Raw genomic sequence first — 57,671 nt, forward strand, 5'->3', positions numbered from 1 at the left:
TTCCTTTTTCATCCACCATGGGATTGATGCTGCTCACCCGGCCCTCAAACTTTTCGCCCTGCAGGGCAAAAGGCCGCAGCTCCACCAGCTGTCCCTGCTCAACCCCCGCCAGTTCCGTCTCCAGCAAATAAAACACCAGGTGCATACTGCTCAAATCCAGAATGTCACAAAACTTTTGAAAAGCCGTAGAAGGATTGTGCACCCGGGCCTCCAGATTGGTAACCACCCCTGTGATGGGCGCCTTGATCGAGGTTGTCTCAAAATTGCGGCGCGCCTCCTCCAGGGAAATCTCCGCCGAATTAAATCCGCTGCGCAGTTTTGCCATCCGCAGCTGGTCTTCCGGAATTTTTAAAGAATCCTGAATCCGATACCCAAAACCCAAAAGCCGGTCCTCCAAATCAATCATGGACTGCTGGTACTTGTTCTGTGCCTCATCCAGCCGCTTTTGATAGGTAAAAGGCTCCACCGAGCCCAATACTTGTCCGGCACTCACCCGCTCGCCCTCCCGGACATGCACCGCCTTAATTTGCTCCTGCACCACAAAAGGCACCACCGCCTTGCGTTGCGCCTCCAACTGGCCGTTGCTCACCAGCTCCAGCTCAAAAGCACCCCGTTCCACCGGCGTAACCGCCACCCGGGTTTCCGGAGGCTCCACATACGACAAGCGGGCCGCATCAGCGGCATCCGCGGCAGCATCCTCACCGCCTTTGGAAGAAGAACAGGCATAAAAAGCGCTGGTAATAACTAAAAGAACAAGAGATTTCGTCAACATAGCAGGTCTTTGGTATAAGGGATTAAAGACTATTTAAGATTTAAAGATAATAATTCTTATAAGCGGTCAACCTTCTGCCACCAGAAATATGCTTTAAAGGTTGCCCTTAGGACCTGAATCAAAAAAAGATTATCGATGAAGACAACCCTATCATTCAAACTTTGGTCGGTAAAACACCAGTGCCGAATTAGAGTCATAACTAAGATCGTCCGGAATAGAAAAGCTTATTTCTTCTTTGTTGTCAACCAGGCCTGTCACGTCTAACCAAGTAATATTGCTGTTTTGGTGATGACCAATGGATGACCTCAAATAGGTCCATTGGAATAAATCATTTTCCAAACTGTTGTTAAAAATATTTTTAATATTTTTCTCCGGATTGTAAAAACAAAAATGTCCACTTCTTTTGAATTCGAATTCAAAAGAGATGTACTCTTCGTTATAAATGAATGAAGAGACATTGTACATCTTTTGCGGCCTAGGATGATTAAATGAATTGTATGCATTTTGTTTTAGGCGTTCTTCAATTTCATTATCTGTCATTGGTTTTTCAAAATTAATAATGTATTCAGGTGTCATCAGGTTTTGGCTTACTGTATAAATAGTGTCATTATAAAAGCGGGATAGAAACATTTTTCCAGACGTGTTTTTTGTTAAATTTCTATGGTTTGAAACGTCCAATGTTCCCAATCTCGTAATATGAGAAGAAATAAAAGCCTGTTTGCTTAAGTTATACAGATGATAATGATAGTGTGCCGAAGGATGATAGAATAGAATTGTTTCACTATTGATCACGCTGAAGTATGGATAATCTGGATCAAGTGGGATATCATCGGTCCAATTTATGTCAATCGACTTTTCAAGTTTTAAGTTCTTATCTAAAACGAAGAATTGGTTGGGCTCTGCAAAAACATACATTTTATCTCGGAAAAATGATGCATCAAAAATTTCAAGATATTCCTGGGGACCTCTACCAATAGCATTGTATGAATTTATAAAATTTCCCTTCCTGTCAAAGCAAAAAATGCTTTTGGCTGAATGTCTGTCAACTACAAAGATTCGATCCTCGGATACCAGGACTTTGTCGATTTTTCCAATAATCGATTCATCTGTGTATTCCAAAAAGACCAGAGAATCGATTGAAATAACATCTGACAGTTTCCCACTATCAATGATGTCACTCTCCTTTACCTCAATGGTTAGGATGTCTTGTGAAGATGGTTTGGACTCTTGCGTTGTTCTATTGCACGCACCAAAAATTAAAATGGCAATAAGCAAATAGGTTGTTTTCATACAATTCGGTTTATTGTTTCTTAATTTTTTTAGTGAGCTGCAAACCGTTCTGCCATTTTTAGATAACAATCGCAAACAAAACCAATCCCAAGGGATTTCTTCTTCAAATAGCTTATCAACATATGTTATCAAATTGGTCTTCTGAAGACAGAGTGATGATGGATGTTTATTTACAATTAACCCAATCTATTGGATTTGAACCAAAAAGGGATTATCCTCAATGGTAATATCAATGGGGTGGCCTCCAATAGTAACCGTTTTTGTGCTTTCAAATTCATCCTTCCCAAACAAGTCCGTTGGATTACAAGCAAATACTAGAGTATTATCCTGGCTGCCCATCGGATATTTAAATGAATTTATATCGGGGAGGTTAAAAAAGTAGGAAATATTTGGGTGGCAATAGACTTTATCAGGATAGTTAGTATCAAAAACATAGCAGCTACGTTGATTATCATCCAACCCAATTAGAAAATAATCTTTGTGATGGGCTACATAAAGAAGGTTGGGCGCGTAATTCTTAAGTTTTGCTTTTGCCCTAAAGGAGCTTCTTTCTTCAGCAAATAATTTTTTGATAAGGGCATCCGGCACCTTTTTATCTCCGATTTCATAACTGTATAGGAGTTTGAAATCATCGCCATCATATTTGAACAATCCAAATATGTCGGGCGTGAAAAAATATAGCTCATTGCTCTTTTCAAAAAAAGAATACGTAGGTATAAAATTAGTTGATAAAGGATAAGGACTAAAATCATTCGGAACATACCGTTGGGTGATTTTTTCTTCTTTGAAATTGTATTGCCCGACATAGCTTTTCTCGGATTTACCCACATAATTTGAAATAAGAAACAGCATATCTTGTTCGGAATAAAGATGCATGCTGTAGAATTCATCTAATTGTGATTTACGTATAAAGTTTCCGTCAAAATCATACTCCAGAATAAATCGGCAGTCGTCTAAAACAAATACTGTTTGCCTGGTTCTATTGATATCAAAAGATATGGCTTGTAATACCTCTCCGGGACCTCTTCCTTTGGGTAGTTTTGTTAGGAACTTTCCTTCACCATCAAAGAAATGAAGATTAAAATCTGACAAAACAAAAATTCTGTCAGATGTCATCTCAATATAAGCTTTCTGGATGCCGCTTAATAGTGATTCTTCCGTTTCTTCGAGTCTTATTATATTTATGTCTGCTTCTTGAAGAATTAAATCAGTATTGCTTGCTGCCTCGTCTAGTTCTATGACACCCAACGCAGGTGAAAAGCTGCTTTTCTTGCTGCATGAATTCAGGAGAAGGAGGATTAGGACGAAAAATAATAACGGGTTTTTCATATTCATGGATAAGAATAGGTTTTTCATTTAGTAGAAGCAATAGAAAACTGGTGGAGCTTGGAGAATTGGTATATTATATTTCCCATATCATTCAAACTTTGGTCGGTAAAACACCAGTGCCGGATTAGAGTCATAACTAAGATCGTCCGGTATAGAAAAGCTTATTTCTTCTTTGTTGTCAACCAAGCCTGTCACTTCTAACCAAGTAATATTGCTGTTTTGGTGATGACCAATTGACGACCTCAAATAGGTTCCTTGGAATAAATCATTTTCCAAACTGTTATTAAATATTTTCATAATATTTTTCTCCGGATTGTAAAAACAAAAATGTCCACTTCTTTTGAATTCGAATTCAAAAGAGATGTACTCTTCATTATAAATGAATGAAGAGACATTGTACATCTTTTGCGGCCTAGGATGATTAAATGAATTGTATGCATTTAGTTTTAGGCGTTCTTCAATTTCATTATCTGTCATTGGTTTTTCAAAATTAATAATGTATTCAGGTGTCATCAGGTTTTCGCTTACTGTATAAATAGTGTCATTATAAAAGCGGGATAGAAACATTTTTCCAGACGTGTTTTTTGTTAAATTTCTCTGGCTTGAAACGTCCAATGTTCCCAATCTCTTAATATGAGAAGAAATAAAAGCCTGTTTGCTTAAGTTATACAGATGATAATGATAGTGTGCCGAAGGATGACAGAATAGAATTGTTTCACTATTGATCACGCTGAAGTATGGATAATCTGGATCAAGTGGGATATCAACGGTCCAATTTATGTCAATCGACTTTTCAAATTTTAAGTTCTCATCTAAAACGAAGAATTGGTTGGGGGCTGCAAAAACATACATTTTATCTCGGAAAAATGATGTATCAAATATTTCAAGATATTCCTGGGGACCTCTACCAATAGCATTGTATGAATTTATAAAATTTCCCTTCCTGTCAAAACAAAAAATGCTTTTGGCTGAATGTCTGTCAACTACATAGATTCGATCTTCGGATACCAGGACTTTGTCGATTTCTCCAATAATCGATTCATCAGTGTATTCCAAAAAGACCAGAGAATCGATTGAAATAACATCTGACAGTTTCCCATTAACAATGAAGTCACTCTCCTTAACATCAATGGTTACTATGTCTGGGGACAATGTTTTTGAATCTTGCGTTGTTCTATTGCAGGAGGCCAGAAATAAAACGGCCATTACCAAAAAGGTCAGATTCAAATTATTTGGAATGGCTTTAAAAGTTTGAGGGGCTGCAATAAAGGGGCAGAAAGAAAACTTTGCTTTTGCAAAGGAATGGAACCGGAAGAAGGGTGTCCGCATGGATAGGTCTTAAGGATTAAATAATGAAAATTGAACGATTCACCAATAATAAGGTTAACACAAATTTGCAAAAAATAGCTTTTGGTTTCAAATATTTCATCTGCAATAATGAGGTAATTGAATTTTGTGATAGCCTTTGTTGAAAACGTCGTAACTCCATAGGGCGTTTATTCGTTGAATCTTAACATTTAGGTTATTTATCCGACTTAGGTGTTGTTTGTTAAAAAAGAGACAGCAGATTTTAATTATGTGACACAGGAGTTGTTAAAAAAAGGCAAATTTTGAAGTCGCTTAGAAACCGTTTAAATATTACTCAAATGATGACTACCAGATTTTTATGGGCTTTTGTGGCAGTGTTGCTAACAGCAATGACCGCATGTCAAAACGAAGAAGGTTTGCGCCTGCACTATGATTTTAGCAGGACAACTGATGCGGGAACCACCGTTAAAGATGCAAGCGGGAATGGATATTCCGGAAAAGTACACAATGAGGCCTCTTTTGAGACCCTTGGAAACATTGGCGTTCTGAATCTGGGTGAAAATAACGGCTATCTGGATATGGGTCTTAAGGCTGGTGAACTGATTAACCAATTGGAAGATTTCACCATCGCCCTTTATCTCTTTGTCGATGAAGATACCGATCTGAACGCCCATGGTAATTTTGTCTGGAATTTTGGCAACTCCGACAACATGGCTACGGACCAAAATGGCTCCATGTTCTTTTCTGCCCGAACCACCGGTTACACCATATCCCGCAGACATTGGTCCGGCGAAGAGGTGGTCAGCCGCTCCCGGACTTTCCCTAAAGGACAATGGCACCATATTGCTTACGTGCAATCCGGCGGCACCGGAACCATTTACTTTGACGGATCCCGCACGGCTCAGGGGGCTTTGTCGCTTCTTCCTTCCGTACTTGGTGAAACCACCCATAATTATATCGGAAAATCCTCTTACAGAGGAGATGCCTACCTGAAAAATGCCAAATTGGCCGAGTTTAAAATTTATGACAGGGCATTGAAGGATGAGGAGATGGATCGTTTTATTGAGCTTACGAAAAAGCTTCAGGAAGCTACCATCGAGCAACAGTTAAAGGCAACTGCTGAAAATGTATTCTCAGGTGAGTTGAAAAATGTCGTGGCCGATATCGATTTGCCCACTTCTGCTGCCTCTGAAATAACCATTACCTGGCGTTCATCCAACCCCGATGCTTTGTCTGCCATAGGGGCCATCAAACGTCCTGAAACAGGGGCAAAGCCGGCCAATGTGACGCTAACCGGTGAGTTTACGAAAAACGGCCAGTCCTATTCAAAGGATTACAATGTAATGATTAGCCCATGGTTAAGTGATCAGGCAGCCGTTGAAAAAGATGCAGAAAATTTGGAGATTTCCGGAAATCTCAATAATCTTCGCTCCGACCTTGATTTGCCCTCGATAGGCATTGAAGGCGCCAGCATTCAATGGCAATCTTCACAGCCCGATTTTCTGTCAAATAGTGGCGAATTGCTTAGCTTATCTCCCACAGGAAAGGGCCAACAGAAGGTTTTATTGACCGCAGAAGTTTCAAAAGGCAGTGAATCGGTCACCAGAGATTTTGAAGTACATGTGGCCGAAGACGAAGGCCATGTGGCCTATCTCTTTTCCTACTTTATTGGTAACGGTCCGGGCGAAGAGGCCATTTTTTATTCCATCAGTCAAGATGGCTACAACTTTAAAGCTTTAAACAACAATCGCCCCATAATTGCCGCCGATACCATCAGTTCCCGTGGCGGCGTGCGTGACCCTCACATCTTAAGGGCTCCCGATGGCTATTTTTACATGGTGGTCACCGACTTGTATGTCCCCAATGATGGCTGGTCGGGCAACGAAGCCATGGTGTTTCTGAAGTCCGATGATTTGGTCAACTGGACCCACTCTGTCGTTAACATTGCAGAGAACTTCTCTGAATTCGAAGATGTTCTGAGGGTTTGGGCGCCCCAAAGCTATTATGATGAGGAAGAAGGCAAAATCATGGTCTATTGGTCCATGCTTCAGCCGGGAGGTTATGACATCATTTACTATGCCTACGCCAATGAAGATTTTACCGGACTCGAAACGGTGCCCCAACAATTGCTGTATCATCCCGATGAGGTCGCCTGCATCGATGGTGATATCGTTTATAAAGATGGCATTTACAACTTGTTCTTTAAAACCGAGGGCGCCGGTAACGGCATTAAAAGAGCCGTTTCAGACCGGCTCACTGAAGGCTATGAAGTGCAGGAACCCTTCCTTCAGAAGACCAATGATGCGGTAGAAGGCTCCTGTGTTTTCCGACTCATCAACACCGACACCTACATTCTGATGTATGATGTGTATTCACGGGGAACCTATCAGTTTACAAAATCCACAGACCTTGAAAGCTTTGAAATCATTGATGAAAGTATATCCATGGACTTCCACCCGCGTCACGGAACCGTTATCCCAATCACTCAGGATGAGCTAAACGCCATCACCAAAAAATGGGGCAGGCCATAACCTGACTTAGAATTATCATTAAGAAAGGGTAGGCGCTTGTCCTACCCTTTTTTGGCTTATAGACCTGGCTTGTTAATGAGCACATCTTTGATAGGATGGGGATAGGTGGCCCCGGCAGTGCCTGCGGGCACTAAAAATCCCTAAAAGTAAAAAGGCAAATAATGGAGTTGTCGGTATCCGTAATATTTTCAAATCCTTTAATCTTCTGATAAAAAAATGGATTGTTGGTTTCCAGGTCAGAGGGATTATCATCTTTTATCATCTTAACCCGGTCCACGTCGTCTGACGCAATGATCCCGATGGCACCGTTATCGGTCAATTGAATGTCTTGAGGATACAGAGTACTCCAATGAGGGGGTGAACTCCTAAGAATCTTAATTTCCTGCGTTTTCAATGAATAAAGGACGTTCTTTAATGTCATTCCGTAAGGTACATTTAGCAACAAAAAATCGTCAGATATACTCATGCTTGTCAATCCATACATGACTATATCCTGATTATCTCTAAAGAATGACCAGGTATCATCTAAGGGCTTACTGAATAGCTGTTCTCTTATATGGGGTAATAGTGCACTTTTACCATAGTCTAAAACAAATGCAGGCTGTAAAAAGGAATCGGTTATAAGGTAAATAGTATCAGAACCAAAGTAGTTGAAATAGTTTTCTGCTTTATTTGAAGAAAAATACTTGCTTTCCTGCATTTCAAATTTAAGCAAGCTGTTAGAGCTTGGGTGGTCACTATATATGACCTTACCCTCAGAATCGTATTGAAAAAATACTTTTGATTGCTTTCTGGCAAACCGTTCCAAAGATACGCCATTAAACCTGCCAGCATTATAACTTATCTCGCTTGGGCCATGTCCGGAAAACTTCACCTGCCCAATATAACGACCATTGAAATCATACTTCTGAACCCTACCAAAGTCTAAAATTCCAATATGCGAGTCAACTGTATCCACATAAAAATCGGTAGCTTCTGTATATTCACCCGGTCCACGACCTTCAGCACTGATTTTAAATAAGAATTCTCCTTCCCTGTTAAATGCGAAAACTGCTTTTTGCTGATGTCTGTCCAGGATGTAAATAGTATCATTTATTAACAGAATTTTATCATAGGAACCTATTAAGCAATTCTCACTGCTTTCAAGTGGTATAAACTCAATGTCCTTAATCACCGTATCTGGATCAACATAGGTAAGATTTTTCAAGTCTAAATCAATGTGGACAAGGTTTTCAGAAGCTCCTCTCGGCCGGAATTCATCCACCTTGTTACGGTTCCTACAAGCGAAACAACATAAAAACACCAAAGAGAATAGAATTGCTTTTTTCATGATATTACTAAAATACAACAAGATTGAACAGACAAAAAAGTTATGAAGGTCTATAGGCCCCACGTTGTCATATCGTATTCATAGAGTACAAGTTCTTCTTCATAGGGTGCATATCCATACATCCTTTTATTTTCATGATCAAATGCAACTGCACCAATAGCCCTATCCAACAATAACTTTTTCACAGGTACGCCATCCCAATCAAAAATAAGTAACTCAACTTTCTCCATCGTTTCTCCATCCACCTCGCTTGCATTTAAGGCAAAAATGTGCTTGTCGTCAGCATGCATATTCCCAATGTAAATTTTAGGAGTTCCTGATTTATGAAGGAGAAAGGATTCCAGGTCTTCCATATAATCCGGATCATATGAAATTGTGTTTAGATGCGTTCCGGTGGTATCAAAAAAACTCAGGTAACCAACTGAATAGGATGATACTGCGAATTTGCCCAATGCTGCATTATAGCAAATTTCAGGATTAAATAAATAGTAATTCATATTCTCATCCGGTAATGGAAAATCCAGTTTAGGAAACTCAATATCCGTAAAAGAATGATTTTCTTTGTTGTATAAGGAAAACCAGGACCCTTCTAATTCTACACAATTGAGATTTGCTGTTTCAAAAAAGACCCTTATGGGCCGGTTTTCCTTCAAGGTGTCATTAATTGGTGTGCTTGAATAGATGTACCGGTTTTCTTTTATGCTGTGTGCCAGATCCACTCTTGTCATAAGGCCTAAACTTCCATCATAAATATTTAGGTGAGAGTTAAACAAGTCAATATGTTCGAAAATTATTGGAGATTCAAATTCCGGGCCCCTGCCAACAGAAGAAAAATTGCCCAAAAGCTCATGGATTTTCTGCGCTATAAACAAATATTGGTTTTTCTTTTTTCATATCTAAAATCACCACGAACGAATCAATTACTTTCATTCCGTCTACCACGAAATGTTTCATGGATTCAACCGGGTTCCCAGAGATTCTAACAGCCTCAGGGAATTCCTCTGGAACAGTGACAGGCAGATGGGAGCTCGCACGCTTACAGCCCATTAAGACCCCGAGTATAAGCACCAAATGAATTATTTTTATTCTAATCATTTTGTTGTAAATTATTTTTTAAAAAAACGGAGGGTTGTGTTTTTAAGTATTTAATGCTTTGGCTTGCTAGCTTATCTCCGACCTTAATTCTTTAATTGATCCGGTAAAGAAATTTCACCTACACCCAGAAAAAGGTTGTCTTCCTCATTGGTTTCAATGACTTGACCTTTGTTTTTGAACCAGCTTGAAATAAAAGTCGCGTGGTTCTGATTCATTGGGTACAATGGAAAAAACAACTTTTCTGCTGGAGAATTGCCTAATGCATAAACGTTGTTGTACTCTTTAAACTTAAATGTTTGAAATTCTTGATCGGAAACATTATAGATCAGTGTAAACCAGACTTTATTGTAGGTGGTTCTTAAGATTAAATGATTGTTTGAATAGTTAACTTGATAAATTCCAGAAACCCAGTTTTTTGAGTGGATTGTTTCAGCATTGTCAGTTATGGAAGCATCCTCCTTTAGTCCATCCAAATTGATAAACTCAATTGGGGAAAAATCAAAGGTAACTAATGGTGATATGCCCGAAGAGCTTAATTTATATATGGTTTGGTCGAAAATCTCGTAATACCCGATGCCATCCTCCATTTGGAAGAATGGAGATGGACCAATATTTAATGGGGTGTTGCTCATTACCCATTGCGGAATTTTTTTCCCTTGTTCAATGATCTCATCATTTTTCGTATCATAAATTAATAAACGATGCTCTTCGCTATTACTGTATAGGGCAATGACCCCCTTATCCAGAACTTCAAAGCGATGAAACATTCTTTGGGGTAAATGGTCGATTTTTTGAGTTGAAAGGTGTTCGTTGGACCAGGAGTACTCAAGAATCCTTCCATTAAGGTTATCAAGAACAAGATATCCGGTTTGGTCAACATTCAGACAGATGTCTGAAATTTGATTATATTCCCCTGGTCCCCGACCTTCCTTGGATAGTTTAGTAATAAAACGTCCGTCATCACTGAAGTGTAAAACAACATTTTCCTTAATGTCGAGTATGAGCAATCTTTCACCAGTCTGAAGAACTTTAGATGCGCGGTTAAGTATTGATCCCGAGACATTTTCTAATTGAATCAATTCCCTAACAGGAAAGAGGATACTATCACTGGTTTCAATTTCAGCAGCGGTTTGCAAATCGACAAGTATAATCCGGTCCTGTGTGACGGAGGAATTGTTTGTTTTTGGATTTTTGCAGGAGACCACGAGCAGGGTGGTAGATGCAAGGATTAAGGGGAGGAAGTTTTTCATTTTTTTGGGACATGTTTTAGGGTAAAGCGGTATTATTTCTCCAATCGAGGTTTATAATACTCTTTAATTAAAATTGGATTAATATTTTCATTTTCAATATGTTTTAGAAAAGCTTCGTATTGTGGAAATTCTTGCATCAAAAGAGATTTAACCTTTTCATTATCCTTAATCTCCATTCCCATTACACTGGCATCAAACTTTGTTAAAAAATAGGAATCATTTGAAAATTCAACGGTGCCACCTTTAAATAAAAACTGGGAATCTGCACTAACGGTGTTATATATCAAGGCAGTTCGGTCAATTTTTGAAATGACGACATTTCCTGAATTGGTTTGACAAATAACATTGAAAATCAATGTGCTTTCTGTTTCGAAGAAATTTCCCAGGACAAAAGGGTGTGATGAATTTCGTATAATTTCATACTTCGGAAAGGGCTGATCACTGTGGTCTAATAAAGAATAAACCATATGAGAATTGCTCGGCTTTGCTCCATTTACGAAATACAACTCCCCACCGCTTTTGTAGAAGGGGCTATCGGTAGAAATAGTATGCGTATCATTCTGTCCATAGGGAAAATGCATACTAATTATGTTTCCATTTGTATCACACTTTATTAAATCGTAGTAATAGTCCTCATCGTTGAAATGAACATTGGCACCTCTATAGAAATAATAGAACTGACTGGAGCATTCAAAATTTGAGGGAATAAATTCTAAATTAATAGATTCAATAAAATTGCCTGAAAGGTCATACTTATAAACAATATCCCGATTAAGTATCAAGATCGTGTCGTTTTGCAAAGTAAATTCGCCAAGATAAGGGTATTCTCCAGGGCCTCTTCCCTGTTTGGCTATTTTTCTCAAAAACACACCCTCTGAATCAAACACTAAAATCATTTGCTGTTTCGAATCCAGCAGATAAATTTCATTATTATGAAAAATGACCTTGTCTATACCATCGATAAAACCTGCTTTTTTGGAATCTAAAAATATAAAATCTAATGAATCCAATATAGTACTTATTTCTATTGCGGTTGGAGAAGTATCCTCAAATCTAATAATTTCTGTGTCGTTATGGTTCTCCAATTCTATTTGGGTTGTTTTGTTTCTATTACATGCATTGATTACAAAAACCCCAAAAATTATAATATAGAATACGGTTTTCATGGCCAATTTTTTTTGTTTCACTATTCGATAAATAAAGAGGTTCCATTATTGAAATCAAACAGGGTTAATTGTCGCAACAGGAAATAGTAAGTCCAGTATCTCTCTAAAGTGTTTATGTAATCTAAGCGTGCTTTATCTTTGGCTCTTCTGGTTGAAGTAAGCTTAAGCACATCGGCGTTGCCTTCATGGAATCTGTCGACGGTTAAGGCATAACTCTCTGTAGCCAGGGAATTAGAACGTGCAGCGGATTCAATGATTATTTTCTGGCTGTTAAAGGTGATCCCAAATGTAAGGGCGTCTTGTTCAATCTGTTGTATGGTTTTATTGGCGAGCAACTCACTTGTTTCAAGGCTTGATCGCGCCACTTCATACCTGCCCTTGCCGCGGCCCCAATCAAGGATGGGCACATTTAGGCCAAGTGAGATGTAAGAGCTTGTGTTAAATTCTGGTTTATAGACATCTGAAAATTGGGTGGCAGGAGCACTCTTAGTTCGATTGTAAGCTAAATCAATATTTGCCTGAAAATACCGCTCTCTTTTGGCCTGTTCAAGGTTTCTTTGATTTATAAGAAGGTCCAGTTCTTTCCTGAGTAATTCGGGGTTGTTGGCATTGGCCAACTCAAAAACCTTCTTGACATCTACCTGTTCAAGTGGAAGGGTTTCCGGAAGGATGGTTTCAATTTCAATATTGGTTGGTAACATCAACAAATTGAGAAAATCATCCTTGGCCTTTCTCTGTTGCAGCACCAACTCTTTATAGAAACGAAAGGCGTTACTATTAGCCAGCTGCATATCCAGTAACTCATCCCTTGAAAGGCTTCCTGATTCGTACCTCTGTTCTGCCACCTCAATCAAGGCTTGTGCATCATCAAGATTCTCCTTAGCCAATTTTACGTTCCAGCCCAGCCAGGTGTAGTCAAAGAAGTAGCTAACAACAGAAAGGTTAAGGGCCTCGGTGTCTTCAACATACTCACGTTTTGTAGTCTCAAAGATTAGTGGTTCTATTTTTCGGGCCCATTTCATTGGATTAAAACCAAGCAGGGACTGGCGATAATTAATTATGAATGGTTGTGAGAAATATTCCGGTGAACTTTCACTGGCTAAGAACTCGTAGCGTTGTAAGCCTGAGCTTACACTTAAGGTGCCGCCTAAAGGAGAAATCCTTTGATCAAGATATAGTAATGCCTCAGATTGCAGCGATTCATTACGGTAATAAGAATCTTCAATGCCAGTATACCTCTTATTGTTTTGGTAGGTGAGCGGAGATGTCCTTAGACTAAGCGAGGGGCGGAAATCAGCGAGGAAGTTCTGGTAGTTCCAATAGCCTGTCAATTGCTGATGTTGATTCACTTTGGCGTGATATGACTGCTCTTGCGCCAGTTTCAGGGCATCATCGAGACTTAATACAATAGAGCCGGATTGAGCATCTAAGATCTTTATACCTAGCAAGAAGATTAAGATCAGGGCGAAGGATTTTTTAATAATTGGTTTCATCATTAGATTTAGGGTGGATGGATATTGAATTTATTTCTTTTTTAATTTAGAATTTAAGTTATATTGACAATTATACTAAATTTTGTAAATTAATTTCTGCTGATACGTCAATATTTTATAACAAAATATATTCATGACTTCAAGTAATACAGAATCAGGACACAATTGTCGTCTGACGAAATAGTCCTCAACGATTCAATATTTGTTTTTACTGTGGCAAACTGTCAGGACTATACTTTCAGTTTCTTTTTCTGTTGCTTGTTTGCCTGAATTTGATTGGCAACCATTGACGCAGAGAAACAAGAATATCGAGCAAATAATTTTTTGTCGCATTGTTTAGTTCTATAAATCGAAGAGTTTTAAATAATGTGACTAACTCAATCTGGATTCGTCAGACACATCTGACCTTTTAAATGCAGTTTCAGTCATTGAATTTGATTAATAGCATAACGAAGCCGCTGTCCTCCTCAATAGCCCTTAATTCTTTATCTATTTGCTTATTATGGACTGCTCCGGCCTCGTAATTCTTCAACACATCAACATTGTTAATTCGGCATATTAAAAAATCTTTTAGAACTCCAACAGGATTAAAAAATTGAGGAATTTTTAGGAATTCCATTAGTTTATCTTTGCTATGATATATGGCTCGGTTATTTGACTTGTCATAAAACCCAAAATACATTTTTTTGTCAACAAAAAAATTACAATACAGATTTGTGGGGGTATCATAAAAATCACAGAACTGGATGTATGAATTCTCTTTAATATAATTGATATAATCATCGTTATTCTCTTTAAAATTAGTTAGTTCGCTAATCGATGGGAAATCAAAATTTTCAAAGGAAACATGATGCTTTAGTTTTGCGCTATCTGCATTTATATCGTATAAAATAGGAGAATGGGGCGTATAGAATAAAACCATAGAGTCTGATGCGGACAGGTTTTTTGTTGCGCTGCCTTTTATGTAACCTGGATTGAAATTTCTTGGAATTAATTCTTGAATAATGTTGTTTAGTGAGTCTGTGATGAGAATATAGGCGTTTTCTGTTTGTGACCCATACCATCCAATATTGCCTTTCCCCAAGAACTCCATTTTTGTGGCATTAAAGGGGATATGATCCGCTCTAATAAATGAAAAATCATCTAAATCATAATAGAGTACGATGTTTTGTCCTACATCTAGTACTGCAATTCTGTGATTATTCCTATCAATACTGATCGACCAAGGTTGAACGTATTCACCAGGTCCTCTACCATTGCTGCCTAATTGTTTAATATACTTGCCTGATTCATCATAGATATTTATTTTTTTTGATTGCACATTGTCTAGAATAAAGAAAAGATTTCCATAATTCAGGAATTGGGAAACGCCATGAAGATAGGATTCTTCAGTTGCTTCGAGTTCGAGAGTGGAAAGTTCAAACCGTGCAATATCAATGATATTCTCTTCAACGAATTGAATGTTTTGGAGAGGCTCGACTCTGTGTTCTTTACAACCCTGGAAGAAAGGCCAAAGACAAAGAATTGAAATTAAAAGTAGTTGACCCGAAGAATTTGAGATGTTTTTGATTGTTAAAAAGATCATAGCAAAAAACATTATTATTTGGATGAGTATATTTCGTCTCTATATTCCTTACTGCTCCTGGATATTGAAATACCTTTCCAGTTCAATTAAAACATTATAATAAAGGGACCGCTTGATTAATATTTTGTTGCATAAAACTAAATGGAATGTTTGGCCTAATAGAAAGGCCCAGGTAGCCGTTTTGTGTGAGCTCATAGCTTCAAAAAACGATTAATACTGGATTATCATCTTCCTTAATAGCAAAGGACTCAAAAGCATTTGTTGGAATGGTATTTTCTAGCAAGTGGTAATTATGGGAGCTAATAGCGAACAGAAATTTGTTGTCTGGTAATAGCATTTGAAACTCTAAATTTCTAAAAAGTTCATTATCCCCATTTTTTGAAACAGATATCATCTCATCTGTAAGAAGATTTAAAGACATGAAATGGGTTTTTAAATCATCGGATGCTTTTTGATACTGAAAACTTAAGAATGCATGATTATCCAGAACATCAAAGCTCTTGATGGAGTGGAAGCCATCACTATCCAGTTGTTGAAAAAACGCCATCATGCCTGGATAATTAGGAAGGTCATCCAATCTGATGTCATTTTCTCCGAAATGAATTTTAACGCCATCAATTAATCGGCCTTGCGCAAGGAAGACGATTTGGTTGAATAATATTTCTTTAAGGAATACAACACCGTTATTTTCCACAAAACATTGCTTATCCATAACCAGACCAACCGGTGCATTGCCCGGATCCATTAGTAATTCATTTATTTTTGATGAAGCATCTACATAGGTTACGCGGTATTCGCTATACCCACTATTAACACCTCTATAAAAGTAATAACCATCCTTAGAATCTTTGATAAATGAGTGGGACGGAAAATCAAAACTTAATTTTGAACGGAATTCGCCTTGAAAGGAGAATTTTTTGATGGTCGAACCGGGTTCGCATAAAATTTCAACCGTTTGATTTTTCGGGTCAATATAAAAATCTGATGGATTTAATAGTTCTTCCGGACCTTTACCTTGCTCACCAATCGAATTTAGAAACTTGCCCTCAAGATTAAACCGGAGCACTTGTCCCCGGTGATAATCAAACACAAAAACATTTCCATCCATTAATTTTACAATGAAATTGTCCGAGATTATCGATTGTTCAGTTGTTTCTAATGGTATAATAATGACGCCTTGAACGTCAAATAGATTGGCATATTCGATGGGTTGCGCCTTTTCATAATCAAGAATTCGAAATGCATTGCCTTCATCTTTTTTTTGCGTACATCCAAAAAGATAACAAGCCATGATAATTCCGATTAAGTAGATTTTATTTTGTTTCATATATATTAGTTGATTCTTAACGCACCAAGGCAAAGGACTCTATTAATTGGTCGAAGGCGTCTTTGTCTTCTTCGGTATAAAGGTTGCCTTGCAGTTCGAAGGCTTTGTTGTTAATGATTAGCTGGCCTTTTAAATCATAAGGATTTTGGGGCACTTTTGTGATTGAAATTTTCGTTATTTTGCTCTTACTCCTTTTAAATTTTGATAGTTTGTTTAGAGCAGTGAAAATTGAATCAGCGGATAGAGCATCGGTATAGAGGCTGTCCAGCACCGGTTTTAGCGGAATTGGGCGCATGATAAAAGACGAGCCGCTTTCTGGCTTAGAAAAATGGATGGTCAATGTCTCGTCTATTTGCACATCCCAGTTGAATGCGTTGTTAAAACTCAATACCGCATCCTCCAAATGGATCAGGTATTCTTCATCTTCAGGTGAGTTTGCTGATGGTGGATGGGATTCTTCACCAGAAAGATGGAAGTTTAAGCCAGTTAACGCCATGGTCAATCCAAACAGTAATTTGATTGTATTTCTCATAAGGCTTAATTTTTAGCTGCTGTAAGAATTAATCGGAAGGCAGTGGAATAAGCAGAAGCAAGGCCAGCTACTTGAGAGGATGGTGCGGTCAGGGTTTAAGGTCTGTGTCATGGCGTTTCGGTTTTAGGTTCAACAGAAATTCATAACCAAAAATAAAAGAATCCCCTTCATAATACAACGAGGTGGGTTATTTGTAATGATTCCTAATAAAGTGGGGTTGCCCGGGTTGGTGCATGGGGAGTTTCTTTGTCAATAATGTCTTAAAATAATTACAGATCATCTTTCCACAGCGGCATAGTGAATTTAAAATCACTGCCTTTTCCAGGTTCGCTTTCTGCCCAGATTTGGCCACCCTGGATTTCTACAAATTCCTTACATAAAATCAATCCCAGGCCGGTTCCTTTTTCGTTGGCGGTTCCTCTTTCGGACAAGCCGCAATCAACGTTGAAGAGCGCCTGGAGATGTTCCGGGGCAATGCCAAACCCGGTATCGGAAATAGTAAGCAATAAATCTGGTCCTTGGCGCTGAGTTTTGACAAGCACTTTACCACCCGGAAATGTGAATTTTAATGCATTGGTAATCAGATTGCGAAGAATCGTTGCAAGCATTTCTTTGTCGGCCCTGACAAATGTGTCACAGTTTATTTCTGTTTGCAGTTCTATTTGTTTGGACATGGTCTTTTCCGTAAACAGGGAGACAGCCTCCTGAATAATTTCAGAGGGTTTCAATTTAACGGGAATAGGCTCCAATTTACCTGTTTGCACGCGGGACCATTCCAGGAGATTTAACAGAAGTTCGTAGGTCTGTTTCGATGTTTCATGGATGTTTTGTGCAAAAGTCCTGGATTTTTCCGGAGTATATTTATGAATATTTTCGACAAGTAATTCACTAAAACCCAGTAATACATTAAATGGACTTTTTAGGTCATGGGCGATAATGGAGAAAAGCTTGTCTTTGGTCGCAACCAGTTCTTTCAATTCGTTGTTGGCTTCATTCAGGTGTCCCAATGTTAGCTGGAGGGCATGTTTCTCCTTTATCAGCTGGCGTTGAAGATCACTGATTTCACGGTTCAACTGGTGCAGTTTATTGTTTTGACACTCAAGCTGCTCAACATCCACTCCCCCGATGATAAGAAGGTTATTGTCCTTCCTATAAGCATGGGCAAGAATGGCTGTATTCACCTCTGAATAACTGCCAATGGTAATAAATCCCTCATACACTTTTGAAGATGAGTTGCTCAGTCCGGTCAACTTGTCAAAAGTCGGATTGATAAAACTTTGAACCGGATCATCATGAAACAATGACTTCATAGCCGGATTGGCAAATAAAAGACGTCCGTCACACGAAAATAATGCGACACAAAGCGACTTGATATCAAGCAAGGACAAACTGATTTCTTCAGACCATTCGGAAAAAAGCAGTTGGTTTAAACGGTTCTGCATGTTTGAGTATAAATACGGTATTTATTGAACTTTGGAAGAGGGATGTCTGTTTGTTTGCACAGGCGTTGTTATGGCAAACAAGAAGGAATTAGGCCTTCTCACCGGAAATTTTTACGAATAGGGGAATATTCGTTTGCATCCATTCATAATAAGGGTAAACCTCCTTATAACTTTCGTCGGTTAAAACCTGTTTTAATACATCCATCCAGGTGTTCAGTTGCGCTGCCCAGTAGTTGGTCGTAAAACCATGGCTGCGATAGGCCTGAAAAACCCACAAAACGGTTTCAACCAAAACCTCTGGGTTTGGATATTTCAGTATCGATGCAATAAATCTGACGTGGTTGGCGTGATTATCCTGCATCATATCGATGTTGTTCTGACCCACCAAATTCTCAACATCCGGACGTTTGAGCATGGTCGTGTTCATCAATGCGATAAGCTGGTCGCTTTTGCGATAATATTCATCGGCTGATTGAGTACTCGTATGTGCCAGCCGATTGGCAGATTCTAATAATAAGTTCCTATCCATTTTCATCTGTATTTTTGAGAAACGATTCAAGGAAATCAAGATTGTCTCCAAGAATTACACGGTCATATTTATTAATGACATCTTTACCTCCATGCCTAAAAGCTTGGCCACCAACCAAAATCAACAACTCTGGAAATTCCTTCCTGATGGATTGTATCATGGATTCAAGTTCTGGCAAATGAAAGTAAAGACTTAAGGAAAGGGCAAGGATGGTGGGATTCGTCGTTTTAACAAAATCCACGAGTTCTTTCGTGGGCGTATTGGCCCCCAGAAAATAGGCATTCCACCCATGTATCTCAAAAACATCGGAAACCATTTTAATTCCAATCTGGTGGAGTTCGTTTTCAACGCAAGATACAACAACCGTTTTATTTATTTTCTTATCAGATATGATGCTTAAATAAAGCATATTTAGCAGGGACTCTACAATGGCGGATGCCAAATGCTCAGTGGCGACACTGATCTTTCCCTCTTCCCATAGCTCGCCAACTTCATATAGCGCTCGCTTCAGCACTCCTTCATAGAGTTGGTTGATTGTATGGCCACTATTTAAAAAGTCATTCACCTTTTGGGAACAGGTCACCCTGTCTCCTTCCAAAAGTGCCGCTAAAAATATACGATACTCCAAATTATCTGACAACTTGTTTTTTATTAGTAAAAGTTTGTTCCCTACAAGCTGTTTATACGAAGAAATCTGACCAAGGTTATTTATGCGATCGATTGGTGTGATGGATGGATGAACTGGAATTCTAACGGACGCTTCCAATGGCTTGCCCTGGGCTGATATAGAGATGGATAGGCAACTGTCAGGTGTAGCTGGCTGGCAGTGACACATGGAAGGAGCTCCCCTTGCCGGGTTCGCTTTCGACCCAGATGTGGCCGTTTTGCATTTTGGTGAGTTCGTAGCAGAGGGGCAGGCCGAAGCCGGTGCCGGATTCGCCGTAGGTGCCGGGGGTGGTGATGGAGCTGGAGGGCAGAAAGAGGCGGGGAGAACATCGGGTGCAATGCCTGTGCCGAAATCGGTGACGGTGATGATGGCTTCCTTGTCTTTAAGGGCGTGACTGATGATGACCTCGCTGCCAGGGGGTGAAAACTTGATGGCGTTGGACAGGAGGTTTCTTAAAATGGTGATAAGCATGATTTCATCGGCAAAGACGGTGGCATCTTCCGGTATATGGGAATGGATGCGGATGTTTTTGCTGCCGGCCACCGGGTTGATTTGATTCAAGACCCGCTTGATGAGCTTTTGCAGTGGTAGTCTGGAAGGGTAGTGCTTCATTTTGCCACTTTGCGACAGCGCCCAGTTGAGGAGGTTCTCAACCAATTCATACATGGAGTGGGCATTGCTGCCCAGCAATTGAATGAGCTGCTTGTTTTCCTGTGGCGAATTGTTTTCAAATTGGGTACTGAGAATTTCCAGAAAGCCCATGAGGTTGTTCAGCGGTCCTCTCAAGTCGTGGGCGATGATGTACAGGAATTTGTCCTTCTGGGCATTGATTTCCTTGAATTCCAGATTGGTGTCCTTCAGGGATTGTTCCATCTTTTGGAACTCCCGGATGATGATGGTTTCATCGGTGATGTTTTGTAGGATCAGCAGTGAGTGGTTCTGCAATTCGGGGGCGGAAATGATTTCAGGGACCAGGCGTATGATGTGCTTTGGAAATACTTTGGATGGAAAGGTCACGGAACTATCGTCAATGTCCTCCGGGGGATGGTTGATCAGTTGTTTCAGTCGGGACTCCGGATCGGAGAGGTAGTTGGATAGGTGGTGACCGTTTAGGTTACCGGATTTACCAGTCAGTATCATGGCAGCTTTGGGACTGTGTTTTATAATTTCTCCCTTACCCGATGCAATGATCAGGCCTATGGTGCGGCTTTGCCAGGCCTTCTCAAAAATCTTTTTGAAAGCTTTAAGACCGGCCGTCTCCAGCTCTTTGTCGATGTCGGTGTGTGCGGTAGAAGTGTCCATACCCATTTTTGTTGATTTTTTAGTCGTTTCCGCTAAATAAACAAGGGTTGGTTAGTACACTACAATTTCTGAATATTCACTGCCAAAATCAATATTACAGTGAAGTTATTTTGTAAAATATTTATTCGGAGAGTTTTCTAATCACCTGTGAGGCAGTCATAATGCCGAATAGAGCGGGCATGTAGCTGATGGTACCCACGGTGGTTTTTTTGTTTTGCTCGTCTTCCACAAAAATGACGTGGTCTTTGTTGACTGCTTCCGGACTGAAAACCACTTCAAAGCCTTTTTTGATGCCAAACTTGGTGAGTCTTTTGCGAATCATCCGGGCCAGTTTGCAGTTGTACGACTCAGAAATATCGGCCATTTTGACTTGCATGGGATCCATTTTGCCACCGGCACCCATGCTCGAGATGAGGGGTATTTCCTTTTGGAGGGTGTGGACAATTAAAAATACCTTGGGCGACAATGAATCAATGGCATCCACCACGTAATCGAGCTTTTGATTGAGCACCTGGGGGATGAGTTCCTGCTTGATAAAAAAATCGATTTTGTTGATTTTGATGTAGGGGTTGATGTCGAGCAACCTTCTGGCCATCACGTCCACTTTCAACTGATCTTCGGTGCTGCTCAGTGCCGGCAACTGGCGGTTGCGATTCGAGGGCTTCACCACATCGCATCAATCAGGGTGATTTCGCCAATGCCTGCCCGTACAATCATTTCCGCGGCATAAGAGCCCACACCGCCAACACCGGCGACCAATACATGCGCTTTTTGCAATTTTTCAATACCCTCCTTACCCAATAACAATTCCGTTCTGCTGAGCCACTCCATGCTTCCTCCTTATAAATTTTGACCCGCAAAGGTAGAAAGAAAATTTTGGTGTAGCTGTGCTTTGAGTTGGCTAAGCGATATCTGGCCTATATCTGCTGCCCTTTGGTAAATGCTTTGGATGGATTGCTCGCTTTCGTCCGTTTCTAAAAACCACTGGTCGGCCGCCAGCGCTTTCAGCGCGCCGGCTGCCTTGCTGTCGGCCTGCATCAGTGCTTCCCCAAAGGAGAGGAAAAAGCCCGCCTTAATCAGCTGTTCCGCCAATTGCGGATGTCCCGCAAAGCCATGAATGATCCAGGGTCGGGTAGCAGTGCCTTCCTTCCGCAAAGCCATCAACTCGTTAAAATAACCCACGCAATGAATAACTACGGGCACATTCAATTTTTCGGAAAGCTCGATGTGCTGTTTAAACAGGCTTGTCTGTTTGGCCAGATCGCCCCCCTGGAATTTATCCAGACCACATTCGCCAATGGCGGTCAGATGCTCGATGTCGCTGGCCTGATCTATTAAACGCACGCGTTCCGGCTGGTCGGCATCCCAGGGATGAACACCAAAGCTGACGTGGCTGGCCTGGAATTCTGGCCGGTCTTCACCGGCCCGGAGGTTCAGAATTTCGAGAACCTCCGGATGGTTTTGAAGATGGTGGGTATGTATGTCAATGTAAGGTAGCATCTATTCTTCACGCAGCACCCTGACCCATTGTCCGGGCTCCAAAGCACGGATGTTGTGGTCGTACATGGCTTCACAGGTAACGGCCGGCAGGAAAAACTCCCCGGCGTAAGAGGCATGGAGCAGTACCACCAGTTTTTTGGACTGTCCCCGGTTCAGGTCGAGGTACGACAGCACCCGGTCGTCCCGCACATCCCGATAATCTGGCTGATCCAATTCATGCACCTGCGCCGATGCTTCCATGCGGGTGTTGCGAATTTCCCATCCGGAAGGAAATATCTGCGTCAAGGCCAGGTTGGTGATGGTGCCGGCACCCGGGTTGCCCAGGGTGACTATGGCTTTAAAGTCGGTGCCTTGCGGCAGACTGGCTATATCAATCGGGCGGTTGTCCAGCGTCCGGTACTCCATTTGCATGGTCAGTCCCGAAGCCGACTTAAGCGACAAGCTATCCTTCAGCGGCTGGCCACCCAAAATTAATTGGGCAAATATTTCTTTGTCGGATCCATTCTCAATCAGCATTTGGCCCTTGGGCCGACTTTCCAGTTGCAAAACTTCGCGGAAGAGCGGTTTGGTAAAGCTGATTTTTTGCGCCCGCTCTTTGTTCACCTTGAATGCTGCTTTGGTGGGACCCGACCCTGATGGGCGTCCCTGGGTATAGCGACTCAGTGCCAGCAGAGAATAGGCGGTGGTCTGCGTACTCATCCACTGGTCGCTGTTCAGACTGTTGGCGAGTTGTCGCGTCAGGGGCGCCGCCTGCTCGCGCTCACCCATCAGCAGCAGCGTTTCAATCACCATGGCCAAATCGCGTGTTTCCGATCCGTAGGTAAAGGCATAGACTTGTTGGGGATTGGCCGTCGGCAGGGACTGGGCCACTTCTTTGGCCACTTCACCCATGCCTGCGTAGGCATAGGCCGCAGCCAGACGCCATTTGGCGGGATTCGACAGGTTGGGCTGTTGGCGCAAGCGGTTCATGCCACCAATTTCGGTCTCACCAGCCAGCGCCAGGGTAAAGAGGCGGTAGGCCTGCACAAAATCGCTGCCGTGGTAGCGGCCCGACCGGTCGGGCACCCAGGCCCCGGCCTTATTTTTCTGATAGCCCAACCAGGCTTGTTTGATCGACTGGGGAATGGTGTAGCCCTTCTTTTCGGCCTCCAGCATAAAGTGACCGGCATAGCTGGTTCCCCACTCGTCGGATTGGTTACCACCCGGCCAGTAGGCCAGACCGCCATCGGCGGTCTGGTACGACCGCAGTCGGTTCATCACACTCTGCACATTGGCCTGTGTCAGGCTGAGCTCCCCGACCTTCATTTCCATGATGTCGGGCATGTACAGCTGCGGAAATCCGCCCGAGGTAATTTGCTCAATGCAACCGTGGGGATATTGAAGTAAAAATTTCAACCGTCGGCCAAAATCAATGGGTGGAATGGTACTTAACTCCAGGACAGAGGAGTTGGAACCCGCCACACCAAAGAGGGCATAGTCGATGGTCTGCGAACTCTGTTTGGGAATGGTCACCGATTGAACCACGGTCATGGGCGGATTGGGATTACGAACGGGTAAATGTATGGTATTAGATCCTGATTCAGAACCTGATTGGGCGGTTACCTCAATCTTTGATACACCAATTTGGGCACCCGCTTTTAATTCAAAGTAGATCGTCTGTTCCCCTTCCTGATCGAACACCACCGTCTGCTCTTCCTGTCCGGTCGCCGTCAGCAAGTCATCCAGCGCCACTCTCACCTTCACCCGGCCCACCGCCTGGCCAGAGGCAAAGACGGTCACCGGCAAAAGCACGGTTTCATCCGGACCCAGAACCCGTGGCATGGAACTCCACACCATCAGGGGCTGCTTGATGGCCACCCGCTGTTCGGCCGACCCGTTGGCCTGGCCGCTGGTGGCGACGACCATGACGCGGACCGACCCGGTATAATTGGGAATGTCTATGTCGTGTTTGTTTTTACCCCTCTTTTTCAGATCGAAAGGCCCCATGAATTTAACCATGGGTTCAAAACGGCGTGTCTGGTTTTTGGCGTTCGCCCCGATCAAATCATCCCCGCCGCCAATGCCAAAAATGCGTTCAATGCGACCGCCGTAGGCACCCAGGACAAAATCGTAGATGTCCCAGGTCTTGCTGCCCAGTGCTTCGCGGGCATTGAAAAGGTTCCAGGCATTGGGCGTTTTAAAGTTGGTCAGGTCCAGCAAGCCATCGTCGACGATGGCCAGTGTGTAGCTCATCGACTGGTTGTTAGCTTCGCTTACCTCAACGGTTGCTTTCTGCATGGGGCGCCATTCAGTGGCCGTTTTAATTTCGGGCGATAAGATGCTGGCACTGTTGTGTACCATGACCGGAATGACCCCGTATAGGCGGATGGGCAGGTCGTTGTTCTTGCGCTGGTGCGGCTGTAAATAGCTGATATGAACGTAAATATTGGGGGTCATTTCTTCCGTTACTTCAAAAGTAAAGGAAGTGCTTTCTGCCTGGGGTTGTACCCACCAGCTGCGCAGGACGCCTGCGCCGTTTTCCAGACTGACCAGGGCTCTGCCTTCGCCCGAAGAGGGGAAGGTCACGGTGGCCGTTTGTCCCGTTTCATATTTTTCCTTATCCGTGTTGAACAGCAACATGGCGGCTACATCGGCGCCGCCGCGGCCCGGTTTCTGGGCCCAACCGGGCCAATCTACCAGAACGGTGGCGGAGGTGGCGTGACCATCCTGGCCATCTTCCACGCGGATGAGGTAGCGGCCCCATTCAGGATGCTCAATTTTGAAAGGAAGCGTGCCCTTGCCGTTGGAAGTATGGACCGTTCCCGATTGGATTTCAGTGGCGGAGCCTGAGCTCACATAGCGGGCCAAATCTTCTTCGCTGCGGTCCCACCACCAGCGCCAGTTGATTTTATAAATGGTGTATTTCAGGTTTTGGACACTCATCGCCCGTCCTGTTTCACTCACGGTAGCCAGGTCAATCTGATAGTCCTTATCCGTTATTAAATAGTTGTTTTTATCGCCCTCCGGCGTTCGGATGCCCACATAGGTTTTGTAGGGCGACATTTTCTTGTTGGTCTGCTGAATGCTGAACGATCCGCCCTCTTCATACACCCTGGAAGTAAAAGTCGCGTTGAGAAAGCCCGGCGCCCGGTAATTGGTGCCGGCCGGCATGGTAATGGTCGCCTCCCCGTTGGCATCCAGTCGGCCGTCAAAGAGCGTCCTTTCCGATGGTTCAAAGCGCCTGGCCGCATCATCGAATAGGTAGCCCGGGTACTTGTCGAATGTGGTTTTGATGGGTTTCACCGAAACGTTGAGATCGGCCTTCAAATTCGCCGCCGCTGCGCCATGCAGCCATTCCGACTTAAAGGCAATGGTGTTGCTTTGGCTGGTTGATAGTACTTCCGCGCCGAATGTCAGTTCCACGCGCAGTCGGTTGGGCTTGATGGTCTCGATGCGCAAAGGTTGCTCAAACACGGCATCGCCCAGCGATACACGCGCTTGCCAGAAACCGGTGGGCGCATCCTCCGCCGTAGCCGTGCGGAAGGTATAGATGAGGTTCTCCGGATGGCTGCTGACCATTCTTTTCACCAACTGTCCACGCGGATTAATCAGCTCAAAAGTCACCGGATGGTTGTCCGGCAGGCGCCGTTGCTTGTCCTCCGGAATAAAAGAGACAAAGATGGAATCCCCGGGGCGCCACACACCGCGCTCTCCGTACAGGTAGCCCTTGAGGCCGTCCCGAAGCGTTTGTCCCGCCACGTCGAAGCGGCTTACCGACAGGGCGTGACCTTCATCCAGTCGGAGATAGCCCCGCTGTTGGTCCTTTTTCACCACCAGTAAGAAAGGCTTGCCTTTGGAGATGTTCAGTCGGGCCATGCCCTCCGCATCGGTCTGCCCTTTGGCCAGTGATTGCAGCTGGTAATTGAGCACCTCCAACGAGGCATCGGCCATGGGGGCCGTGGTGGACAAATCCGTGATGTAGGCATGCAATGATGCACCGATACCTGATTTGGCGATGACGCCCAGGTTGGAGGCCATCAGGTTTCGGCTGACCCAGCGGGAGCGCCGGTAGTAGGCATCCGAGCAAGGGTTGTCGCGTTCTCTCCAGTTCCATTCCTCGTATTGATAGGGATATTCACTGTAGTAGTTATCGGCCTCGTCCCAGAAGTCGCCGTCGTCCATCCACTTTCTTTCCTGGGAAATGGTGCCCGTTTCTGCCTCGGCGCAGGGAAAAACCGCATCCATGCGTTCAAAGCCCAGTTCAACGCGGTAAATGGCACCCGGATCGGCTGAATCATTTTCGACAGATCCAGCGCAAAGGTATTCCACTTGTTCAGATCCACCGTGGCATCCTTTTCGAGGGAGAGGACCGATTGGTGCACCAGTCGCCCCGCCCTTTTCAGCTGGGAGCTTTCATCGAGGGTGTTGACCTGCAGGAAGTGGGGAATGTTGTTTTCGTAGATTTTGATGACCCGCACAATGACCGATTTCAGCGAAACCGCCTTGAAATGCATCAGCAGCTGGTCGGAATAAGGCAGAATATTGCCCTGACCAATGAATTCCACGGCCGGGTTGAGACTCGAAAAGTGCAGTTGAAAGCGGTGGCTGTCTCCGGTAACATCGCCCAGTACGCTGCGCAAGCCCGGCAGCAGCACCACTTCATAATCGCCATAGATGTTCTGGGAAGGATAGATTTCCAAAACATTGCCATTGACAAAATGCGAGGCCTCCGTCCCGTTGGTAAAGAGATAGAGCCCTGTGATATCGCGGGTATCGTCCAGCGGCGCACTGAAAATAAAGCGTATGGATTGTCGCGGCTGCTGTTCCGTCTCCACCGCCTGTACCGAGAAGTCGCCAATGGCCGGAATGGGAATTTCAATCACATCCTTTCCGGTGGCACCAATCACGGCACCCGAGTGGTGCAGTTCCACCTTGTAGGCGCTTTCCTGTCGACGAATCGGAGTAATTTCAAAGAGGAAGGTCTTGCCATCTGTTTGGGTCCATGCAATGGGTAAATCCTTATCGGGCGTCTCCGCCTCCAGCACGGCCTGAGCCTCTTCCAGCGTGATGTCATCCGCGACGGTCAGCCGACCGGTTATTTTGTAATTCTCAAAATCGTCCTCCCCGGCGGGTGCCAGATAGTTGGTGGTAATGCGGTAATTTTGGGGAATGGTGGCCACCTCAAAAAAGAAATCCTCCTTTTCACCGTCCAGCAATTGCTTCAAATGAAGGGTGATTTGATAGGTTGAGCCCGGATGCAGTTTCTCCTCTGGTGTAAACTGAAGCGTTTGACTATCGGTCCAGCTCCAGCTGCCCTTCACCCTGGGAGTAATAGTAGCTACAGAAGCAGGGGCCGACCGACCGGCCATGGCCGATGGCACACTGTCGGTAAACTGAACGATGAATGATCCGTTGGTAGGTATGTAGCCCGAAGTAAAGGCGGTGATGCGCGGGTGAAAACCCGAATGGGAAATTTCTGATGGTTCCGTCCGGTTGCATCCGGAAAACCAAAGCAGGGCCACAAAAATGGTCCCGACAAACAGGGGGAGGGTAATTCTAATCATGCGAAACGGGATTGATGGTTATATGGTTACGCTTGTCGCCAAGCGAGCGCTAAAGTAATAGGAATTTTGTTAATGAACAAGAAGTGGGCCCTAAATCATGGCACCGGATCATGTCCGTGGCCGCCCCAGGGATTGCAGGAGGCGATGCGCTTGATGGCCAGCCACAGGCCTTTGATGGGACCGTGTTTTTTGAGTGCTTCGATGGTGTATTGCGAGCAGGTGGGGTAGTAGCGGCAGGAGGAACCCAGCATGGGACTGATGGCGTACTGATAGAATTTCACCGGTAGCACCAGGAGAAATACCAGTGCCTGTCGCAGATAGTGAAAGAACTTATTCATGGGCTTCCTTGCTTATTGGGGTGTCTTCCGGTGCTGTTGTCAGTACTTCGGTGAGTTTGTCAATGGCCTTTAATACGCCCTTTTGAATCGAGGTGTAGGGCAGTACTTCCTTATCGAGATAAATGAGGGCAAAGATTAATTGCTTGCCCTCGGGAACGTGGGGGTAGAGGAGGTGTTTGTGAAGGCGATAGGCCTCGCGCATCTTGCGGCGGATCAGGTTGCGTTTTACGGCGCGTTTAAAGCGCTTTTTGGGTACCGAAAAGAGAATCTTGGCCGGTGCGTCGTCTACCGCATCCACCAACAGGTATTGCACCCTGGCGGGGTAAGCCATCAGGGCCTTGCCCGACTCAAAAAGCTCACCCACCTGTTTTTTCAGGCAAAGACGTTCTTTCTTTTTAAATGTGTACTGCGGTAGTGTCATGGTGTTTTTGCCGACGGTTTTATCTTTCTAAGGCTGCTTAAACAACTGCTCAAACCTACAAAAAAAACACTCCATTCGGAACAAAGGCCAAAGGAGTGTTTCTGTTTTATATCAGGGGCCTGCCCTGTGGTGTTGCTTTACTTCTTGTTGTGTTGTTTGATGAACATCTCCAATGCAGCGGTGATGGATGGTGCCTGTGGCATGGGTGCCTGAATGTCCAGGCGCAGACCGGCTTCTGTGACCGCCTTGGCGGTCGCAGGTCCAAAAGAGGCAATCACAATATCGTTCTGCTTAAAATCGGGGAAGTTCTGAAACAAGGAGGCAATACCTGAGGGACTGAAAAAGACGAGCATGTCGTAATCAATTTCTTTGATATCGCTCAAATCGCTGCTCACGGTGCGGTAGAATGTCGCCTTGGTGTATTTGACCTTCGATTTGTTCAGTAATTCCGGAATTTCTTGTTTGTGCATGTCTGACAGCGGCACCAGAAAACGTTCTTCCTTGTGTTTTTTCATGACATCCACCAGATCGGAAAACTTACCGGTTGAATGAAAAATTTTGCGCTTCCTGTAAACAATGTATTTCTGCAGGTAAAAAGCCGTGGCTTCCGAGATGCAGAAATATTTCATGTCATCGGGAATGATGGTTCGTGTTTCTTCGCTAATTCTGAAAAAGTGATCAATGGCAGTCCTGCTGGTGAATACCACAGCGGTGTGATCCAGAATGTTGATTTTTTGCTGGCGAAACTCCTTGGAGTTCACCCCTTCCACTTGAATGAATGGCCTGAAATCAATTTTGACATTGTTTTTTTCGGCCAACTCGAAGTAGGGCGACTTAAGGGTGCTTGGCTTGGGTTGTGAAACCAGAATCTTTTTAATCTTCAATGTGCATCAGTTTTAGTTCAACAAAAATCGGAACTACTCCATTTTCTATTTGAACAGTACCTTATAGAGTATAGCTAAGGGTAAAATTTCCAGAGCGCAAAGATACAAAATAATATAATAACCAGAAAGAAGATTTGAAAAATTCGCTCTGATGCCGTGCGTTAATTGTATCAAATAGAGGGCAATAAACAGTCCGATACCCGTTTTGATCAGGCCGACCTGAAGGGCCGGTTCTGAGAACGGCAAAAGCACAATGATGGGCAGCAGTATCACGGCAAAGGCTTTGCTGGTTGCCGAGGCCGAGGAAAGGTATTGATTGATGGCAGGGGAGGTGCCAAATATTTTTCCGATAATTCGGTAGGCAATGATTTTGGCCGTAAACAGCACAAACATAAAGGCCAGAATCACCGGTAGCATCGCCGCGCCTCTACACCCACAATGGGGCGCTCATAATAGGTGAGAATTTGAAAGACAAAGATGGAGCTGTTGAAATAAAAGAGGGCCCCCAGAATAAAACTGGGCGCAAAATTCGACGCATTGGCACTTCCCAGTTTTGAGGTAAAAGAAGGAAAAAAGATGGTCAGCATCACATCCTTCAAATAGCGGTACCAGTTCATACGCACCAGTCCCGTTACCAACACCATAGCCACCAGCACCGCAATGAACCAGTCCTGCTGCAGCATCGGCTTTTCCACCGGACCATCCCCCAGCACTTGTCGGGGTACACTGCTATGCGTCTCCTGCTCAGCGGTCTCCGTTACCGCCAGAGAATCCATGGCCATGCTATCCGCGGCGGCAGCGCCGCTGATGAGCAGACTGTCGCCGATCACCGAAAATTCCGAGGGAGGAACTGATCCGATGTCCACACTAAAATCCCAATTGGTATAGAGCGAGTCGCCCTGAATCAAATTCAGATCCAGCGAATCTTCATGCGACAGTTCAGGCGGTGGCGGTGGTGGCCGCCATCTGTTGGCCCTGGCGCGGGCCGCTTCCTTGGCAGAATCGGGCTGAACCAGCTCAATGCGTCGTTGGGGAATGCTCAGTTGCGTGTTGATTTGAATGGTGGAGGGCACATTGATCTGCGGCACCGCTATCGTCGATGGAACGGAATCGGTCTGCTCAGATGGTTTGCTAAAATGAAAATCCCTCATATTCGTCACGCTTTTACCGGATTGCCATGCAAAAATAGGAATTAACTGTTACACAACATCAATTTTTACCGTTGCTTTTGGGGATGGCCGCAAAATCAATCACCTCCGGTCCCCACGGCACATGATTGCGGATGGCCGCTAACACGCCCTCAGGCGTGTCCGCCACGTCCCATATACCCAAATGCTCAGGCCGCATAAAATTCTCCTCCGCCATCTTCTGCGCCATCTCAATAAGGGGGTTAAAATACCCTTTGGTGTTCAGCAGCACAATGGGATGGGGGAACTGTCCCAGCTTTTTGAGGGAAACCACCTCATACAACTCCTCCAGCGTACCACTGCCGCCGGGTAAAACCACCACGGCCGAAGTATTGGCAATCAGCAGCGCCTTGCGCTGATGCATGGTATCCACATGCACCATGTCCTTTACCCCCTTGTGCTCCCATTCCACCTCAATCATAAAACGGGGAATGATGCCCTTGATGCGGCCATCCATTTTAAGGGCCGTATCCGCCACACACCCCATCAGTCCGGTAGCACCGCCACCGTAAAGCAGTCCGTACCCTTCCGACACCAAAATCTCCGTCAACTTTTCCGCCGCCTCAAAGTAGTGGAGGGGGATGCCCGGACTGGAAGCGCAATACACCGTCACATTTTTTTCCATACAGCCTTTTATTGCGAGTCACTGAAGCACCAGGCCGCAGCACCAAACAGGATGAAATCTTTTAAGAAAGCGTGTCCCGCCCTCGACAGCTCCGGAAAACCGTAGCCGGTCTGCCACACCACGCCCGAGGTAAAAAACACCAGAATGCCGGCCAAAAAGACCACCATGGCCAGCGCGCCGCCCCAACGTGAGAGTGACGCCGACACCGGCTTCAACATAATCAACACGCCTGCCACAATCTGAATCCAGGCAATGATTTGTGAAAAAGCATAAATGGTAACGTATTTCAGCATCCACTGAAAGAGGACCGTTTGCGCCATGGTCTGTTCAATTTGCAGGGCCTCCGAATTTTTGAATTTCATGATGCCCAGCCAAATCAGAATAATGCCCAGACCATATCTGAAAAGCGACTGGCCCACCATCAGGAATATTTTCTTTAGTAACGACTTCATAGGGTTTATCGATTGGTTTAAATGATTTGTTGTCCAAAAGGCGAAAGCGCCAGACCTGCCATCCTGAAGTGCCTGCGTCCAAAGGGAATACCAATGATGGTAATCGACAACAAGATACCCCAAAAAAGATGGCTGAGCGCTATCCATATACCAAAAAACACAATCCAGATCACATTGAACAGCGTGTTGATGCACCCGCCCGGATAGGGATCAGGCACCACCCTTGAGCCAAAAGGCATTAAGGCATAGAGTCCCAGCTTCATGGCTTGCAGTCCGAAAGGTATACCAATGATCGTGAGCATCAGCAGCAAACCAGCCACAAAATATTCCAGCGCCATAATCAGTCCGCCAAAAAGCAGCCAAATGAGATTCCCCAATAAATTCATCGCTTATCTTTTAATTTGCAACATTCAACAGTTCCTTAAACAACCTACCATCGCTACGCGGGTACCGATTCTCGGTATTCCACTTCGTTACAACTTCCGCTTCGCACCGCCTCTTGACCTATTATTCTTAAAACAGTCCGTGCAATTTGGCATCCACCTTATCAAAAATGGAGCTCAGTGCCATGGGGTCCTTGATGAAATCCGTATCATCCACATTCACCGTCAGCAGGTTGCTGCCCGTGTACTTCATCATCCAGCCCTCGTAGCGCTCGTTCAGACGCTTGAGATAATCCAGTCGGATGCCCGCCTCGTAGGGGCGGCCGCGCAGTTCAATCTGCCGCACCAGCGTGGGCACCGAGGCGCGGAGGTAAATCAATAAATCCGGTGGCTGAATCAGACTGGTCATCAGCTCAAACAGCGAAAGGTAATTGTTGAAATCGCGCTCACTCATCAAGCCCATGTCGTAAAGGTTGGTGGCAAAAATGTACGCATCCTCATAGATGGTCCGGTCCTGAACCACCGTCTTGTCCGTTTGCTGCCTGATTTTCACAATCTGCGAAAAGCGGCTGTTGAGAAAGTAAACCTGCAGGTTAAACGACCAGCGCTTCATGTCCTCATAAAAATCTGCCAGATAAGGATTTTCATCCACCTCCTCGTAATGGGCCTCCCAGCCGTAGTGTTTGGCCAGTAGGCCCGACAAGGTTGTTTTTCCCGACCCGATATTCCCTGCAATGGCAATGTGCATAGTGCGTTGTCTTAGATGTGAGCTGTTTCGTTTAATTCCAGAAGCTGATCAATGTATTCCCGGTTGTTGGCCAGTCGGGGCACCTTGTTCTGGCCCCCCAGCTTCTTTTTCTTTTTGAGCCAGTCGAAAAACAGGCCCTCCCGTGCCACCACCAGTTGGGGCGTATCCAGCGTAATATCCTTGTAACGCTTGGCATCGTAATCGCTGTTGTTTTCACGGAGATTGTCGTCCATGATTTTCATGAACGCGCTGGTGTCCGCCGGCGGGTTGTCAAACTCGATGAGCCATTGGTGCGTCCCCTTGGTTTCCGCCCCCATGTAGACGGGGGCTGCGGTAAACTCCTTGATGGTAGCACCCGTCGCCTCGCAAGCCGCATCCAGCGCCTTTTCCGCATTGTCAATCATCATCTCCTCCCCAAAAGCATTGATGAAATGCTTGGTACGTCCCGAAATAATAATCTTATGCGGATAGGTAGAAATAAAGCGTACCGTATCGCCAATCTGGTAGCGCCACAAACCGCCGTTGGTGGTAATGATCAGGCATAGTCCGTATCCTTTTCCACCTCGTCCAGCAGCAGCGTTTTGGGATGTTCTTTGCCGAGTTCCGACAAGGGCATAAATTCATAGAAAACCCCGTAATCCAACATCAGCAGCAGTCCCGGCGAACTGAAATCATCCTGAATACCAAAAAAGCCCTCCGAGGCATTGTAGGTCTCCAGGTAGTGCATGTTGTCACTCGGCACCAAATCCTTGTATTGTTGACGGTAAGGCGTAAAACTCACCCCGCCGTGAATAAACAGTTCCAGGTTGGGCCATATCTCCGTCAGGTTTTTCTTGCCCGTGTGCTTCAGTACATTCTTCAGCAGCACCATGAACCAGGAAGGCACCCCCGCCAGCGCCGTCACATTTTCTTTGATGGTCGTTTCCGTGATCAGCTTCATCTTCTTTTCCCACTCATCAATCAGCGCAATTTCCCGGTCCGGCGTGCGCACAAAGTTGGTCCAGAAAGGCAGGTTTTCAATGAGGATGGCCGACAAGTCGCCGTACAGCGAATTGTCACTGAAATTATTGATCTGGTGACTGCCGCCCAGGGTGAGGGTCTTGCCCGACATGAGTTGATTTTCCGGGTTCAGCTGGTTGTAAATCACCAGCGTATCCTTACCCCCCTGATAGTGACAGTCGTCCAGCGAATCCTTAGAAATAGGAATGAACTTACTGCGCGAAGAAGTCGTTCCCGAGCTTTTCGCGAACCACTTGATTTCACCCGGCCAAAGCAGGTTTTTTTCACCCTGACGCAAGCGGATAATGTGCGGCATAATGCCATCGTAATCGCACACCGGAACCCGCTCCCGAAAAGTGTCCACCGACTTGATCGAAGCAAAGTCATGCTCCTTCCCAAAAGTCGTGTCCGCCGCCTTACTGATGAGCATCTTAAACTGCTCATTCTGCATTTCTCCCGGCTGCGACCGCATCTTCTCTATCTGACTGATGCGCTTCGAATTAATGAAGGCAAAAATATCGTTAAATATGGGCATATAAGTCAACTTTTTTTTGTTAGCACCAAAGATAAACAATTTTGTATTTTTAAGATAACGTTCATTTGCCAGTTAGGGTTTAAATGTTGTTATACTTTGGTAGACTGGTTATAAATAGCGGAAGTGAGTAACTGAACAATTGTATATTTTTTTATATTTGGTCGAATAACTCAATTTCAGCTATCAGTCATCAACCCTAAAACAAAAACCATGGCATTTAAATGTCCCTATTGCGAGCATGAAGGCATGCCCTTTATTGAAAAGAAAATTTCCAGTACCGGCTGGGTTCTCTTTGTAGTTCTGTTTTTATTCTGCCTGCCCCTTTGCTGGATTCCGTTTGTAACAGACGGCACCAAGGAAGAAATCAGGAGATGTGTACGCTGTGGCAGTCGCATTTGGTAATCGCTTCGTTATAGAAAGGGACCACAGGCTGACGCTATTTGGCTACCTACTGTATTCCGCCATCTTCCTTACCTGCACGGTTACCCTTTTTTATCCACTTTTTGATGTCTTGTTTCAGGGCCAACTCCAATGTCTTTTCCAAACCCTGACCGGTCATCCCTGTCCCACCTGTGGCTATTCCCGAGCCCTGAGCTCCGCCTCACAAGGCCATTGGTCACAAGCCTTTTTATACAATCCGCTCTGGATGCTTTTCATGCTCTACCTGGCAGCACTTTCCACCCTATCCATCAAAGCCTTATGGCAGTCCAAAAGCTTTGCCATCAAAGCCGTTTGGATCAAATTATTTGTCGGGGCCCTGCTCGTTAACTGGGTAGTGAAGTTGGTGATTGGGGGCGGGTATTATTAGGGTGTTGGTCACCATTAACCTAAAGTGCTTTCTATGATTCATAAGGTCATTAAGTGATTGCGGTGAAAAAAGGAATTATTCACCGCAAATTTGCGGCGAATAGTTTGTATATTTACCGCATAAACGATCGAGCAATGGCAAAATACATTTATGAACATACAAGCTGGTCCCATTTTACCTGGAATGATAAAGCTATAAATGGATTGTTTGGGGAAGTCCGGTTAATGCAAGGAAAAATTATCGGTCAAATGAATGCTTTGGGCTTTTCGGCCAAAGAAGAAGCCACGCTTACTGCACTTACCTTAGATGTCGTAAAATCTTCAGAGATTGAAGGTGAATTACTCAACTACGACCAAGTGCGTTCGTCCATAGCAAGACGTTTAGGCATAAATACAGCCGGGCTTGTACCAAGTAGCCGCCACATAGAAGGCATCGTAGAAATGATGCTCGATGCTACCCAACGCCACAACCTGGCTTTAACAGAAAAACGTTTGTTTGGTTGGCATGCTGCACTTTTCCCTACCGGATACAGTGGACCCTACGAAATTGAAACAGGCCAATACCGTACAAGCGAGATGCAAGTAGTATCAGGTGCCATGGGCAAAGAAAAAGTCCATTTTGAAACTGTTAGCGTTAAACGCGTTAAATCGGAAATGGATCAATTTCTGGATTGGTTCAACAATAATGATGAACTGGACCCTGTTTTAAAGGCCGCCATAGCCCACTTTTGGTTCATCATCATACACCCTTTTGATGACGGAAATGGCCGAATAGGAAGAGCCTTGACAGATATGTTATTGGCTCGTTCCGAAGGTAGCGGTGAACGTTTTTACAGCATGTCGAGCCAAATTTTAGTAGAACGCAAGCAGTACTACAAAATACTACAAAAGGTGCAGCACAGCACTGGCGACATAACCGAATGGATCGAATGGTTTTTACATTGCTTAAAAAACGCCATGCTGGCCACCGAAAACACAACACAAAAAATATTGCGCAAAGCAGAATTTTGGAAACTACACGAGCACACCTCCATAAATGAACGCCAGCGCTTAATGCTCAACAAACTTTTTGAAGGCTTTAAAGGCAAATTACAAACCTCCAAATGGGCCAAAATCACTAAAACCTCTACTGACACCGCATTGCGGGATATAAAGGATTTGGTAGAAAGAGGTATCTTGCAAAAGACAGAGGAAGGTGGACGAAATGCCAATTATGAATTGGTTTAGGTAATTATCGTAAGCACTGACTTCACCAATAGTAAAACGCTGAAACCAACCAGTAAATGAAAAAATCGACAGTAGCAGAAATCAAAGAAAGGTTTGACAAGGATGTCGAGCGATTTTCAAATCTCGAAACAGGGCAAGTCGCCACCATAGACGCCAAAATTTCATTGGAACTCACCACGGAGGCCGCAAAAAGAATCGTTCCTAAGGCCACCAATTTATTGGATGTTGGTTGCTCAAATCCGGCGGATGTTTGATGATTTCCGACTTAATCACACAAGACACAGAATTACTCAACAACTATACCTGGGAAAGGTATGGAGACTATTTAGAGGGCCTGAATGGTAAGGAATACCGCCAAAAAGTTTTAGATTACATAGCCAAAGAAGACTCCCCAAGATCCATGAATTATCAATTGGACCTCATGAAACAAGTGGAATTTAGCAAGGTAGAAATTTTGCACAAGAACATGTGCTTTGGAGCGTTTGGGGGGATAAAGTAGAGGGGGTAGGTTTTTGGACATTTGTGCAGATTGAAAATATTGTGCCCTTAAGTCCGACTCGTAAGGATTAGCAAAGCACTGGCCAGCACACAAGCAATTTTTATGCGTCAATGTCGGTATCATTTGGCAGGTCGTTATGGTCCCTCGTTTGGATGGTGAAAAGTCAGCAATTTGAATCCCAGAAAACGGCTTGACCTGGCAGCCTTTTTACCACAGAATTTGAAAAAATCCAATAGTTGCCAGAGTTTCTCAGAAACCTTAAACTAATTCCGAATAATTCTAAGAGATTCCACTACAACCTGGAAAATTGGACCTCTCAGGACGGTATCCCCATCGAGGAAAAATTCCTTACCTGCTTTATACGTGGCTGGCTTAATGTTTACATGTAAATCGTTATCTTATTTGTTTACAACGAATTAAAACGACAAATAGAAGTCAAATTCAGATGCTCTTTTCGTTTTTCCAATCCCAAGTTGACACGAAAAAATCATAGCCTGCATTTACCTGGAATACATATTTAATGTCAGATATTTGTGATTCATTTTGCGCAGCAGCAAGTTCTGCTTTTATTGAAGATCTTACACCCCAGAAAGTAACCGTATCTTTATAAAGCACAATCCATACATTCGAAAACCCATCCAGTTTAGTCCATTTACGTCTTTTCAAAAATTCATTGAATATTTCAAGTTTCTTACTTGAACAATCAGAAACCTCAATTGTAACTAAAGCATGCATTCCCATTTTGTTTTGTTGATCCTTTCTATTTTTACAAAATTAACTTTTTCATAAGATTGTTAAAAATCATAGCCATCTTAAAATGCCATTTTGACGGCGAAATGAATCAAATAGAATATGTTTTATCAGCTTAACAATTGACTAGATAAGGTACATACAGACTAATTGGTACAATTAATATGTCCTCACTCTTGTAATGGATATTTTGGTTTGATTAGGACATTTGGGAATACTATTTTTAATGTATCAAGGATATCTTTCTTTTATCTGATTATTGGGTAGGCTTCTTTTTTTTAATATTTTTTCAAAAAAATTAATTATAGAAGTAAAATTTAGGAATTTTTACCTAAAAGACTTTGATGTTTGTGTTGTTCGATTGGAAAGTACTTTGCTTAGGATTGCATCAAGAGCAATTCCTGCGATAGCTAAAGTCCAAATTTTCAATATGATTAAATGAGGTCTTGGTAGAAAAGCCATTTTAGAGGGTTCAAATCAGCTAATAATTGATTACTTTGTACCATAAAATAATTCAATTTTACTCGAGAATATGACATTAGAACAAGCTTTAATAACAAGGTACTCTTTTTCTGGACACGATACTTTCCATTGCAGGCAATTGTGGATTAAAAAAGGGTTTGATTTTGTGCAGGAAGGGAAAAGCTTCAATGACGAAGATGCTGTTATAAAACTTGGTGTCGGAAAAAATATGGTTTCATCCATACGTTTTTGGCTAAAAGCTTTCTCTATTATTGATAATAAAGATATACCTACTGAATTTGGCAAGAGACTATTTGATAATGGAACTGGTTATGATCCTTTTTTGGAAGATGAGGCTAGCATATGGCTTTTGCATTACCAGCTTGTAAAAAGCGGGTTTTCTTCAATTTACAGTATTGTTTTCAATGAATTTAGAAAGGAAAAACTATTCTTCGACAAAGATTCTTTTGTAAATTACATTAAGAGAATTGGGGAAATAAATCCTGCTTTGAATTTTAATGAAAATACTGTTGGGAAAGATTTTGACGTTTTTGTAAACCTATACAAGAACGACACTGAAAGTAAAGATGTTGAAGATAGTTTTTCGGGGATTCTTTCTGAAATAGATCTTCTAAAAGCAACTGGAAAAGGAGTAGGCAAACAATTTTTTATAGAAAATAATGAAAGAGATAATCTTTCAGAAGCTGTTGTGCTTTTTTCTATTTTGGATAACCTAAATTACGGGAACTCTATTAGTCTAAACTCTTTAGAGTTTGACTTTAATAGTCCGGGGTCTATTTTTGCTTTAAATCGCTCAGGATTGGTGAATAAAATAATGGAAATGATTAGTGTAAATAAAGATATTACCTTTACTGATCAGGCAGGAATAAAGGAACTTCAGTTCAAGAATAAACCTAGTGCGTACTCAGTTTTAGATAATTATTATGGCAAATAACTTCACAACATCGGTTAATATTATCAGAGATACTGATCGGGATTTTGATTATATTCCGACACCCAATGCAAGGCAGGTGGTTAGCCAAATCGTTAATGACTTTAAAAAGGGGATTCGTTCATTCAATGTTGTCGGTACATATGGCACCGGGAAATCGTCCTTTTTATGGGCATTTGAAAAAAGTGTACAAGGTAGCAAGCGATATTTTGATCCAAATTTTATTGGTGGTGCAAGCTTTGAGTTTATAAAGATTATTGGTTCTTATTCATCAATTATTGAACAGTTTGCAAACACCTTTGATGTGCAAACTAAGAAGGACTTACAGGAGAATATTCTTTCTGAAATATTTAATGCATACTATTCTATAGATAATGAGAACAAAGTTTTATTTGTTTTAATTGATGAATTTGGAAAATTTTTAGAATATGCAAGTAAACACAATCCTGAAAATGAATTGTATTTCATTCAACAACTTGCGGAGTTTTGTAATAACCCTAAACACAATGTTGTTTTAATTACAACGGTTCATCAAAGTATAGAATCCTATGCCTATTCACTTAGTATAACTCAAAAACAAGAGTGGACAAAAGTTAAGGGACGTTTTAGAGAGATAACTTTTAATGAACCTGTTGAACAGTTGCTGTTTTTAGCTTCGGAATATGTTGCTGAACATTTTGATAGCAAAAGGTCAAATACAGCAATTAAAAAGTGTTTAAAGCTAACAACTGAAGCAAAAGCCTTCAACTTCAACAAAGAATTCTTAAATGAGATAGCTTCAAACCTTTATCCTCTTGATATGCTTTCGGCCAACATTCTTACTCTTTCTTTACAGAGATATGGCCAAAATGAGCGGTCTTTATTTTCATTTCTCGAATCAACTGACCATACTGGGTTGATGAGATATGATCGACAGGAGAACCCTTTTTATAATTTGTCAAATGTTTACGATTATCTCAATTTCAACTTCTATTCATTTTTAACTTCAAAGTATAATCCTGACTTCTCATTTTGGAGCTCTATTCGTTCATCGATTGAGGAAGTGGAAAGAACGTTTGATTCGTCAATCAATAGTTATGTTAAGACAGTTAAAACCATTGGACTGTTAAATGTTTTTGCAGCTAGTGGTTCGATATTGGACTTAAACTTTTTAATTGATTATTTGAAAATGGCTTGTGGCATTCCGGATGCTAAAATTTTAATAAAAAACCTTGAAGCTAAGAATATTATCCGGTATCGTTCTCATTCGAAGAGGTTTATTCTTTTTGAAGGGACGGATTTAGATATTCAAACAGCCTTAATTGAAGCAGGCAATAGAATATCAGAGGTTGTTGATATAACAACTCTTTTGAATAAGCATATTCGATTTAGTCCTGTTTTTGCCAAACAATATTCCTTTGCTAAAGGAACGCCAAGGTATTTTGAGTTTGTAATTTCAGATTACCCTACCGATAGAAAAATTGAGGGAGAGATTGATGGTTCTGTCATTCTTGTTTTCAATGGAAAGCTGAAAGAAAGTGATATCATAAATAAATCAAAAAAACAAGAAGAAGCAATCATTTATTGCTTCTTTAAAAATTCAGACGAGATAAAGAACTTATTGTTTGAGATTGAAAAAATTGAAAAAGTCATCCAAGAAAACCACGAGGATAAGGTTGCAAAAAGAGAGCTTGAAAATATCGTGGAATCTCAAATAAGGCTTTTAAATCACTACATAACTGATAGTATTTATACAGGAAGTAAGGAGGTGAAATGGTTTTTTAAAGGTAAAGAAAAGCAGATTGCTAATAAGAAGGACTTCAACAAATTACTCTCTCAGGTGTGTAGCACTGTATATGATTCAACTCCTGTGTTCAAAAATGAATTGGTGAACAAACATAAAATTTCATCGTCCATTCATTCAGCAAAAAGAAATTATTTCAAAGCTTTAGCCAATAATTGGGACAAGGATAATTTGGGTTTCGAAGATTCTAGATTCCCGCCTGAAAAGACCATTTACCTTTCACTGTTAAAAGAGAATGGGATATCTCCCATAAGGGAAAACACCACTGGAGTTATTTCAATTGATGAAAATTCGTCCTTCAATAAGCTTTGGAATGCATCAGTGGATTTTTTGGATAGTGCAAAATCAGAACAGCTTAGGATATCTGAGTTGGCCGATCTACTTAGTAAGAGGCCCTTTAAACTAAAGCAAGGGTTGATTGATTTTTGGATTCCAACATTCTTGTTTTTGAAGCGAGACGATTTTGCCATATTCAACGATGAAAGCTATATCCCGTATTTATCAGAAGAAAATTTGGAATTGATTGCCAAATATCCGGATAAGTATTCCATTAAGACATTTGACATAGAAGGTGTAAAATTAGATATTTTCAATAGCTACCGGACTTTTTTGAATCAATCCACAGAGCAAAAGTTTGACAATAAATCTTTCATTGAGACAATTAAACCATTTTTAGTCTTTTACAAACAATTACCTAGTTATGCAAAAAACACTAAGAGACTTTCTCCTTCAGCGCTAAGGATTCGCCAAGCTATTTCCACAAGTAAAGATCCGGAAGAAACGTTCTTTGAGGCTTTTCCAAATGCTTTGGGGATTTCGTTATCAGCTTTACAAAACGATAAATCGAAACTTCAAAGTTATACAACTAACCTTCAAGATGCCGTAAGGGAGTTAAGAACTGCATATGATGAACTTTTGAAGCGATTTGAAGATTTTATTTGTAATGAATTTATTGGGAAATCGGTTGATTTTGAAGATTATAAGGAATACTTGCAAAAGCGATTTTCGAAATTAAAGAAACATATGCTTTTGAGCAATCAAAAAAGTTTTATTCAGCGATTGGATTCTCCGCTAGATGATAAAAAAGCTTGGTTAAACTCAATAGGACAAGCCATAACAGGTAAAACACTAGAGATGTTTTCCGACGAAGATGAAATTTTATTATACGAGAGGTTTAAATCAATGATTCTGGAGTTAGACAGTTTAACTAAAATATCAAAGGCGGATGTTGATGAAAATCAAGAAGATGTGATCGGGGTAAAAATAGATTCTTTTTTTAGTAAAATTGATCCAAAAGTGGTTAGAATTCCAAAGAATAAGAGCAAAGAAATAGATCTATTAAAAACAGAATTAAGGAATAAATTAGGCAAAGACAATACCTCGAACATTGCAGCCGTATTAAACCTATTAAAAGAATTATTACAATGAGCAAAGTTAGACACGTATTGGGTATATCAGGAGGAAAGGACAGTGCAGCCTTAGCTATTTATGTAAAGACAAAATATCCTTCAATTGATATGGACTTTTATTCTTGTGACACAGGAAAGGAATTAGAAGAAACCTACCAGTTGATTCGCAATCTTGAAGTTTATCTAGGGGTGAAAATCAATCTTTTACAGGGTGCAGAAAATAGTTCAGAAGATCCTTTTGATCATTTTTTGAAAATGTATGGAGGATTCCTGCCTTCCTCAACTGCACGGTGGTGCACGAAAAAGTTAAAACTTGAGCCCTTTGAAAACTATGTTGGCACAGACCCGGTAATTTCATATGTAGGGATTCGAGGAGATGAAGAAAGGGAGGGGTACATTTCTACTAAGAAAAACATTCAGTCTATATTTCCATTTCGTAAGAATATTTGGAGTCAAGATGTTGTATCAAAATTGTTGTCAAATCAAAATTTAGAGCAACTTTTGAACATTTCTCAGAATGTCGATTTTGGCAAGAATCAGGAAAAAGTCATACAAACCCTATCCCGCAAGATTGAACCAAGTTTTACACTTTATCAAAAACTCAACACTTTGCTTGATGCAAATGTGAAGGCGTTCAATCACTTGGTTTTTGATTTTTTGAAAACTACTGACTATCCTTTAGCAACAGAAGAATCATTTCCGCTTTTGGATAATGATGAGGTGTTGGTGAGAGACGATGTTTTTAGAATTTTAGAGGAAAGTGGTGTTGGTGTTCCCGCATATTACAACAAGGTTGATTTTGAAATCAATGGAAAAAAGGGGCAATATGCAAGAAGCCGGTCTGGCTGTTTTTTCTGTTTCTATCAGCAAAAAATTGAGTGGGTATGGTTGTATGAACAACATCCAGAATTATACAAGAAAGCTATGGAATATGAGAAAGACGGCTACACATGGGGCCAGGGTGAAAGTTTAGAAGAACTAATCCAGCCCAAAAGAATGGCCGCCATCAAAGAAGACTATATAAAAAGAATGGAAAGAAAATCAAAAGTAAAATCACCTTACCTATTGGATATCCTAGATGATGCTGAGGGCGAAGGTTGTGCTTCATGTTTTGTTTAAATTATCAAGATGAAAGTTAAAATAACTACTTGGAAAGTTTCTACCCTTTATAAATTAAAGGATAAAATTAATGAACAGCCGACATATCAAAGAGGTGAGGTCTGGAATAATCGTAAAAAAAGTATTCTTATTGATTCCATGTTACGCGGAATAGATATTCCAAAAATATACTTAAGGAAATTAAATACAAATGCACATGAATATGAAGTAGCGGATGGCCAACAGAGGTTAACAGCTATATTTAAGTTTATTGAAAATAAATTTTCACTTCTCAATGAAGAAGAAAAAGGATTAGACCTTAATAAAATTGATGGTAAAAATGTTGGTGGTTTGAAATTTGAAAAACTTCCTGTTGATTTTAAAAAGTGCTTAAATAATTATGAAGTAACAATTGCAATAATTGAAGGTGCAACCCATCATGAAATAAGAACTTTGTTCGGTAGGTTACAAGAAGGTGATCCATTAGTACCTGCAGAAAAAAGGAATGCTATAATAAGTAATATAGGGCATCTGATTGATAACTATGCGCTAAATCATTCCTTCTTTATAAGTTCTCGGATTCCCGCAAACCGATACAAAAGGCAAGATTTCATGAGTCATGCTCTTGCATTGATTTCTTACAATAATAAAGAACCACTAAAAGCAAAATTATTGTTGAAAATGTATCTAGACAAATCGTTAACAATATCACAGGCATTACAGAAAAGTATTGCAGTTGTGCTAGATAAAATGATGGAAATAGACCAACTTAGCACAGTTCGTATTTACAAAAAATATCACTTTATTGATATGTTCAATTTTTTGTTTAATAATTTGGATGTTATTGAGACTATTAACTCATCCAAAAGTGCAAATGTTTTTGACGATTTTGAGCACAAAAGATTATCAAATTATTCTAAACCTGAAGTACTCATTGAGAACAAGAAACCTTCACAATACGAAAGAGATTTATATGATTACATTATAGCCTTTCGATATAATGGTGCTGATCCAGAAAGTATAAATGTTCGTCTCCGTGTTTTCAATAATTTATTTAAATAATGAAATCATGACAAACGATAATGTGCCAAAGGAGCTAATAGAGAATTTTAAAAATAACCAAGGCGTGTTTTTTATCGGGGCTGGATTGTCAATAGCAGCCGGATATCCAACTTGGGATGGTCTTATAGGTGAACTTATAGCTGAAGCTGAAAAGGTGACTTGGATACCAAGAGAAAAAACTGACGAGTATAAAAAACTAGTTGGCGATAGTTCTAAATTTCTCTTTCTCGCAGAAGAATTAAGAGTAGAGCTTGGTAGTCACTTTACAAAATATATGGAGAATAGGTTTCAATTTACTTCCCATAAGCATACACAAAATCATGAATTAATTGTAAAAACTGCGAGTAGTTTAGTAGTTACAATAAATTATGACGATTTAATTGAACAAGCATACAATTCAGTCTATAAATCATACCCAAACGCTTTTATATACTCCCAGTCAAGAGAGGCAGCCAATAATTTCTGGAAGAACAGGTTTTTCATTCTCAAAGCGCATGGTGATGCTAAAAGAGATATCGATACTTTGATTTTATCTCAAAAGGATTATCGAAAAACACTTTATAGAGAGCCAGGTTATAGGAGTTTGCTTCAATCAATATTTACAACCAAGTCCATATTTTTTGTTGGAGTATCACTAAATGATCCAGAGTTTAATCAATTACTTGACTTTCTTCATGACTCTTATCATGGCGGCGGTCCCACGCACTTTCTTCTTATAGAAAAGCAAAAAAACATGGAAACTCTTTCTAGAAGATATTTTGATGATTTTAATATTCAAACTATAACATATGATAATTCAAGAGGTGATTACTCTGAGTTAACCAAGGTTTTAGAATTTTTACATCTCAGCGCACCACGAAAAGAATCAATATAACTATGTCAGGAATTTCCAGTTTAACAGAACTTGTTTGTACCACCTGCAAAGAGCATTCTTTACACGTGGAATCAGCATTAGATGGAAATTTTAGACTTTCTACAGACCAAGCAACAGGAATTACAATATTTTTCAAAATAGAAGATTTTAATAATTTTTCTTATTATTTCCTGGTAAGAACTAATGGTTATGTTTTCAGTGGTGATAGAAGTGATATTCACGTTATTCTAAGTATAGTGTTTGCCAGTTTTTTGAGAAATTTTGAAACGAATATTTCATCTTCACTTTTTGATATTGGACATCCTTTAATTGATGATGAAATTTGGGGAAGAAAAATTATACCAGAACAGAATCCTAAACAACAGGATATCAAATCTTGGAAAGATTTAGAAGCTTTTGTTGTTGAAATAATTAAAACAGTTGCTTTTTGGAGAAATGTTTTTTGGCAATATGCTGGTTGTCCTTGTGTTGACTGTTTGACTAAGGATGGCTATGAAGACAATATTAGAGATTATGAGATGTCAGCTGAATTAGATCATTCAAAGAATAAACTACTGAAATCTACCAGAAGAGTTAATTATGGAATAAGAAATGTTCCGAACTGGAATTATTTCTATGATATTTATAATGAGATTACAATTATTAAATCAGAAGGGATTGCTAAATTTCTTGAAATAATACTAAATAGCCGTATTTATAACGACGCTAGAATTTGCGGAATAAATGGCGAATTTTTTATTTCAGGAGGGTTAAAGAACTTTATATCTGATTCTATCAAATCAGAATTCAGAAAGTATTTTAAAGGATTGGGTAAAAGCATCCCAGTCAATAAAATTGAATTTGTTCCTTTGGAAAATATGATTGTTTCAGTTTCAATTCCCTACATTATAGCTTTAGGAAGATTGACAGGTGAATATAAATATAAAGCTGAACGTGAAAAAGTAAAAAAAAGACACAATAAAGAGTCTGAATTACTATTTCCAATTGATTTATTTGAATGGAATGAATCTATTTGCCCTGACCAATTTGAAAATCTTATAAAGTGGCTTTTGGAGAGAGAATCAAGGGTTGCGTCAGTCAGGAAAAATTCACCAATTAATCAGGGAGACAAAGGAAGAGATTTGTTAATAGAATGGAATATTATTGATGAGAAATCTTTTCCTGAAACTGAATCAGCATTTCTTACAATAAAAGTTGTTGGTCAATGTAAAGCAAGTAAAAATTCGGTGGGAAAAAATAAAGTTTTAGATATTAGAGATACAATTGACACCCATAATGCTGATGGATTCTTTCTAGCTGTCAGTTCTCAAATTTCGACTCCATTAACTGAAAAATTAGAGGATTTGAAATCAAAAGGAATTTGGACAGAATGGTGGAATAAGGATGATATTGAAATGAGGCTATCTAAAAATCAAGATTTAATTCCATTGTTTCCAAAAGTATTGACAGCTAAGAAAGGGGTAAAATTTTATGAAAAGGATATTTAATGAGTCAAACACATAAATACATATATCTCGACCACAACTCTACAACTCCAATGGACTCAAGGGTGCTGGAAGCAATGTTACCTTTTCTAGAAGTTAACTTTGCCAATCCTAGCAGCACCCACCTTTTTGGTCAAAGTGTCAATGAAAAAGTAATACAAGCTCGTGAACAAATAGCTTACATTATCAATGCAGAGCCCAATGAATTGATATTTACAAGTGGAGCCACTGAAGCTATAAATATTGCCATAAAAGGAGTTGCAGAAAGTTATTCTATTAAAGGGAATCATATCATTTCCGTTTCAACCGAACACAAAGCAGTTTTAGATACATGCAAAGATCTGGAAAGGAAAGGCTATGAATGCACTTTTTTGCCAGTTAAGTCTAACGGGCTGATTGATATAGCAGAACTTGAAAAATCTATCCGACCTGATACAATTCTTGTTTCAGTGATGTTTGTCAATAATGAAACTGGGGTTTTTCAACCTATAAAAGAAATTGCGGCATTGGTTCACGAAAAGGGAGTTTTGTTTATGACCGACGCTACCCAAGCTGTTGGCAAAATGGAGATTGATGTGGTTGATTTAGACATAGACTTGCTTTGTTTCAGTGGTCATAAGATGTATGCTCCAAAGGGAATAGGTGCATTGTATATAAAACAAAGAGGTAATAAAGTTAAGCTCACACCGCAAATTCACGGAGGTGGACATGAACAAGGTTTAAGAAGTGGAACTTTAAATGTCCCTGGAATTATAGCCTTAGCAAAAGCTTGTGAGGTAGCCAGTCTAGAAATGGGCCAGAACCAGCAACACATTGCTCAATTGAGAGACTTCCTTGAAGCAGAATTGTTAAAATTGCCCAACACTGCACTGAATGGGAGTTCAAAAAACAGGATTTTCAACACTACGAACATTTGTTTCAAAGGTCAAGATGCCAATGTTTTGATAGGAAGAATGAAAAATATTGCTGTGTCAAATGGTTCAGCTTGTTCATCAGCAGTCGTGGAATCGTCACACGTATTGAAGGCAATGGGCATAAATGAAGAAGATGCGTTTGCCTCTTTGCGTTTCTCTTTAGGGAAATACAACACTATAGAAGACATTGAAACAGTTATCAATAGAATTAAAGAACTCACAGAACTAAATTTTTAATATGCTTAAAGATTGCGATTGGTCAATTGAAAGAGATTATAAAACAGGTTCAGAAAACGAACCGCTACAGTTCTATTTGGATGGGTTGGCCAATAGTAATGAGTTTAATATGTTGTTGGGTTATTTCAGTTCATCTGCTATCAATTTGCTATCTGTTGGCTTTGCTACTTTTATCAGTAAAGGTGGGAAAATGAAAATGGTTATTAATCATCTGCTTTCAGCAAATGACAAGGAGGCTATTCGGCGAGTGGAAGACAATCCCAATGAAATAAAAGTATTCGATTTAACTGATGTCGTCTCACTTGGAAGAGTACTTGACGAATATGATACTCATTTTTTTGAATGTTTAGCTTACCTAATAGCCGAAAAGCGTATTGAAATAAAAGTTATTAAACCCAAAAATGGTAAGGGAATAGCTCATTACAAATCAGGCGTTTTCAGTGATGGTCAAGATTCCGTTGGCTACAAAGCGTCTTGTAATTTTACGTATTATGGTCTGTCAGAAAACATTGAAGAATTGGAGGCTTTTCTCAGCTGGGAAAATGGAAGATCTAATAAGTTAATTAAAAGGCAACTAAAGCTTATTGATGATTATTTCACTGAGAAAGATGAAGATGTTGATTATGTGTCTGTAAGTGAAATTGAAGTAGTTCTGAAAGATAGGTTTGGTAAGAAGGATATAAACGAATTGTTGGTGCAAGAAGAACAACTCTTGAGAAAAAAACAGAGTTTGATTTTAAATCCTAAGCTAAAAAAAACAATCACAAAGCTTTTCAGTGAAATAGAAATATTCAGAAAAACGCCAAAATTTCCGTATGCACAAGGTGCACGACCATATCAAATTGAAGCATACAATTATTGGGTAAACAACAATTATCAAGGAGTTTTTGCTATGGCCACGGGAACAGGTAAAACAATTACCTCGCTGAATTGCCTTTTAGAAGAGTATAGAAATACAAATTCCTATTATGCTATAATTCTCGTCCCATCCAAAGCATTGTTAGAACAGTGGATAGAAGAAGTTTCTCAGTTCAATTTTTCAAACATAATGGTGATTGGAGGAGGGTATGATGGAATGCAACTTCTTCCAAACTTTGTCTCAAATTTCAAAGCAGGATTAAGAAAGGACGTCATAGTCATTGCCACCTATGCAAGCTTCTCCTCAGAAAAATTTTTAAAGTATTTCAGAAAGGTCCAAAACGATTTTACACTTATCGCCGACGAAGCCCATAACATGGGAGCTAGCCAGATAAAGGAGGTCATGTCACAATTGACAGTTCCAAAAAGAATTGGCCTTAGCGCAACTCCCAAAAGAAAGTATGATCCTGAAGGAACAGATGCTATATGTGATTTTTTCAATGATAAGCCGCCATTTTGTTACAATTTCGGGATGAAAAGGGCAATGAAAGAGGGAAGATTAACAGACTATTATTACTATCCGCGAATTGTGCATTTAGATGAAGATGAGAAAGAAGAATATGTAGAGCTATCCAATACTTTACTAAAATTTTTTGATTTTGAACAAGGCAAGTTTAAGGATTCGCCAATTGTTGAAAAGTTACTCCTTCGAAGGAAAACTATTATCCATCAAGCTCGTAAAAAAATACCAGCTTATAAAGAGATTCTTAGAGAGTTAGATCAAAAAGATAAATTGAGGTATGTTTTCACCTATGTGCCGGTAGGCTCGAGCAGAGAAGAACAAAATAATAATGAGGATATTGCTAATAAATTTGTTTATCAATATTTGAAAGCAGCTCAAGAAGTAAAACCTAACTTACGAGCAAGTACTTACACCTCAGAAACAGATGATCGAAAGAGTAAAATAAGAGGTTTCTCAGAAGGAAAGATTGACATGCTTTTAGCAATGAAAATGCTTGATGAAGGTGTAGATATTCCGCGAACAGAGGTCGGTATTTTTGCGAGTAGCACAGGTAATCCTAGGGAATATATTCAAAGAAGAGGAAGACTTCTTAGAAATCATGTTGATAAAAAATTCGCCTATGTATACGATATGATCGTTGCTCCAATAGCTAGCCATGATAACGATAATCTCTACAGAATCGAACGGAATATGGTTAAAAATGAGATGATTAGGGTAGCATACTTTGCATGTTTATCGATGAATTTTTATGATTCAAGAAAAATACTGCAGGACATTTGCGATAGATATGAACTTGATTTAGATATAATAATTAATGAATTAGAAAATGATTGATAATCTGCTAAAAGAAGTATTGAGAGATGAGGTCTTGGCCTCAAAATATCATATCACAAATGAGATGATTAATAAAGCGAAACTTGCGCCCCCTTATGAAAATAAGGTAATTGAATATCTAGCTGTGATTATTAAGTCAAAAATGAAGGACATGCATGGAGATATCACTGTGTATAATCAAATTAAAAATCTAATAAAGTAGCTATGGCTTCAATTATTAATAAGATATCATTTCAAAACTTCTTCAACTATTACGGTCCTTTAGAGGAAAACACATATGAATTCTCAAAGGGAGTCAATATTGTGGTAGCTGACAATGGTGGTGGAAAGTCTAAGTTCTTTAATGGGTTTTTATGGATTTTTTATGATGAAATTCTTGACTCTGACACAAAAACCAGAAAGAATATTAAAAATCAAGCAGTTAAGATTTGTTCCGATAAAGCCAAAAATGAAGCAGCTGTTAATGATTTAATTGAGATCAATGTTGCACTTGAGTTTAGCGACATTCGATTTACATATCGCATTTGTAAAGGGTTTCGAATCAAGAAGTCTAGGTCCGATGCCTCACTAACGGACAGTTCCGATTGGCAGGTGTTTTTTAATAACATAGAGGTTTCCAAAAGAGATATTCAGTTATTAGAATTTCATGAGGTGTATGACGAGGATGAGCATAAAAGGATTCTGAATAAGTTAATCCAATCAAATCTTAGAGAATATTCTCTTTTCAAGGAGAGGAAGTTGACAAGTTAATTGACTTTAATCAAGCTGACAGCTTAAATCGAGCCGTAAAAACACTAACGAATATAAACAAGTATGATGAATTAGAAAAGATTACCAAATATGTTGCAGACAGAGCGGAAAAAGACCTTAATGAGAGAGTCGCCTCTAATGATGCTGCATCCCTGAACTACAGAAAGAAATTAGAGGAAAAGGATGAGAAGAAAAACTCGCTTGAAAGCGAACTTGAAAAACTCAATTCATATGAGCATTCATATGCTGAGAATAAGGCTGAAGTTGATAAGCTTGAGAGTTTAAATGAAAATGCAGAAGCAAGAAAGGAATTTGATGATAAGATAAAAGAGCAAAACACCAAGAAAAAAGCGCTTAAAGAAGATTATGATCGACTTGTTGAAAAACTAAATGAACGTTTTTTTGACGGAAATTTTGGTTGGATTGCCTTTGGTTGTGAAAAGGAGGTTTCAAGTTTCAAAGAAAAATTGAACAAGTATAGAGAGGTAAGGACCTTAAAGAAGGCAGCCATACTGAGTGAGGATAACAGTAATATTAACCTACTTCCTCCTGACTCACCCGATTCCGTCACCTTACAAACCATGGTAGAAAGAGAACACTGTTATGTTTGTAATCGCGAAGCTAAGAAGGATTCAGAGTCTTGGAAATATATCATGAGTTTATTGAATCGGAAGGAATCAAGTCAAAATAGATCAATTCAAGTATTTAAAAATGACTTCAACGAATTTTTTGGAGAAATACAACTTGGCGCTCAATCATATGTTGGTAGAATTGGAGGAATACAAGAATCAATTTTTCGGACTAGGGAAAAGGAGCAGGAGTTACTCGCTCGTATTGTAAAGGTTCAAGAAAAGATTAAAAATTTAAAGGATGAACGTTCTCGCTTGATAATTGGAGATGAGGACAACATGATTGATGCTCGACAAATCATGGCCCAGTACAAAGGTGCTTTAACCCGTTTGCAAAAAGCTGAAGATGACATTGTCAAGGCAAAAAAGCGTATCAATTCGTTGAGCGACGGTGTCAGAAAAGATGAATTTGAATTAAGCAGAATGAGGCCTCAGAATACGCCTAAAGAGTATGAGGTTCATTTGGATATTTCATCTGACTTAAGAGATGCTGCTCAGCGTACTAGGGTCAGGGTTTTTGATGACATGATCTTAAGGCTTGAAAAAGAGGCAAATATGCACTTTCAAAATCTTATTAAGTATAATGAGCTAGCTGGAGGAATTCTTAAATTTGAGAAAAATCTAAGAGGGACCATTGACTTTAACTACATTGATGATGAAGGAAACGAGGTAACTGGGGCATCTGAAGGATTTCAACGGATGAAAGTATTAGCCGTGCTAATGGCAGTTATATCAGTTAATCCTTACGGTTATTTATATCCATTATTAGCGGATGCTCCCTTATCAGCTTTTGGTCAAGGATTCATCAAAGGATTTTTTGACGAAACTGAGAAAGTATTCCCACAAAGTATTATTTTGATCAAGGACTTATACGATCGAGATTCGGAAAACAAGCTTAACAAATTGGGGAATGAACTTTTGAATAATAATAGTGTAAGTACGATGTACTTGAACCATATTCCCAAGAATCTCAAACAAGTTGACGTCTATACTGAACATAAAAAAATTAAATAATGACAAGTAGTGAATTCCGAGAAATGATATTGAAAAAGACACCAAAGTATTCCGTGTCTGTAGAATACCTATTTGAGAAATTGGCTAATAAGCAAAAAAAAGGTGAATTCTCTCAATTTGGTCCTTTATATGAATTGTATGTATATGCCTTCTTCTTGGGACTTAAGATTGATAGCAGAATCGAATTAGCTTCAGGTAGCAATGCCAAGAAGTTTGTTGAAATTGCTGGCTGGAAAAGCTCCTCACCTCTTATTGACTTTCTTTTGCTAACTGTTTTCAGTCGGTCTGATGAAATTGGATTTGATTGGAATGACTTAGAGGATATGGATGAAAAAGAGTTAGCGGAAGTCGTCCGTAAAATCATTACATTCATTGAAGAGTATGCCTATGGTGGCTTAGACTACTTAAAAAGTAAGTTTGATAATGGTGAATTAGATAATTCGCAGTATTTATTTGTGGATCTATTAGGTGATTTAGTTGTTTCAGACGAGGAGAATAATTTAATGACAAATGATAGATCTTTCAATTGACATTACCCGCCTAGAACAATCATTTGACTAGATTGCTAGCGATCTGATTAAAAATTATGCGCTGATTGTGAATGAAAAGGTATTTAGATTCACTGAGATTGAGTTCTATTATTACCACGAACCCGGTCATGAAGATACTTACACGCATCCTCATCAACGGGCTGCAGGTGAATGGCGGTTTCATAGTCAGGGTTTTGATCTTACCTTGGAAGGGGATGAGGGGACGAAGGACGGAGGCATTCTTATTCGTGGGTTGTATGGTCCAACTTCGGAAAACGATGAGGCTACTGCCTCTTATGTAAATGGTCCGCGCAAGGTATTGGTGAAAATATTCGAGGCTTTTGGTTCTGCTTTTGAGCCAGGATGTATTCAATTAAAGGAGGCTGCTGAATGGGATGTGGAGGTGTATAAGGTTTTCAGGCATATTCCTAATAAAGAAAAAGATAGGGATTTCATCGACAAACCCTATCGGTATTTGGTGAATTTAGATAATTTGGATATTCATAAGGGGCTGAAAGGGCCTATCAAGGAAAAAATGCAGCGAATCAGCTTATAGGAAAAGGAGTATAATCATTATGAACAAAGTTTCAGTTGAACATTACGAGGGCTGCCTTTTGGGCGGTGCGGTTGGTGATGCGCTGGGGGCGCCGATTGAGTTTTTGAGTTTGGATCGGATCAGGGAGCTCTATGGTCCTGAGGGGGTGACGGGTTATGTGGAGTTTGAGGATGGGCATGGTGAGTTTACGGATGATACGCAGATGACGCTGTTTACGGCGGAGGGTTTGCTGCGTGCCTACCATAGGGGATCGCTCCGGGGTATTTGGGGCGCGCTGAATACGATTGTGCATCATTCGTACTTGCGCTGGTTGGTGACGCAGGGGACTACGGTGGATCGTGTTAAGGTGGAGGCTGGGGAGTATGATATGGAGGCTGGCTGGATGATGAAGCAGCGGGTGTTGTATTCACGTCGTGCGCCGGGAAATACTTGTCTTTCTGCTTTGGAGAGTGGTGTGGCGGGTTCTGTGGAGGAGCCTATTAATAATAGTAAGGGTTGTGGTACCATTATGCGGGTGGCGCCGGTTGGACTGTTATTTATGGGAGAGGCTGAGGAGGCTTTCAGGATAGCTTGTGAAACGTCGGCCATTACGCACGGCCACGTTACGGGCTATTTGAGTGCGGGTGTTTTGGCGGCCATTATTTCGGAATTGGCGGTGGGTAAGCGGCTGACGGAAGGGGTGGCGAAGGCTAAAGAGATATTGAAGCGTTGGGAGGGTCATGGGGAGACTTTGAGGGCTATTGAGAAGGCGGAGGATTTGTTTGTAAAGATGCGGGGTAACAGGGACAGGGTGACGGGAGAAACGCTGGAGTTGTTGGGTGGAGGCTGGATTGCGGAGGAGGCTTTGTCGATGTCTTTGTTGGCGAGTTTGCTGTTTGAGGATGATTTCACCAGGGGTGTTTTGTTTTCGGTGAATCACGGAGGGGATTGCGATAGTACGGGGTCTATTACGGGCAACATTCTGGGACTGATTCATGGTGTAAGGGCCATTCCGGCTGACTGGGTGGTAAAGTTGAAGGGGCATGAGGTGGTGAAGGCGGTTGCAGGTGACTTGCACCTGCAAATTAAGACGGGTGAAGGTATGGGTCACAATGCCGAATGGATGGAGCGTTATCCGGCCTACTAAGGTTGCTTAATTCCAAGGAATCCTATTTTAAATGAAATGACTTAATCTCAATCCAATGAAAATTTTTTTAACGCTTTTGGTTCTTGTGATTTTGCTTTCCTGCGAAAAGGAGGACCATCAAATTGACGCACGCTTGCTAAAGAATTATGTCATTATGGATCCCTATGAAGATGCGGTTTCTTTTGATGACGTGGCTCAGGACACTGTTTACTATTTTTTTAAGGAGAATGACAAAATGACCAAGGTTCGGTTAAATTATTCTTTGGTTGATGACGCTATTATCCTGGAGTCCAGAGATACGGTTGAGTGTTTGTATTACACCGAATCTAATCATGTTTTTATGACGGTTGATTGGGACAATGAAACGATGCCGGTTCCTGGCTTTGGGAAGGATTTTAATGAATGGGCCATTGTAAAGCTCAACTCAGACACTTTGGTGGTGGATTGGTTTCAAAATGGTGAAAGCAGAATAAAAGTTGGCAGGGTGGGGTTCAGTGTTATCTAGATTTGACACTATTGCAGCATCTCTCAGACTGGCACATTTTGAACCGTTATATCCGATGGATGGACCGCTGCCTGACCTTTTAAAGATTCTGCATATCATGTATCGCGATACGCGATATATGATGTTTTTTTCTTTGTTTTTATCGAAAATTGTCTTAATATTGCGTATCGCGATACGCAATATTTGTATTTATGAGATCTCAAGGTCATCAACTAAAACCGCAAGATGTTTTGCTCTTACTTAAAATTGTAAGTGAGGACAATGTGTTATGGAATCAAAAACCCATGGCAGAGGCTTTGGGTATGAGCCAGTCAGAGGTAAGTGAATCCGTAGGCCGCTCTAAATATGCAAGGTTGTTAGATCCTAAAGGAAAAAGTGTGTATAAAATGGCTCTAATGGAGTTTTTGCAATATGGCCTTCGCTATGTTTTTCCAGTAAAACCCGGGCCTGTGGTTCGAGGAATCCCAACGGCACACTCAACCTCCCCGCTCAAAGATCAAATCCAGAGCAAGGAACACTATGTGTGGCCTTATGGTAAAGGAACCATCAGAGGTCATAGCATTTTGCCATTGTATCCGTCTGCACCAGAGGCCGCTCTCAAAGACGGTAAGCTGCATGCACTTCTTGCTTTGGTGGATGCAATGCGAGTTGGTAGGGCAAGGGAAAAAGAGTTGGCTGTGGATGAACTCAAAAAACGATTAGGACTTGGAGAATAGAACAATAAATATTGCTGTAGTTGCAGAGGTGGCGGCTGCCCTAAAAGATCTGAAGGATAACATGGTTTTTGTAGGTGGCGCAGTTGTGAGTTTGTACACAGATGATCCTGCAGCGGACGAGATTCGCCCAACGCATGATATCGACATGACCCTGAATATTATAAGTTTCAGCCATTGGCAAGAAGTTCAAGAAAAACTAGGCGGCTTGGGTTTTCATCCTAACCCATTCGGCCATGCCATTTGTAGCTATAATTACAAAAATATTCCGGTGGATATTATGGCAACGGAGGATGGTCCGTTAGGACCTGCTAATTCATGGTATAAGCCTGGTTTTGAATATCTTTGGACAGTAAAGGCCAAGGGTCAGGTAATTAAAATATTATCAGCTCCCTATTTTTTGGCCACCAAATTTGAAGCGTTCAATAATCGCGGCAAAGACTACCGAACTAGCCATGATATTGAAGACATTATTTATGTAATTGATAACAGGACAAGCATTGTTGATGAAGTAAGAGCTAGTGACCAGTTAGTTAGAGAATTCTTGAAACAAGAGATTCAGCGCATAATCCATAAAGGGCTTTTATCAGAGGTAATTATGACGCATATACATCCACTTATGGTCGAAGATCGGTTTTCTTTAGTTGAAGACAAAATCAATTTAATAATGCAGATGTAAAAGGGCTTTTATTTGGATCAAGGGTAGATGAGTTGATTTTTCTTAATACTGAGGCCAAAGTGGTTTCAACCTGGATAAGTACTACTAAATTGAATTATAATGAAGAAGAAAATTGCTGTATTTCTGTTTGATGGTTTCTCTGATTGGGAAATATCCTATCTAACTCCGGAAATTAATAAGAGTGAGCTATTTGAGTTGGTGTATTTTTCGCCAAGTGGGGACCTGGTTACCTCCATGGGCGGATTACAGGTTAAACCAACAAAATCACTTAAGGATTTAGCATTTGAGGATTTAGAGATGTTGATACTTCCGGGTGGCACGGCTTGGGATAAAGGCGGAAATAGGGAAATAGAAAAATTAACGGTGGATATGTTTGAGGCAGGAAAACCTGTTGCGGCCATTTGTGCGGCAACCATCTACCTTGGACAAATAGGATTATTGAATGATTTGAAGCATACCAGTAGTGACTTGAATTATTTAAAGGGGATGGCGCCTGAATATTCTGGAGGAGACCATTATCAAAACGCCCTGGCGGTGACAGATGGCCACCTCATTACAGCCAACGGAATTGCGCCAATTGAGTTTGCTCGTGAGATTTTTAAGACCATTGGATTGTATAGCGATGCCGCCATCGAGAAATGGTTTCAATTGTTTAAAAACGGGGTGTGGAGTGAATAACGGCTGGACATACTGCAAATGGCATAGCCAAAGGCAATAAGTGAATGAGACCGAATAAGGGAAGGCTGGAAATAAAATTGATTGATAAGCGAATGGTATCTGACTTGAAAATTCAAACATAATTATGGCATTTACTGGATTTACAAAATCAACTA

58 protein-coding genes (1 of these 58 running past the window's edge) are annotated in these 57,671 nt (G+C 41.1%); 25 read left to right on the forward strand and 33 right to left on the reverse strand.

The window, feature by feature from the left end; all coding sequences use genetic code 11:
* The 4 genes from JCM15548_RS08850 to JCM15548_RS08865 form a co-directional block, all read right to left on the reverse strand.
* On the reverse strand, nt 1-772 hold a 772-nt coding region (locus JCM15548_RS08850; protein WP_062124495.1), incomplete at its 3' end, for an efflux RND transporter periplasmic adaptor subunit.
* 150 nt (nt 773-922) lie between these two features.
* Nucleotides 923-2,062 (reverse strand): DUF4934 domain-containing protein, encoded by a 1,140-nt coding sequence (locus JCM15548_RS08855; protein ID WP_062124497.1) that lies wholly within the window; start codon nt 2,060-2,062, stop codon nt 923-925.
* Nucleotides 2,063-2,248: 186 nt separating this feature from the next.
* Entirely contained in the window at nt 2,249-3,397 is a 1,149-nt protein-coding gene (locus JCM15548_RS08860; RefSeq protein ID WP_062124499.1) for a DUF4934 domain-containing protein, read from the reverse strand.
* Between the two features lie 81 nt (nt 3,398-3,478).
* On the reverse strand, nt 3,479-4,720 hold the full coding sequence (locus JCM15548_RS08865) for a DUF4934 domain-containing protein (RefSeq protein ID WP_062124501.1): 1,242 nt from the start codon (nt 4,718-4,720) through the stop codon (nt 3,479-3,481).
* A 317-nt stretch (nt 4,721-5,037) separates the two neighbouring features.
* Between JCM15548_RS08865 and JCM15548_RS08870 the strand changes: the two genes are divergently transcribed.
* Nucleotides 5,038-7,230: an immunoglobulin-like domain-containing protein gene (locus tag JCM15548_RS08870; protein WP_062124503.1), complete on the forward strand. Its 2,193-nt coding sequence runs from the start codon at nt 5,038-5,040 to the stop codon at nt 7,228-7,230.
* 130 nt (nt 7,231-7,360) lie between these two features.
* Here JCM15548_RS08870 and JCM15548_RS08875 read toward each other — a convergent pair whose 3' ends face one another.
* The 28 genes from JCM15548_RS08875 to JCM15548_RS09000 form a co-directional block, all read right to left on the reverse strand.
* Nucleotides 7,361-8,560 carry a DUF4934 domain-containing protein gene (locus tag JCM15548_RS08875; protein WP_083985059.1) on the reverse strand — a complete coding sequence of 400 codons (1,200 nt, stop codon included), beginning with the start codon at nt 8,558-8,560 and terminating at the stop codon, nt 7,361-7,363.
* Between the two features lie 50 nt (nt 8,561-8,610).
* Complete coding sequence (locus JCM15548_RS08880; RefSeq protein ID WP_157482577.1) at nt 8,611-9,402, reverse strand: hypothetical protein; 792 nt, start codon at nt 9,400-9,402, stop codon at nt 8,611-8,613.
* Nucleotides 9,403-9,406: 4 nt separating this feature from the next.
* Nucleotides 9,407-9,655, reverse strand: coding sequence for a hypothetical protein (locus JCM15548_RS08885; protein WP_062124509.1), 249 nt, complete (start codon nt 9,653-9,655; stop codon nt 9,407-9,409).
* Nucleotides 9,656-9,738: 83 nt separating this feature from the next.
* Entirely contained in the window at nt 9,739-10,905 is a 1,167-nt protein-coding gene (locus JCM15548_RS08890) for a BF3164 family lipoprotein (RefSeq protein ID WP_062124512.1), read from the reverse strand.
* A 32-nt stretch (nt 10,906-10,937) separates the two neighbouring features.
* Nucleotides 10,938-12,071 (reverse strand): DUF4934 domain-containing protein, encoded by a 1,134-nt coding sequence (locus tag JCM15548_RS08895; RefSeq protein WP_062124513.1) that lies wholly within the window; start codon nt 12,069-12,071, stop codon nt 10,938-10,940.
* A 20-nt stretch (nt 12,072-12,091) separates the two neighbouring features.
* Nucleotides 12,092-13,567 (reverse strand): TolC family protein, encoded by a 1,476-nt coding sequence (locus tag JCM15548_RS08900; RefSeq protein WP_062124515.1) that lies wholly within the window; start codon nt 13,565-13,567, stop codon nt 12,092-12,094.
* Between the two features lie 418 nt (nt 13,568-13,985).
* Nucleotides 13,986-15,149 carry a 6-bladed beta-propeller gene (locus JCM15548_RS08905; protein ID WP_162198200.1) on the reverse strand — a complete coding sequence of 388 codons (1,164 nt, stop codon included), beginning with the start codon at nt 15,147-15,149 and terminating at the stop codon, nt 13,986-13,988.
* Between the two features lie 199 nt (nt 15,150-15,348).
* On the reverse strand, nt 15,349-16,476 hold the full coding sequence (locus tag JCM15548_RS08910) for a DUF4934 domain-containing protein (protein ID WP_062124519.1): 1,128 nt from the start codon (nt 16,474-16,476) through the stop codon (nt 15,349-15,351).
* 16 nt (nt 16,477-16,492) lie between these two features.
* On the reverse strand, nt 16,493-17,008 hold the full coding sequence (locus JCM15548_RS08915) for a hypothetical protein (RefSeq protein WP_062124521.1): 516 nt from the start codon (nt 17,006-17,008) through the stop codon (nt 16,493-16,495).
* Between the two features lie 269 nt (nt 17,009-17,277).
* Complete coding sequence (locus JCM15548_RS08920) at nt 17,278-18,450, reverse strand: sensor histidine kinase (protein WP_062124523.1); 1,173 nt, start codon at nt 18,448-18,450, stop codon at nt 17,278-17,280.
* A gap of 88 nt (nt 18,451-18,538) precedes the next feature.
* Nucleotides 18,539-18,979 (reverse strand): hypothetical protein, encoded by a 441-nt coding sequence (locus JCM15548_RS08925; protein ID WP_157482579.1) that lies wholly within the window; start codon nt 18,977-18,979, stop codon nt 18,539-18,541.
* Nucleotides 18,972-20,954 carry a cobalamin-dependent protein gene (locus JCM15548_RS26585; RefSeq protein ID WP_083985060.1) on the reverse strand — a complete coding sequence of 661 codons (1,983 nt, stop codon included), beginning with the start codon at nt 20,952-20,954 and terminating at the stop codon, nt 18,972-18,974. Before JCM15548_RS26585 ends, JCM15548_RS08925 begins: the two co-directional genes overlap by 8 nt.
* Nucleotides 20,955-21,069: 115 nt before the next feature.
* Nucleotides 21,070-21,618: a tRNA threonylcarbamoyladenosine dehydratase gene (locus JCM15548_RS08935; RefSeq protein ID WP_262486963.1), complete on the reverse strand. Its 549-nt coding sequence runs from the start codon at nt 21,616-21,618 to the stop codon at nt 21,070-21,072.
* Nucleotides 21,612-21,779, reverse strand: coding sequence for a ThiF family adenylyltransferase (locus JCM15548_RS25285; protein WP_262486964.1), 168 nt, complete (start codon nt 21,777-21,779; stop codon nt 21,612-21,614). Before JCM15548_RS25285 ends, JCM15548_RS08935 begins: the two co-directional genes overlap by 7 nt.
* 9 nt (nt 21,780-21,788) lie before the next feature.
* Nucleotides 21,789-22,448 (reverse strand): TatD family hydrolase, encoded by a 660-nt coding sequence (locus tag JCM15548_RS08940; RefSeq protein WP_062124528.1) that lies wholly within the window; start codon nt 22,446-22,448, stop codon nt 21,789-21,791.
* Nucleotides 22,449-26,465, reverse strand: a complete 4,017-nt coding sequence (locus tag JCM15548_RS08945) for an alpha-2-macroglobulin family protein (RefSeq protein WP_062124530.1) — start codon at nt 26,463-26,465, stop codon at nt 22,449-22,451.
* Nucleotides 26,465-27,991 (reverse strand): hypothetical protein, encoded by a 1,527-nt coding sequence (locus JCM15548_RS23535; protein WP_062124532.1) that lies wholly within the window; start codon nt 27,989-27,991, stop codon nt 26,465-26,467. Before JCM15548_RS23535 ends, JCM15548_RS08945 begins: the two co-directional genes overlap by 1 nt.
* Nucleotides 27,992-28,086: 95 nt before the next feature.
* Nucleotides 28,087-28,329 carry a membrane protein insertion efficiency factor YidD gene (gene yidD / locus JCM15548_RS08955; RefSeq protein WP_062124534.1) on the reverse strand — a complete coding sequence of 81 codons (243 nt, stop codon included), beginning with the start codon at nt 28,327-28,329 and terminating at the stop codon, nt 28,087-28,089.
* Entirely contained in the window at nt 28,322-28,750 is a 429-nt protein-coding gene (rnpA, locus tag JCM15548_RS08960; RefSeq protein ID WP_062124536.1) for a ribonuclease P protein component, read from the reverse strand. The genes yidD and rnpA overlap by 8 nt, the downstream gene beginning before the upstream one ends.
* 137 nt (nt 28,751-28,887) lie before the next feature.
* Complete coding sequence (locus tag JCM15548_RS08965; RefSeq protein WP_062124539.1) at nt 28,888-29,634, reverse strand: uroporphyrinogen-III synthase; 747 nt, start codon at nt 29,632-29,634, stop codon at nt 28,888-28,890.
* A 45-nt stretch (nt 29,635-29,679) separates the two neighbouring features.
* Nucleotides 29,680-30,051, reverse strand: a complete 372-nt coding sequence (locus JCM15548_RS08970; protein ID WP_062124540.1) for a DUF4271 domain-containing protein — start codon at nt 30,049-30,051, stop codon at nt 29,680-29,682.
* Nucleotides 30,039-30,785 (reverse strand): hypothetical protein, encoded by a 747-nt coding sequence (locus tag JCM15548_RS08975; protein ID WP_062124542.1) that lies wholly within the window; start codon nt 30,783-30,785, stop codon nt 30,039-30,041. The genes JCM15548_RS08970 and JCM15548_RS08975 overlap by 13 nt, the downstream gene beginning before the upstream one ends.
* Before the next feature lie 58 nt (nt 30,786-30,843).
* Nucleotides 30,844-31,446, reverse strand: a complete 603-nt coding sequence (locus JCM15548_RS08980) for an LOG family protein (RefSeq protein ID WP_062124543.1) — start codon at nt 31,444-31,446, stop codon at nt 30,844-30,846.
* A gap of 8 nt (nt 31,447-31,454) precedes the next feature.
* The gene (locus JCM15548_RS08985) at nt 31,455-31,898 is read right to left on the reverse strand and encodes a DUF417 family protein (RefSeq protein ID WP_083985062.1); all 444 of its coding nucleotides are present in this window, start codon (nt 31,896-31,898) and stop codon (nt 31,455-31,457) included.
* A 17-nt stretch (nt 31,899-31,915) separates the two neighbouring features.
* Nucleotides 31,916-32,284, reverse strand: coding sequence for a YccF domain-containing protein (locus JCM15548_RS08990; RefSeq protein WP_062124547.1), 369 nt, complete (start codon nt 32,282-32,284; stop codon nt 31,916-31,918).
* Nucleotides 32,285-32,411: 127 nt separating this feature from the next.
* Nucleotides 32,412-33,029 (reverse strand): deoxynucleoside kinase, encoded by a 618-nt coding sequence (locus tag JCM15548_RS08995; protein ID WP_062124549.1) that lies wholly within the window; start codon nt 33,027-33,029, stop codon nt 32,412-32,414.
* Nucleotides 33,030-33,040: 11 nt separating this feature from the next.
* Nucleotides 33,041-33,544 carry a GH3 domain-containing protein gene (locus JCM15548_RS26590; protein WP_262486965.1) on the reverse strand — a complete coding sequence of 168 codons (504 nt, stop codon included), beginning with the start codon at nt 33,542-33,544 and terminating at the stop codon, nt 33,041-33,043.
* 20 nt (nt 33,545-33,564) lie between these two features.
* A complete protein-coding gene (locus tag JCM15548_RS09000; protein WP_262486966.1) occupies nt 33,565-34,563 on the reverse strand; it encodes a GH3 family acyl-acid amido synthetase in 999 nt (332 codons plus the stop codon).
* Nucleotides 34,564-34,773: 210 nt separating this feature from the next.
* Here JCM15548_RS09000 and JCM15548_RS09005 point away from each other — a divergent pair, with 210 nt between their 5' ends.
* The 5 genes from JCM15548_RS09005 (at nt 34,774) to JCM15548_RS23545 (ending at nt 37,096) form a co-directional block, all read left to right on the forward strand.
* Complete coding sequence (locus JCM15548_RS09005) at nt 34,774-34,965, forward strand: LITAF-like zinc ribbon domain-containing protein (protein ID WP_062124551.1); 192 nt, start codon at nt 34,774-34,776, stop codon at nt 34,963-34,965.
* The gene (locus JCM15548_RS21055; protein ID WP_162198202.1) at nt 34,946-35,371 is read left to right on the forward strand and encodes a DUF2752 domain-containing protein; all 426 of its coding nucleotides are present in this window, start codon (nt 34,946-34,948) and stop codon (nt 35,369-35,371) included. The genes JCM15548_RS09005 and JCM15548_RS21055 overlap by 20 nt, the downstream gene beginning before the upstream one ends.
* A gap of 134 nt (nt 35,372-35,505) precedes the next feature.
* Nucleotides 35,506-36,597 (forward strand): Fic family protein, encoded by a 1,092-nt coding sequence (locus JCM15548_RS09010; RefSeq protein WP_062124618.1) that lies wholly within the window; start codon nt 35,506-35,508, stop codon nt 36,595-36,597.
* Nucleotides 36,598-36,653: 56 nt separating this feature from the next.
* Entirely contained in the window at nt 36,654-36,851 is a 198-nt protein-coding gene (locus JCM15548_RS23540) for a hypothetical protein (RefSeq protein WP_227625633.1), read from the forward strand.
* Complete coding sequence (locus JCM15548_RS23545) at nt 36,851-37,096, forward strand: hypothetical protein (protein WP_227625634.1); 246 nt, start codon at nt 36,851-36,853, stop codon at nt 37,094-37,096. The genes JCM15548_RS23540 and JCM15548_RS23545 overlap by 1 nt, the downstream gene beginning before the upstream one ends.
* Before the next feature lie 441 nt (nt 37,097-37,537).
* Here the strand turns inward: JCM15548_RS23545 and JCM15548_RS09020 are convergent, their stop codons facing one another.
* The gene (locus tag JCM15548_RS09020) at nt 37,538-37,831 is read right to left on the reverse strand and encodes a hypothetical protein (RefSeq protein ID WP_157482581.1); all 294 of its coding nucleotides are present in this window, start codon (nt 37,829-37,831) and stop codon (nt 37,538-37,540) included.
* 547 nt (nt 37,832-38,378) lie between these two features.
* On the opposite strand from JCM15548_RS09020, the gene JCM15548_RS09025 reads away from it, so the two are divergent.
* The 19 genes from JCM15548_RS09025 to JCM15548_RS09115 form a co-directional block, all read left to right on the forward strand.
* Complete coding sequence (locus tag JCM15548_RS09025) at nt 38,379-39,263, forward strand: DUF4007 family protein (protein WP_062124555.1); 885 nt, start codon at nt 38,379-38,381, stop codon at nt 39,261-39,263.
* Complete coding sequence (locus tag JCM15548_RS09030) at nt 39,253-42,471, forward strand: hypothetical protein (protein WP_062124557.1); 3,219 nt, start codon at nt 39,253-39,255, stop codon at nt 42,469-42,471. Before JCM15548_RS09025 ends, JCM15548_RS09030 begins: the two co-directional genes overlap by 11 nt.
* The gene (locus tag JCM15548_RS09035) at nt 42,468-43,571 is read left to right on the forward strand and encodes a phosphoadenosine phosphosulfate reductase family protein (RefSeq protein WP_062124560.1); all 1,104 of its coding nucleotides are present in this window, start codon (nt 42,468-42,470) and stop codon (nt 43,569-43,571) included. Before JCM15548_RS09030 ends, JCM15548_RS09035 begins: the two co-directional genes overlap by 4 nt.
* Before the next feature lie 9 nt (nt 43,572-43,580).
* A complete protein-coding gene (locus JCM15548_RS09040; protein WP_062124562.1) occupies nt 43,581-44,612 on the forward strand; it encodes a DUF262 domain-containing protein in 1,032 nt (343 codons plus the stop codon).
* A gap of 7 nt (nt 44,613-44,619) precedes the next feature.
* Complete coding sequence (locus JCM15548_RS09045; RefSeq protein WP_062124564.1) at nt 44,620-45,486, forward strand: SIR2 family protein; 867 nt, start codon at nt 44,620-44,622, stop codon at nt 45,484-45,486.
* A 2-nt stretch (nt 45,487-45,488) separates the two neighbouring features.
* Nucleotides 45,489-46,973, forward strand: a complete 1,485-nt coding sequence (locus JCM15548_RS09050; RefSeq protein ID WP_062124566.1) for a restriction endonuclease — start codon at nt 45,489-45,491, stop codon at nt 46,971-46,973.
* A complete protein-coding gene (locus JCM15548_RS09055) occupies nt 46,973-48,121 on the forward strand; it encodes a cysteine desulfurase family protein (protein ID WP_062124568.1) in 1,149 nt (382 codons plus the stop codon). Before JCM15548_RS09050 ends, JCM15548_RS09055 begins: the two co-directional genes overlap by 1 nt.
* A gap of 1 nt (nt 48,122) precedes the next feature.
* Nucleotides 48,123-50,336 (forward strand): DEAD/DEAH box helicase family protein, encoded by a 2,214-nt coding sequence (locus JCM15548_RS09060; protein WP_062124570.1) that lies wholly within the window; start codon nt 48,123-48,125, stop codon nt 50,334-50,336.
* A complete protein-coding gene (locus tag JCM15548_RS09065) occupies nt 50,329-50,538 on the forward strand; it encodes a hypothetical protein (RefSeq protein WP_062124572.1) in 210 nt (69 codons plus the stop codon). Before JCM15548_RS09060 ends, JCM15548_RS09065 begins: the two co-directional genes overlap by 8 nt.
* Nucleotides 50,539-50,540: 2 nt before the next feature.
* Nucleotides 50,541-51,086 (forward strand): AAA family ATPase, encoded by a 546-nt coding sequence (locus tag JCM15548_RS09070; protein ID WP_062124574.1) that lies wholly within the window; start codon nt 50,541-50,543, stop codon nt 51,084-51,086.
* A gap of 581 nt (nt 51,087-51,667) precedes the next feature.
* Nucleotides 51,668-52,729 carry a hypothetical protein gene (locus JCM15548_RS09075; RefSeq protein ID WP_157482583.1) on the forward strand — a complete coding sequence of 354 codons (1,062 nt, stop codon included), beginning with the start codon at nt 51,668-51,670 and terminating at the stop codon, nt 52,727-52,729.
* On the forward strand, nt 52,729-53,259 hold the full coding sequence (locus JCM15548_RS09080) for a DNA phosphorothioation-associated 4-like protein (RefSeq protein ID WP_062124577.1): 531 nt from the start codon (nt 52,729-52,731) through the stop codon (nt 53,257-53,259). Before JCM15548_RS09075 ends, JCM15548_RS09080 begins: the two co-directional genes overlap by 1 nt.
* Nucleotides 53,260-53,326: 67 nt before the next feature.
* Nucleotides 53,327-53,815, forward strand: coding sequence for a hypothetical protein (locus tag JCM15548_RS09085; protein ID WP_062124579.1), 489 nt, complete (start codon nt 53,327-53,329; stop codon nt 53,813-53,815).
* A gap of 19 nt (nt 53,816-53,834) precedes the next feature.
* Nucleotides 53,835-54,941 carry an ADP-ribosylglycohydrolase family protein gene (locus JCM15548_RS09090; RefSeq protein WP_062124581.1) on the forward strand — a complete coding sequence of 369 codons (1,107 nt, stop codon included), beginning with the start codon at nt 53,835-53,837 and terminating at the stop codon, nt 54,939-54,941.
* A 55-nt stretch (nt 54,942-54,996) separates the two neighbouring features.
* Nucleotides 54,997-55,446 (forward strand): hypothetical protein, encoded by a 450-nt coding sequence (locus tag JCM15548_RS09095; protein ID WP_062124584.1) that lies wholly within the window; start codon nt 54,997-54,999, stop codon nt 55,444-55,446.
* A 191-nt stretch (nt 55,447-55,637) separates the two neighbouring features.
* Nucleotides 55,638-56,162, forward strand: a complete 525-nt coding sequence (locus JCM15548_RS09100; protein WP_062124586.1) for a hypothetical protein — start codon at nt 55,638-55,640, stop codon at nt 56,160-56,162.
* A complete protein-coding gene (locus tag JCM15548_RS09105) occupies nt 56,152-56,838 on the forward strand; it encodes a hypothetical protein (protein WP_062124589.1) in 687 nt (228 codons plus the stop codon). The genes JCM15548_RS09100 and JCM15548_RS09105 overlap by 11 nt, the downstream gene beginning before the upstream one ends.
* 99 nt (nt 56,839-56,937) lie before the next feature.
* Nucleotides 56,938-57,516 (forward strand): type 1 glutamine amidotransferase family protein, encoded by a 579-nt coding sequence (locus JCM15548_RS09110; protein ID WP_062124591.1) that lies wholly within the window; start codon nt 56,938-56,940, stop codon nt 57,514-57,516.
* 124 nt (nt 57,517-57,640) lie between these two features.
* A protein-coding gene (locus JCM15548_RS09115; RefSeq protein ID WP_062124593.1) for a DUF2461 domain-containing protein crosses the window boundary here: on the forward strand, nt 57,641-57,671 show its 5' end (the start). 662 nt of this gene lie beyond the right edge of the window; 31 of the gene's 693 nt are visible here — the first part of the coding sequence; its start codon is at nt 57,641-57,643; the stop codon falls past the right edge of the window.

The organism is Geofilum rubicundum JCM 15548 (genome assembly GCF_000974365.1).
Classification (GTDB): domain Bacteria; phylum Bacteroidota; class Bacteroidia; order Bacteroidales; family Marinilabiliaceae; genus Geofilum; species Geofilum rubicundum.

Bases quoted from the DNA above. Each gene is read 5' to 3' on its own strand.
- JCM15548_RS09070 (WP_062124574.1), top strand. From the start codon at position 50,541: ATGGCTTCAATTATTAATAAGATATCATTTCAAAACTTCTTCAACTAT.
- JCM15548_RS08885 (WP_062124509.1), bottom strand. From the start codon at position 9,655: ATGATTAGAATAAAAATAATTCATTTGGTGCTTATACTCGGGGTCTTA.
- JCM15548_RS09005 (WP_062124551.1), top strand. From the start codon at position 34,774: ATGGCATTTAAATGTCCCTATTGCGAGCATGAAGGCATGCCCTTTATT.
- JCM15548_RS09020 (WP_157482581.1), bottom strand. From the start codon at position 37,831: ATGCATGCTTTAGTTACAATTGAGGTTTCTGATTGTTCAAGTAAGAAA.
- JCM15548_RS08915 (WP_062124521.1), bottom strand. From the start codon at position 17,008: ATGAGAAATACAATCAAATTACTGTTTGGATTGACCATGGCGTTAACT.
- JCM15548_RS26585 (WP_083985060.1), bottom strand. From the start codon at position 20,954: ATGGGTATGGACACTTCTACCGCACACACCGACATCGACAAAGAGCTG.
- JCM15548_RS08980 (WP_062124543.1), bottom strand. From the start codon at position 31,446: ATGGAAAAAAATGTGACGGTGTATTGCGCTTCCAGTCCGGGCATCCCC.
- JCM15548_RS25285 (WP_262486964.1), bottom strand. From the start codon at position 21,779: ATGGAGTGGCTCAGCAGAACGGAATTGTTATTGGGTAAGGAGGGTATT.
- JCM15548_RS09075 (WP_157482583.1), top strand. From the start codon at position 51,668: ATGGTAGAAAGAGAACACTGTTATGTTTGTAATCGCGAAGCTAAGAAG.
- JCM15548_RS23535 (WP_062124532.1), bottom strand. From the start codon at position 27,991: ATGATTAGAATTACCCTCCCCCTGTTTGTCGGGACCATTTTTGTGGCC.
- JCM15548_RS09040 (WP_062124562.1), top strand. From the start codon at position 43,581: ATGAAAGTTAAAATAACTACTTGGAAAGTTTCTACCCTTTATAAATTA.
- JCM15548_RS08875 (WP_083985059.1), bottom strand. From the start codon at position 8,560: ATGAAAAAAGCAATTCTATTCTCTTTGGTGTTTTTATGTTGTTTCGCT.
- JCM15548_RS23540 (WP_227625633.1), top strand. From the start codon at position 36,654: ATGAAAAAATCGACAGTAGCAGAAATCAAAGAAAGGTTTGACAAGGAT.
- JCM15548_RS08920 (WP_062124523.1), bottom strand. From the start codon at position 18,450: ATGCAGAACCGTTTAAACCAACTGCTTTTTTCCGAATGGTCTGAAGAA.
- JCM15548_RS09000 (WP_262486966.1), bottom strand. From the start codon at position 34,563: ATGCCCATATTTAACGATATTTTTGCCTTCATTAATTCGAAGCGCATC.
- JCM15548_RS09050 (WP_062124566.1), top strand. From the start codon at position 45,489: ATGTCAGGAATTTCCAGTTTAACAGAACTTGTTTGTACCACCTGCAAA.
- JCM15548_RS08940 (WP_062124528.1), bottom strand. From the start codon at position 22,448: ATGCTACCTTACATTGACATACATACCCACCATCTTCAAAACCATCCG.
- JCM15548_RS08860 (WP_062124499.1), bottom strand. From the start codon at position 3,397: ATGAATATGAAAAACCCGTTATTATTTTTCGTCCTAATCCTCCTTCTC.
- JCM15548_RS09045 (WP_062124564.1), top strand. From the start codon at position 44,620: ATGACAAACGATAATGTGCCAAAGGAGCTAATAGAGAATTTTAAAAAT.
- JCM15548_RS08945 (WP_062124530.1), bottom strand. From the start codon at position 26,465: ATGGCCTCCAACCTGGGCGTCATCGCCAAATCAGGTATCGGTGCATCA.
- JCM15548_RS09055 (WP_062124568.1), top strand. From the start codon at position 46,973: ATGAGTCAAACACATAAATACATATATCTCGACCACAACTCTACAACT.
- JCM15548_RS09035 (WP_062124560.1), top strand. From the start codon at position 42,468: ATGAGCAAAGTTAGACACGTATTGGGTATATCAGGAGGAAAGGACAGT.
- JCM15548_RS09065 (WP_062124572.1), top strand. From the start codon at position 50,329: ATGATTGATAATCTGCTAAAAGAAGTATTGAGAGATGAGGTCTTGGCC.
- yidD (WP_062124534.1), bottom strand. From the start codon at position 28,329: ATGAATAAGTTCTTTCACTATCTGCGACAGGCACTGGTATTTCTCCTG.
- JCM15548_RS23545 (WP_227625634.1), top strand. From the start codon at position 36,851: ATGATTTCCGACTTAATCACACAAGACACAGAATTACTCAACAACTAT.
- rnpA (WP_062124536.1), bottom strand. From the start codon at position 28,750: ATGACACTACCGCAGTACACATTTAAAAAGAAAGAACGTCTTTGCCTG.
- JCM15548_RS09030 (WP_062124557.1), top strand. From the start codon at position 39,253: ATGGCAAATAACTTCACAACATCGGTTAATATTATCAGAGATACTGAT.
- JCM15548_RS08855 (WP_062124497.1), bottom strand. From the start codon at position 2,062: ATGAAAACAACCTATTTGCTTATTGCCATTTTAATTTTTGGTGCGTGC.
- JCM15548_RS08905 (WP_162198200.1), bottom strand. From the start codon at position 15,149: ATGATCTTTTTAACAATCAAAAACATCTCAAATTCTTCGGGTCAACTA.
- JCM15548_RS08895 (WP_062124513.1), bottom strand. From the start codon at position 12,071: ATGAAAACCGTATTCTATATTATAATTTTTGGGGTTTTTGTAATCAAT.
- JCM15548_RS09090 (WP_062124581.1), top strand. From the start codon at position 53,835: ATGAACAAAGTTTCAGTTGAACATTACGAGGGCTGCCTTTTGGGCGGT.
- JCM15548_RS09100 (WP_062124586.1), top strand. From the start codon at position 55,638: ATGAGATCTCAAGGTCATCAACTAAAACCGCAAGATGTTTTGCTCTTA.
- JCM15548_RS08900 (WP_062124515.1), bottom strand. From the start codon at position 13,567: ATGATGAAACCAATTATTAAAAAATCCTTCGCCCTGATCTTAATCTTC.
- JCM15548_RS08910 (WP_062124519.1), bottom strand. From the start codon at position 16,476: ATGAAACAAAATAAAATCTACTTAATCGGAATTATCATGGCTTGTTAT.
- JCM15548_RS09060 (WP_062124570.1), top strand. From the start codon at position 48,123: ATGCTTAAAGATTGCGATTGGTCAATTGAAAGAGATTATAAAACAGGT.
- JCM15548_RS09025 (WP_062124555.1), top strand. From the start codon at position 38,379: ATGACATTAGAACAAGCTTTAATAACAAGGTACTCTTTTTCTGGACAC.
- JCM15548_RS08985 (WP_083985062.1), bottom strand. From the start codon at position 31,898: ATGAAGTCGTTACTAAAGAAAATATTCCTGATGGTGGGCCAGTCGCTT.
- JCM15548_RS08970 (WP_062124540.1), bottom strand. From the start codon at position 30,051: ATGCTACCGGTGATTCTGGCCTTTATGTTTGTGCTGTTTACGGCCAAA.
- JCM15548_RS08995 (WP_062124549.1), bottom strand. From the start codon at position 33,029: ATGCACATTGCCATTGCAGGGAATATCGGGTCGGGAAAAACAACCTTG.
- JCM15548_RS09080 (WP_062124577.1), top strand. From the start codon at position 52,729: ATGACAAGTAGTGAATTCCGAGAAATGATATTGAAAAAGACACCAAAG.
- JCM15548_RS09010 (WP_062124618.1), top strand. From the start codon at position 35,506: ATGGCAAAATACATTTATGAACATACAAGCTGGTCCCATTTTACCTGG.
- JCM15548_RS08865 (WP_062124501.1), bottom strand. From the start codon at position 4,720: ATGCGGACACCCTTCTTCCGGTTCCATTCCTTTGCAAAAGCAAAGTTT.
- JCM15548_RS09110 (WP_062124591.1), top strand. From the start codon at position 56,938: ATGAAGAAGAAAATTGCTGTATTTCTGTTTGATGGTTTCTCTGATTGG.
- JCM15548_RS08990 (WP_062124547.1), bottom strand. From the start codon at position 32,284: ATGAATTTATTGGGGAATCTCATTTGGCTGCTTTTTGGCGGACTGATT.
- JCM15548_RS08870 (WP_062124503.1), top strand. From the start codon at position 5,038: ATGATGACTACCAGATTTTTATGGGCTTTTGTGGCAGTGTTGCTAACA.
- JCM15548_RS08925 (WP_157482579.1), bottom strand. From the start codon at position 18,979: ATGGATAGGAACTTATTATTAGAATCTGCCAATCGGCTGGCACATACG.
- JCM15548_RS08890 (WP_062124512.1), bottom strand. From the start codon at position 10,905: ATGAAAAACTTCCTCCCCTTAATCCTTGCATCTACCACCCTGCTCGTG.
- JCM15548_RS09095 (WP_062124584.1), top strand. From the start codon at position 54,997: ATGAAAATTTTTTTAACGCTTTTGGTTCTTGTGATTTTGCTTTCCTGC.
- JCM15548_RS08975 (WP_062124542.1), bottom strand. From the start codon at position 30,785: ATGAGGGATTTTCATTTTAGCAAACCATCTGAGCAGACCGATTCCGTT.